The organism is Burkholderia sp. S171 (genome assembly GCF_009766085.1).
GTDB lineage: Bacteria > Pseudomonadota > Gammaproteobacteria > Burkholderiales > Burkholderiaceae > Caballeronia.
Window position 1 is genome coordinate 18,540 of sequence record NZ_LMUF01000007.1, and the last position, 54,918, is coordinate 73,457.

At 59.3% G+C, this 54,918-nt stretch carries 63 protein-coding genes and 1 pseudogene; 57 read left to right on the plus strand and 7 right to left on the minus strand.

Annotated elements, in window-relative coordinates; all coding sequences use genetic code 11:
• The 33 genes and pseudogenes from tuf to GSQ93_RS03085 form a co-directional block, all read left to right on the plus strand.
• The coding region (gene tuf, locus GSQ93_RS02930) for an elongation factor Tu (protein ID WP_158934597.1) at positions 1-967 on the plus strand (967 nt) is incomplete at its 5' end.
• A 136-nt stretch (positions 968-1,103) separates the two neighbouring features.
• On the plus strand, positions 1,104-1,415 hold the full coding sequence (gene rpsJ, locus GSQ93_RS02935; protein WP_031361584.1) for a 30S ribosomal protein S10: 312 nt from the start codon (positions 1,104-1,106) through the stop codon (positions 1,413-1,415).
• A gap of 186 nt (positions 1,416-1,601) precedes the next feature.
• Entirely contained in the window at positions 1,602-2,261 is a 660-nt protein-coding gene (rplC, locus tag GSQ93_RS02940) for a 50S ribosomal protein L3 (RefSeq protein ID WP_062091252.1), read from the plus strand.
• A complete protein-coding gene (gene rplD / locus GSQ93_RS02945; RefSeq protein WP_158934178.1) occupies positions 2,261-2,881 on the plus strand; it encodes a 50S ribosomal protein L4 in 621 nt (206 codons plus the stop codon). Before rplC ends, rplD begins: the two co-directional genes overlap by 1 nt.
• Entirely contained in the window at positions 2,878-3,192 is a 315-nt protein-coding gene (rplW, locus tag GSQ93_RS02950; RefSeq protein WP_031361581.1) for a 50S ribosomal protein L23, read from the plus strand. Before rplD ends, rplW begins: the two co-directional genes overlap by 4 nt.
• Positions 3,193-3,194: 2 nt before the next feature.
• Complete coding sequence (gene rplB, locus GSQ93_RS02955) at positions 3,195-4,022, plus strand: 50S ribosomal protein L2 (RefSeq protein WP_158934179.1); 828 nt, start codon at positions 3,195-3,197, stop codon at positions 4,020-4,022.
• Positions 4,023-4,032: 10 nt separating this feature from the next.
• On the plus strand, positions 4,033-4,308 hold the full coding sequence (rpsS, locus tag GSQ93_RS02960; RefSeq protein WP_158934180.1) for a 30S ribosomal protein S19: 276 nt from the start codon (positions 4,033-4,035) through the stop codon (positions 4,306-4,308).
• Between the two features lie 12 nt (positions 4,309-4,320).
• On the plus strand, positions 4,321-4,650 hold the full coding sequence (rplV, locus tag GSQ93_RS02965; protein ID WP_031361578.1) for a 50S ribosomal protein L22: 330 nt from the start codon (positions 4,321-4,323) through the stop codon (positions 4,648-4,650).
• A gap of 11 nt (positions 4,651-4,661) precedes the next feature.
• Positions 4,662-5,480, plus strand: a complete 819-nt coding sequence (rpsC, locus tag GSQ93_RS02970; RefSeq protein ID WP_031361577.1) for a 30S ribosomal protein S3 — start codon at positions 4,662-4,664, stop codon at positions 5,478-5,480.
• 2 nt (positions 5,481-5,482) lie between these two features.
• Entirely contained in the window at positions 5,483-5,899 is a 417-nt protein-coding gene (rplP, locus tag GSQ93_RS02975; protein WP_031361576.1) for a 50S ribosomal protein L16, read from the plus strand.
• 9 nt (positions 5,900-5,908) lie between these two features.
• Positions 5,909-6,103 carry a 50S ribosomal protein L29 gene (gene rpmC / locus GSQ93_RS02980; protein ID WP_031361575.1) on the plus strand — a complete coding sequence of 65 codons (195 nt, stop codon included), beginning with the start codon at positions 5,909-5,911 and terminating at the stop codon, positions 6,101-6,103.
• Positions 6,100-6,372, plus strand: coding sequence for a 30S ribosomal protein S17 (gene rpsQ, locus GSQ93_RS02985; protein WP_031361574.1), 273 nt, complete (start codon positions 6,100-6,102; stop codon positions 6,370-6,372). Before rpmC ends, rpsQ begins: the two co-directional genes overlap by 4 nt.
• A gap of 289 nt (positions 6,373-6,661) precedes the next feature.
• The gene (gene rplN / locus GSQ93_RS02990; protein WP_006052212.1) at positions 6,662-7,030 is read left to right on the plus strand and encodes a 50S ribosomal protein L14; all 369 of its coding nucleotides are present in this window, start codon (positions 6,662-6,664) and stop codon (positions 7,028-7,030) included.
• Between the two features lie 9 nt (positions 7,031-7,039).
• Positions 7,040-7,348 carry a 50S ribosomal protein L24 gene (rplX, locus tag GSQ93_RS02995; protein WP_158934181.1) on the plus strand — a complete coding sequence of 103 codons (309 nt, stop codon included), beginning with the start codon at positions 7,040-7,042 and terminating at the stop codon, positions 7,346-7,348.
• Positions 7,349-7,361: 13 nt separating this feature from the next.
• Positions 7,362-7,901, plus strand: coding sequence for a 50S ribosomal protein L5 (gene rplE, locus GSQ93_RS03000; RefSeq protein WP_031361571.1), 540 nt, complete (start codon positions 7,362-7,364; stop codon positions 7,899-7,901).
• Positions 7,902-7,908: 7 nt separating this feature from the next.
• Positions 7,909-8,214 (plus strand): 30S ribosomal protein S14, encoded by a 306-nt coding sequence (rpsN, locus tag GSQ93_RS03005; RefSeq protein ID WP_031361570.1) that lies wholly within the window; start codon positions 7,909-7,911, stop codon positions 8,212-8,214.
• Between the two features lie 14 nt (positions 8,215-8,228).
• The gene (gene rpsH / locus GSQ93_RS03010) at positions 8,229-8,624 is read left to right on the plus strand and encodes a 30S ribosomal protein S8 (protein ID WP_031361569.1); all 396 of its coding nucleotides are present in this window, start codon (positions 8,229-8,231) and stop codon (positions 8,622-8,624) included.
• A 19-nt stretch (positions 8,625-8,643) separates the two neighbouring features.
• Entirely contained in the window at positions 8,644-9,177 is a 534-nt protein-coding gene (gene rplF, locus GSQ93_RS03015) for a 50S ribosomal protein L6 (protein WP_056355422.1), read from the plus strand.
• Positions 9,178-9,189: 12 nt separating this feature from the next.
• Positions 9,190-9,555 carry a 50S ribosomal protein L18 gene (gene rplR / locus GSQ93_RS03020; protein WP_158934182.1) on the plus strand — a complete coding sequence of 122 codons (366 nt, stop codon included), beginning with the start codon at positions 9,190-9,192 and terminating at the stop codon, positions 9,553-9,555.
• 14 nt (positions 9,556-9,569) lie between these two features.
• Positions 9,570-10,088, plus strand: a complete 519-nt coding sequence (gene rpsE, locus GSQ93_RS03025; RefSeq protein ID WP_031361566.1) for a 30S ribosomal protein S5 — start codon at positions 9,570-9,572, stop codon at positions 10,086-10,088.
• Positions 10,089-10,102: 14 nt separating this feature from the next.
• Positions 10,103-10,285 (plus strand): 50S ribosomal protein L30, encoded by a 183-nt coding sequence (rpmD, locus tag GSQ93_RS03030; protein WP_047845343.1) that lies wholly within the window; start codon positions 10,103-10,105, stop codon positions 10,283-10,285.
• Positions 10,286-10,314: 29 nt separating this feature from the next.
• Positions 10,315-10,749: a 50S ribosomal protein L15 gene (gene rplO / locus GSQ93_RS03035; protein WP_031361564.1), complete on the plus strand. Its 435-nt coding sequence runs from the start codon at positions 10,315-10,317 to the stop codon at positions 10,747-10,749.
• Positions 10,750-10,793: 44 nt separating this feature from the next.
• Positions 10,794-12,140 (plus strand): preprotein translocase subunit SecY, encoded by a 1,347-nt coding sequence (gene secY, locus GSQ93_RS03040; protein WP_031361563.1) that lies wholly within the window; start codon positions 10,794-10,796, stop codon positions 12,138-12,140.
• An 8-nt stretch (positions 12,141-12,148) separates the two neighbouring features.
• Positions 12,149-12,277 (plus strand): annotated as a pseudogene (infA, locus tag GSQ93_RS37955) (translation initiation factor IF-1); the annotation flags it as partial.
• Positions 12,278-12,297: 20 nt separating this feature from the next.
• Positions 12,298-12,414 (plus strand): 50S ribosomal protein L36, encoded by a 117-nt coding sequence (gene rpmJ / locus GSQ93_RS03045; RefSeq protein WP_004199844.1) that lies wholly within the window; start codon positions 12,298-12,300, stop codon positions 12,412-12,414.
• A gap of 42 nt (positions 12,415-12,456) precedes the next feature.
• Complete coding sequence (gene rpsM, locus GSQ93_RS03050; protein WP_062000484.1) at positions 12,457-12,822, plus strand: 30S ribosomal protein S13; 366 nt, start codon at positions 12,457-12,459, stop codon at positions 12,820-12,822.
• Between the two features lie 28 nt (positions 12,823-12,850).
• The gene (gene rpsK / locus GSQ93_RS03055) at positions 12,851-13,255 is read left to right on the plus strand and encodes a 30S ribosomal protein S11 (protein ID WP_006052224.1); all 405 of its coding nucleotides are present in this window, start codon (positions 12,851-12,853) and stop codon (positions 13,253-13,255) included.
• A 158-nt stretch (positions 13,256-13,413) separates the two neighbouring features.
• Positions 13,414-14,037, plus strand: coding sequence for a 30S ribosomal protein S4 (gene rpsD / locus GSQ93_RS03060; protein ID WP_031361561.1), 624 nt, complete (start codon positions 13,414-13,416; stop codon positions 14,035-14,037).
• Between the two features lie 125 nt (positions 14,038-14,162).
• Complete coding sequence (gene rpoA / locus GSQ93_RS03065) at positions 14,163-15,140, plus strand: DNA-directed RNA polymerase subunit alpha (RefSeq protein ID WP_031361560.1); 978 nt, start codon at positions 14,163-14,165, stop codon at positions 15,138-15,140.
• A 142-nt stretch (positions 15,141-15,282) separates the two neighbouring features.
• Complete coding sequence (gene rplQ / locus GSQ93_RS03070; protein WP_158934183.1) at positions 15,283-15,678, plus strand: 50S ribosomal protein L17; 396 nt, start codon at positions 15,283-15,285, stop codon at positions 15,676-15,678.
• A gap of 181 nt (positions 15,679-15,859) precedes the next feature.
• Complete coding sequence (cutA, locus tag GSQ93_RS03075; protein WP_158934184.1) at positions 15,860-16,192, plus strand: divalent-cation tolerance protein CutA; 333 nt, start codon at positions 15,860-15,862, stop codon at positions 16,190-16,192.
• A gap of 46 nt (positions 16,193-16,238) precedes the next feature.
• The gene (gene dsbD / locus GSQ93_RS03080; protein WP_254073754.1) at positions 16,239-18,038 is read left to right on the plus strand and encodes a protein-disulfide reductase DsbD; all 1,800 of its coding nucleotides are present in this window, start codon (positions 16,239-16,241) and stop codon (positions 18,036-18,038) included.
• Between the two features lie 252 nt (positions 18,039-18,290).
• On the plus strand, positions 18,291-19,145 hold the full coding sequence (locus GSQ93_RS03085) for a GyrI-like domain-containing protein (protein WP_158934186.1): 855 nt from the start codon (positions 18,291-18,293) through the stop codon (positions 19,143-19,145).
• Positions 19,146-19,467: 322 nt separating this feature from the next.
• Here the strand turns inward: GSQ93_RS03085 and hemB are convergent, their stop codons facing one another.
• Together hemB and yihA are read right to left on the minus strand one after the other, a co-directional pair.
• Positions 19,468-20,469 carry a porphobilinogen synthase gene (gene hemB / locus GSQ93_RS03090; RefSeq protein ID WP_158934187.1) on the minus strand — a complete coding sequence of 334 codons (1,002 nt, stop codon included), beginning with the start codon at positions 20,467-20,469 and terminating at the stop codon, positions 19,468-19,470.
• Between the two features lie 314 nt (positions 20,470-20,783).
• The gene (yihA, locus tag GSQ93_RS03095; protein ID WP_031361554.1) at positions 20,784-21,449 is read right to left on the minus strand and encodes a ribosome biogenesis GTP-binding protein YihA/YsxC; all 666 of its coding nucleotides are present in this window, start codon (positions 21,447-21,449) and stop codon (positions 20,784-20,786) included.
• Positions 21,450-21,761: 312 nt separating this feature from the next.
• On the opposite strand from yihA, the gene GSQ93_RS03100 reads away from it, so the two are divergent.
• The 5 genes from GSQ93_RS03100 (at position 21,762) to msrQ (ending at position 27,946) form a co-directional block, all read left to right on the plus strand.
• A complete protein-coding gene (locus GSQ93_RS03100; protein WP_158934188.1) occupies positions 21,762-22,430 on the plus strand; it encodes a cytochrome c in 669 nt (222 codons plus the stop codon).
• Positions 22,431-22,668: 238 nt separating this feature from the next.
• Positions 22,669-24,897, plus strand: a complete 2,229-nt coding sequence (locus GSQ93_RS03105) for a cytochrome c biogenesis protein ResB (protein ID WP_158934189.1) — start codon at positions 22,669-22,671, stop codon at positions 24,895-24,897.
• Between the two features lie 4 nt (positions 24,898-24,901).
• Positions 24,902-26,104 carry a c-type cytochrome biogenesis protein CcsB gene (gene ccsB / locus GSQ93_RS03110; RefSeq protein WP_158934190.1) on the plus strand — a complete coding sequence of 401 codons (1,203 nt, stop codon included), beginning with the start codon at positions 24,902-24,904 and terminating at the stop codon, positions 26,102-26,104.
• A gap of 167 nt (positions 26,105-26,271) precedes the next feature.
• The gene (gene msrP / locus GSQ93_RS03115) at positions 26,272-27,261 is read left to right on the plus strand and encodes a protein-methionine-sulfoxide reductase catalytic subunit MsrP (protein WP_158934191.1); all 990 of its coding nucleotides are present in this window, start codon (positions 26,272-26,274) and stop codon (positions 27,259-27,261) included.
• Positions 27,262-27,277: 16 nt separating this feature from the next.
• The gene (gene msrQ / locus GSQ93_RS03120; protein WP_158934192.1) at positions 27,278-27,946 is read left to right on the plus strand and encodes a protein-methionine-sulfoxide reductase heme-binding subunit MsrQ; all 669 of its coding nucleotides are present in this window, start codon (positions 27,278-27,280) and stop codon (positions 27,944-27,946) included.
• A 74-nt stretch (positions 27,947-28,020) separates the two neighbouring features.
• Here the strand turns inward: msrQ and lysA are convergent, their stop codons facing one another.
• A complete protein-coding gene (lysA, locus tag GSQ93_RS03125; protein ID WP_158934193.1) occupies positions 28,021-29,283 on the minus strand; it encodes a diaminopimelate decarboxylase in 1,263 nt (420 codons plus the stop codon).
• Positions 29,284-29,343: 60 nt separating this feature from the next.
• Positions 29,344-29,658 (minus strand): lipoprotein, encoded by a 315-nt coding sequence (locus GSQ93_RS03130; RefSeq protein ID WP_158934194.1) that lies wholly within the window; start codon positions 29,656-29,658, stop codon positions 29,344-29,346.
• A 35-nt stretch (positions 29,659-29,693) separates the two neighbouring features.
• On the opposite strand from GSQ93_RS03130, the gene cyaY reads away from it, so the two are divergent.
• Positions 29,694-30,011: an iron donor protein CyaY gene (cyaY, locus tag GSQ93_RS03135; protein ID WP_158934195.1), complete on the plus strand. Its 318-nt coding sequence runs from the start codon at positions 29,694-29,696 to the stop codon at positions 30,009-30,011.
• A gap of 84 nt (positions 30,012-30,095) precedes the next feature.
• On the opposite strand, the gene GSQ93_RS03140 is transcribed toward cyaY, so the two are convergent.
• Positions 30,096-32,504: a penicillin-binding protein 1A gene (locus GSQ93_RS03140; protein WP_158934196.1), complete on the minus strand. Its 2,409-nt coding sequence runs from the start codon at positions 32,502-32,504 to the stop codon at positions 30,096-30,098.
• 337 nt (positions 32,505-32,841) lie between these two features.
• Between GSQ93_RS03140 and GSQ93_RS37960 the strand changes: the two genes are divergently transcribed.
• The 14 genes from GSQ93_RS37960 to ugpQ all read left to right on the plus strand — a co-directional run bounded on the left by GSQ93_RS37960 (position 32,842) and on the right by ugpQ (position 45,697).
• Positions 32,842-33,180, plus strand: a complete 339-nt coding sequence (locus GSQ93_RS37960; RefSeq protein WP_254073731.1) for a pilus assembly protein PilM — start codon at positions 32,842-32,844, stop codon at positions 33,178-33,180.
• 48 nt (positions 33,181-33,228) lie between these two features.
• On the plus strand, positions 33,229-33,846 hold the full coding sequence (locus GSQ93_RS37965) for a hypothetical protein (RefSeq protein ID WP_254073732.1): 618 nt from the start codon (positions 33,229-33,231) through the stop codon (positions 33,844-33,846).
• A complete protein-coding gene (locus GSQ93_RS03150; RefSeq protein WP_158934197.1) occupies positions 33,843-34,547 on the plus strand; it encodes a fimbrial assembly family protein in 705 nt (234 codons plus the stop codon). Before GSQ93_RS37965 ends, GSQ93_RS03150 begins: the two co-directional genes overlap by 4 nt.
• On the plus strand, positions 34,544-35,380 hold the full coding sequence (gene pilO / locus GSQ93_RS03155) for a type 4a pilus biogenesis protein PilO (RefSeq protein ID WP_158934198.1): 837 nt from the start codon (positions 34,544-34,546) through the stop codon (positions 35,378-35,380). Before GSQ93_RS03150 ends, pilO begins: the two co-directional genes overlap by 4 nt.
• A complete protein-coding gene (locus GSQ93_RS03160) occupies positions 35,377-37,020 on the plus strand; it encodes a type IV pilus secretin PilQ (RefSeq protein WP_158934199.1) in 1,644 nt (547 codons plus the stop codon). The genes pilO and GSQ93_RS03160 overlap by 4 nt, the downstream gene beginning before the upstream one ends.
• A gap of 107 nt (positions 37,021-37,127) precedes the next feature.
• Positions 37,128-37,679, plus strand: coding sequence for a shikimate kinase AroK (aroK, locus tag GSQ93_RS03165; RefSeq protein ID WP_158934200.1), 552 nt, complete (start codon positions 37,128-37,130; stop codon positions 37,677-37,679).
• Entirely contained in the window at positions 37,679-38,764 is a 1,086-nt protein-coding gene (gene aroB, locus GSQ93_RS03170) for a 3-dehydroquinate synthase (protein ID WP_158934201.1), read from the plus strand. Before aroK ends, aroB begins: the two co-directional genes overlap by 1 nt.
• Before the next feature lie 423 nt (positions 38,765-39,187).
• Positions 39,188-40,384, plus strand: coding sequence for a deoxyguanosinetriphosphate triphosphohydrolase (locus GSQ93_RS03175; protein ID WP_158934598.1), 1,197 nt, complete (start codon positions 39,188-39,190; stop codon positions 40,382-40,384).
• Between the two features lie 73 nt (positions 40,385-40,457).
• On the plus strand, positions 40,458-41,780 hold the full coding sequence (gene ugpB / locus GSQ93_RS03180; RefSeq protein ID WP_158934202.1) for a sn-glycerol-3-phosphate ABC transporter substrate-binding protein UgpB: 1,323 nt from the start codon (positions 40,458-40,460) through the stop codon (positions 41,778-41,780).
• 7 nt (positions 41,781-41,787) lie between these two features.
• Positions 41,788-42,672 carry a sn-glycerol-3-phosphate ABC transporter permease UgpA gene (gene ugpA, locus GSQ93_RS03185; RefSeq protein ID WP_158934203.1) on the plus strand — a complete coding sequence of 295 codons (885 nt, stop codon included), beginning with the start codon at positions 41,788-41,790 and terminating at the stop codon, positions 42,670-42,672.
• Positions 42,669-43,514 (plus strand): sn-glycerol-3-phosphate ABC transporter permease UgpE, encoded by an 846-nt coding sequence (gene ugpE / locus GSQ93_RS03190; protein ID WP_158934204.1) that lies wholly within the window; start codon positions 42,669-42,671, stop codon positions 43,512-43,514. The genes ugpA and ugpE overlap by 4 nt, the downstream gene beginning before the upstream one ends.
• A 14-nt stretch (positions 43,515-43,528) precedes the next feature.
• The gene (locus tag GSQ93_RS03195) at positions 43,529-43,837 is read left to right on the plus strand and encodes an antibiotic biosynthesis monooxygenase (protein WP_158934205.1); all 309 of its coding nucleotides are present in this window, start codon (positions 43,529-43,531) and stop codon (positions 43,835-43,837) included.
• Positions 43,838-43,847: 10 nt separating this feature from the next.
• A complete protein-coding gene (locus tag GSQ93_RS03200) occupies positions 43,848-44,930 on the plus strand; it encodes a sn-glycerol-3-phosphate import ATP-binding protein UgpC (RefSeq protein WP_158934206.1) in 1,083 nt (360 codons plus the stop codon).
• 23 nt (positions 44,931-44,953) lie between these two features.
• Positions 44,954-45,697: a glycerophosphodiester phosphodiesterase gene (ugpQ, locus tag GSQ93_RS03205; protein WP_158934207.1), complete on the plus strand. Its 744-nt coding sequence runs from the start codon at positions 44,954-44,956 to the stop codon at positions 45,695-45,697.
• Between the two features lie 78 nt (positions 45,698-45,775).
• Here the strand turns inward: ugpQ and GSQ93_RS03210 are convergent, their stop codons facing one another.
• Positions 45,776-46,153, minus strand: coding sequence for a YqjD family protein (locus GSQ93_RS03210; protein WP_158934208.1), 378 nt, complete (start codon positions 46,151-46,153; stop codon positions 45,776-45,778).
• A gap of 15 nt (positions 46,154-46,168) precedes the next feature.
• Here GSQ93_RS03210 and GSQ93_RS03215 point away from each other — a divergent pair, with 15 nt between their 5' ends.
• On the plus strand, positions 46,169-46,315 hold the full coding sequence (locus GSQ93_RS03215; RefSeq protein WP_158934209.1) for a hypothetical protein: 147 nt from the start codon (positions 46,169-46,171) through the stop codon (positions 46,313-46,315).
• Positions 46,316-46,454: 139 nt separating this feature from the next.
• Here GSQ93_RS03215 and GSQ93_RS03220 read toward each other — a convergent pair whose 3' ends face one another.
• Positions 46,455-47,180, minus strand: coding sequence for an OmpW family protein (locus tag GSQ93_RS03220; RefSeq protein WP_158934210.1), 726 nt, complete (start codon positions 47,178-47,180; stop codon positions 46,455-46,457).
• A 278-nt stretch (positions 47,181-47,458) separates the two neighbouring features.
• Here GSQ93_RS03220 and GSQ93_RS03225 point away from each other — a divergent pair, with 278 nt between their 5' ends.
• The 3 genes from GSQ93_RS03225 (at position 47,459) to GSQ93_RS03235 (ending at position 54,820) form a co-directional block, all read left to right on the plus strand.
• Complete coding sequence (locus GSQ93_RS03225) at positions 47,459-48,166, plus strand: transposase (RefSeq protein WP_158934211.1); 708 nt, start codon at positions 47,459-47,461, stop codon at positions 48,164-48,166.
• A 377-nt stretch (positions 48,167-48,543) separates the two neighbouring features.
• On the plus strand, positions 48,544-53,247 hold the full coding sequence (locus tag GSQ93_RS03230) for a glutamate synthase-related protein (RefSeq protein ID WP_158934212.1): 4,704 nt from the start codon (positions 48,544-48,546) through the stop codon (positions 53,245-53,247).
• Between the two features lie 106 nt (positions 53,248-53,353).
• The gene (locus tag GSQ93_RS03235; RefSeq protein ID WP_158934213.1) at positions 53,354-54,820 is read left to right on the plus strand and encodes a glutamate synthase subunit beta; all 1,467 of its coding nucleotides are present in this window, start codon (positions 53,354-53,356) and stop codon (positions 54,818-54,820) included.
• The last annotated feature ends 98 nt before the right edge of the window (positions 54,821-54,918 follow it).

A 54,918-nucleotide genomic window follows, 5' to 3' on the forward strand; every position in this document is an offset into this window, starting at 1 on the left:
TCACTACGCGCACGTTGACTGCCCGGGACACGCCGACTATGTGAAGAACATGATCACGGGTGCTGCCCAGATGGACGGCGCGATCCTGGTGTGTTCGGCTGCAGACGGCCCGATGCCGCAAACGCGTGAGCACATCCTGTTGGCTCGCCAGGTTGGCGTGCCGTACATCATCGTGTTCCTGAACAAGTGCGACATGGTGGACGACGCCGAGTTGCTGGAACTCGTTGAAATGGAAGTGCGTGAGTTGCTGGTGAAGTATGACTTCCCGGGCGACGAAACGCCGATCATCAAGGGTTCGGCCAAACTGGCGCTGGAAGGCGACACGGGCGAGCTGGGCGAAGTGGCGATCATGAACCTGGCCGACGCACTGGACACGTACATCCCGACGCCGGAACGCGCAATCGACGGTTCGTTCCTGATGCCGGTGGAAGACGTGTTCTCGATCTCGGGTCGCGGCACGGTGGTGACGGGTCGTATCGAGCGCGGTGTGGTTAAGGTTGGCGAAGAAATCGAAATCATCGGTATCAAGCCGACGGTGAAGACGACGTGCACGGGCGTGGAAATGTTCCGCAAGCTGCTGGACCAAGGTCAAGCGGGCGACAACGTGGGTATTCTGTTGCGCGGCACGAAGCGTGAAGACGTGGAGCGTGGCCAGGTGTTGGCTAAGCCGGGTTCGATCACGCCGCACACGCACTTCACGGCTGAAGTGTATGTGTTGAGCAAGGACGAAGGCGGCCGTCACACCCCGTTCTTCAACAACTATCGCCCGCAGTTCTACTTCCGTACCACGGACGTAACGGGATCGATCGAGTTGCCGAAGGACAAGGAAATGGTCATGCCGGGCGACAACGTGTCGATCACGGTGAAGTTGATCGCTCCGATCGCGATGGAAGAAGGTCTGCGCTTCGCTATCCGTGAAGGCGGTCGTACCGTCGGCGCCGGCGTCGTGGCCAAGGTTCTGGCGTAACATCCTGAGCTTGCTTCAAAAGCTGTAGTTCGTAGTCGTGCCCGGAGCCGGGCGCACGTACCTTACGCGTGCTCGGCTCCTTGCTCTTTTACCAAATCGACGGTGCAACACCGTCTCGTTCTTTCAAGGAATTGTCATGGCAAACCAGAAAATCCGCATTCGCCTGAAGGCTTTCGACTATCGTCTGATCGATCAATCGGCAGCTGAAATCGTCGATACGGCTAAGCGGACTGGCGCAATCGTACGTGGTCCGGTGCCGCTGCCGACCCGTATCCAACGTTTTGACATTCTGCGTTCGCCGCACGTCAACAAGACGTCGCGCGATCAGCTCGAAATCCGCACCCACCAACGCCTGATGGACATCGTCGATCCGACGGACAAGACCGTTGACGCGTTGATGAAGCTCGACCTGCCGGCTGGCGTCGATGTGGAAATCAAGTTGCAGTAAGTTTCACCCAGCGCCGCTCTCGCGAGGAGTGGCGCTAAGTCTTTGATTGCTTGCGGAAAACGAAAAGCCTTGTTATACTCCAAGGCTTTTCGCGCATTTGCGCAAAAAAGTCGGTGCGATTCTCGTGAATCGACCGGCATTTTGTAAATCAGCCCCGACCAATCGCAGTTGGGAATGGAGAAAACGATGAGCCTTGGACTCGTAGGTCGCAAGGTTGGCATGACCCGTATCTTTACGCCTGAAGGGGATTCGATTCCCGTCACCGTATTGGACGTGTCGGACAACCGAGTGACGCAGATCAAGTCTGTAGAAACGGATGGTTACATCGCCGTTCAAGTTGCATTCGGCACTCGCCGCGCATCGCGCGTGACGAAGCCGCTGGCAGGTCACCTTGCCAAAGCCGGCGTACAAGCTGGTGAAGTCCTCAAAGAATTCCAGATCGATTCCGCTAAGGCTGCCGAGTTGTCGAACGGTACCGTGATCGGTACGGACATCTTCGAAGTAGGCCAGAAAGTCGACGTGCAAGGCGTGTCGATCGGTAAGGGCTACGCCGGTACCATCAAGCGTCACAACTTCGCTTCGGGTCGCGCATCGCACGGTAACTCGCGTTCGCACAACGTCCCTGGTTCGATCGGTATGGCGCAGGATCCGGGTCGTGTTTTCCCGGGTAAGCGCATGACGGGTCACATGGGCGACGAAACGGTTACGGTGCAAAACCTCGTGATCGCTCGTATCGACACTGACCGTCATCTGTTGCTGGTCCGTGGCGCTGTTCCTGGCGCTAAGGGCGGCAAGGTTTTCGTGACGCCGGCTGTCAAGGCACGCGCTGTGAAAGGAGCGAAATAATGGAACTTAAGCTCCTGAGCGCCAATGGTCAGGAAGGCGCGGGTGTGAACGCATCGGACGTCGTGTTCGGTCGCGATTACAACGAAGCCCTGATCCATCAGGTCGTCACGGCCTATCAAGCCAACGCACGTAGCGGTAACCGCGCGCAGAAGGATCGTGAGCAAGTCAAGCACACGACCAAGAAGCCGTGGCGTCAAAAGGGTACGGGCCGCGCCCGTGCCGGTATGTCGTCGAGCCCGTTGTGGCGCGGCGGTGGCCGTATCTTCCCGAATTCGCCGGAAGAAAACTTTTCGCACAAGGTCAACAAGAAGATGCATCGCGCAGGTCTCTGCTCGATCTATTCGCAGCTGGCCCGTGAAGGTCGCATCGTAGTCGTCGATGAGATGACCCTCGAAGCGCCGAAGACCAAGCTGTTGGCCGAAAAATTCAAGGCAATGGGTCTCGAGTCCGTCCTGGTCATTACTGACACGGTCGACGAAAACCTGTACCTCGCGTCGCGCAACCTGGCCCACGTGGCCGTTGTCGAGCCGCGTTATGCCGACCCGCTCTCGTTGATCTACTTCAAGAAGATCGTGATTACGAAGGCTGCGGTCGCCCAGATCGAGGAGTTGCTGTCATGAGCGAGATTCGCAAGAACGATCATCGTTTGATGCAGGTCCTGCTCGCGCCGGTGATCTCCGAAAAGGCGACGCTGGTGGCCGACAAGAACGAACAAGTTGTGTTCGAAGTCGCGCCCGATGCCACGAAGCAGGAAGTTAAGGCTGCTGTCGAGCTGCTGTTCAAGGTAGAAGTCAATTCTGTCAACGTCTTGGTCACGAAGGGTAAAGCCAAGCGCTTTGGCCGCTTCATGGGCAAGCGCAAAGACGTGAAGAAGGCGTATGTCTGCCTGAAGCCCGGCCAGGAAATCAACTTTGAAGCGGAGGCCAAGTAATCATGGCAATCGTAAAAGTTAAGCCGACTTCGCCGGGTCGCCGCGCGATGGTCAAGGTGGTCAATAAGGATCTGTACAAGGGCAAGCCGCACGCAGCGCTGCTCGACTCACAGTCCGTGACTGCCGGCCGGAATAACTCCGGTCGTATCACCGTCCGTCACAAGGGTGGTGGTCACAAGCAACAGTATCGTATCGTCGATTTCCGTCGCATCAAGGACGGCATTCCCGCAAAGATCGAACGTCTTGAGTACGATCCGAACCGTAGCGCGAACATCGCGCTGGTTCTGTACGCAGACGGCGAGCGCACGTACATCATCGCTCCGAAGGGTGCGACGGTGGGGCAAGCGTTGATGTCGGGTTCGGAAGCGCCGATCCGCTCGGGTAACACCTTGCCGATCCGCAACATTCCGGTCGGTACGACGATTCACTGTGTCGAGATGTTGCCGGGCAAGGGCGCGCAAATGGCGCGTTCGGCTGGTACGTCCGCGATGCTGCTGGCTCGTGAAGGCACGTACGCTCAGGTTCGCCTGCGTTCGGGTGAAATTCGCCGTGTGCACGTTGAGTGCCGCGCGACGATTGGTGAAGTTGGCAACGAAGAGCATAGCCTCCGTCAAATCGGTAAGGCGGGTGCTAACCGCTGGCGCGGTATCCGCCCGACGGTGCGTGGTGTTGCAATGAACCCGGTCGATCACCCGCACGGTGGTGGTGAAGGTAAGACGGCAGCAGGTCGCGATCCGGTCAGCCCGTGGGGAACCCCGGCTAAGGGTTATCGTACACGCAGCAACAAGCGCACGACGACGATGATCGTTCAGCGCCGTCACAAGCGCTAAGGAGTAAGCAATGGCACGTTCTGTTAAAAAAGGTCCGTTCTGCGACGCTCATTTGCTGAAGAAGGTTGAGACAGCCGCAGCTGCGCGTGACAAGAAGCCGATCAAGACCTGGTCGCGTCGTTCGACGATCCTCCCGGACTTCATCGGTCTGACGATCGCCGTTCATAACGGCCGTCAACACGTCCCGGTTTATGTTTCGGAAAACATGGTCGGCCACAAACTTGGCGAGTTCGCATTGACCCGTACGTTCAAGGGTCATGCAGCCGACAAGAAGGCCAAGAAATAAGGGGCTATCAAGATGGAAGTAAAAGCTATTCATCGCGGTGCCCGCATCTCGGCGCAGAAAACGCGCCTTGTGGCTGACCAGATCCGTGGTTTGCCGGTCGACAAGGCGCTGAACGTTCTTACGTTCTCGCCGAAGAAGGCGGCGGGTATTGTCAAGAAGGTCGTGCTGTCAGCGATCGCGAATGCGGAACACAACGAAGGCGCCGACATCGACGAGCTCAAAGTAACGAGCATCATGGTCGACAAGGCAGCTTCCCTGAAGCGATTCACCGCGCGCGCAAAAGGCCGTGGTAACCGCATTGAGAAGCAATCCTGTCACATCACTGTGACAGTCGGGAATTAAGGAGCCATACGATGGGACAAAAAATTCATCCGACAGGCTTCCGTCTGGCTGTCAGCCGAAATTGGGCGTCGCGTTGGTACGCGAACAACACCAATTTCGCATCGATGCTGCAGGAAGACATCGGCGTTCGTGAATACCTGAAGAAGAAGCTGAAAAACGCTTCGGTGGGTCGGGTTGTCATCGAGCGTCCGGCGAAGAATGCACGCATCACGATTTACAGCTCGCGTCCGGGTGTAGTGATCGGCAAGAAGGGTGAGGATATCGAACTGTTGAAGACGGAACTGCAACGCCGCATGGGCGTTCCGGTCCACGTCAACATCGAAGAAATCCGTAAGCCGGAAACCGATGCGCAACTGATCGCCGACTCGATCACGCAACAGCTCGAGCGCCGGATCATGTTCCGCCGCGCGATGAAGCGTGCGATGCAAAACGCCATGCGTCTGGGTGCTCAAGGCATCAAGATCATGAGCGCGGGCCGGTTGAACGGTATCGAAATCGCTCGTACCGAGTGGTATCGCGAAGGTCGCGTTCCGCTTCACACGCTGCGTGCTGATATCGACTACGCAACCTCGGAAGCGAAGACGACCTACGGCATCATCGGCGTCAAAGTGTGGGTCTACAAGGGCGACACGCTGGGCCGCAATGATGCACCGGTGGTCGAAGAAGTAGCCGAAGACAAGCGTCCGCGCCGCAACGCACGTCCGGGTGGCGATCGCCGTCCGCGTCGTGACGGTGAAGGTGGTGGTCCGGCAAACGCAGGTGCGCGCCGTGGCGCAGGCGCTCCCCGTCGTGCTGGCGGTGCCGGCGGCGACGGGAAGACTGGAGAATAACGATGCTGCAACCGAAACGCAGAAAGTATCGCAAAGAGCAAAAGGGTCGTAACACCGGCAAGGCGACGCGCGGCAACGCAGTGTCGTTCGGTGAATATGGTCTGAAGGCTATCGGTCGCGGCCGTTTGACCGCGCGCCAAATCGAAGCGGCGCGTCGTGCAATGACGCGTCACATTAAACGTGGCGGCCGTATCTGGATCCGCATTTTCCCGGACAAGCCGATCTCGCAAAAGCCGGCTGAAGTACGGATGGGTAACGGTAAAGGTAACCCTGAGTACTACGTCGCAGAGATTCAACCGGGCAAGATGTTGTATGAAATGGACGGTGTTACTGAAGAGTTGGCACGTGAAGCGTTCCGTCTGGCTGCAGCTAAGCTGCCGCTGAAGACGTACTTCGTTTCACGCCAGCTCGGCGCCTAAGGAGCAATGATGAAGGCTTCCGAACTTCACCAGAAAGACCAGGCTGGGCTCAACCAAGAGCTGACGGACCTGCTGAAGGCGCAATTCGGCCTGCGCATGCAACTCGCGACCCAGCAATTGACCAACAACAGTCAATTGAAGAAGGTTCGTCGCGACATCGCTCGTGTGCGGACCGTCCTGACTGAGAAGGCGAACCAGAAATGAACGATAGCGTAAAAACCTCGCTCAAGCGGACGCTGGTCGGCAAGGTCGTCAGCAACAAGATGGAAAAGACGGTCACCGTGCTGGTTGAGCATCGCGTAAAGCACCCGATCTACGGCAAGTACGTCGTACGGTCGAAGAAGTACCACGCTCACGACGACGCGAACACGTACAACGAAGGCGATCTCGTCGAGATCCAGGAAACCCGTCCGATTTCGAAGACGAAAGCCTGGGTTGTGTCGAAGTTGCTTGAGTCGGCGCGCGTCATCTAAGCGTCAAAAAGCGGTAAAAGAAGTATCGCAGTAACTTTCGCTTGCCAGACCGAAATTATGCGTTATAATTTCGGTCTTCCCTCTTTGTGGGAGCCCCATCGCGGGCGAAGTTGGTGGGGGAAGCCAGTGCAGGCGCCAAGCTTGTGCTGACAGATTCACCGGATTGCGATGGCGGGTTTCGTCTGCCCTCGCTGCCTGTTCTAACCCAAGCAGCCACCAGGCTGACGGGACCAAGACTGACCGGTTAAGCCATGGTGGCGTAACTGGATTAAGTTGGGAAAGATAAACCATGATTCAGACCGAAACTCGGCTTGAAGTTGCCGACAACACAGGTGCACGTGAAGTGATGTGCATCAAGGTGCTCGGCGGCTCGAAGCGTCGTTACGCTAGCATTGGCGACATCATCAAGGTGACCGTCAAAGAAGCAACGCCGCGCGGACGCGTGAAGAAGGGCGAAATCTACAACGCTGTGGTCGTTCGTACGGCCAAGGGCGTGCGCCGCCAGGACGGCTCGCTGATCAAGTTCGACGGTAATGCCGCCGTACTTTTGAATGCCAAGCTCGAGCCTATCGGTACGCGTATTTTCGGACCGGTTACGCGTGAATTGCGTAGTGAACGATTTATGAAGATCGTTTCGCTCGCGCCGGAAGTGCTGTAAGGAGTCGCGATGAACAAGATTCGCAAAGGTGACGAGGTTCTCGTCATCACTGGCAAAGACAAAGGCAAGCGCGGTATCGTGCTGCTCGTTGGGGACGAACGTGTGACGGTCGAGGGTATCAACCTCGTCAAGAAGCATGTGAAGCCAAACCCGATGAAGGGTACGACGGGCGGCGTAGAAGCCAAGACGATGCCCTTGCATATTTCGAACGTCGCATTGGTCGACGCAAATGGCAGGGCATCGCGTGTAGGCATCAAGGTCGAGAACGACAAGAAGGTACGCTTCTTGAAGTCGACCGGTGCCACGCTTAGCGTCTGACGCGGAGTAATAAATGGCACGTCTGCATGAGTTTTATAAAGAGAAAGTTGTACCCGGCCTCGTTGAGAAGTTCGGCTACAAGTCCGTAATGGAAGTGCCGCGCATCACCAAAATCACCCTGAACATGGGTCTTGGTGAAGCCGTCGCCGACAAGAAGATCATCGAAAACGCCGTTGGCGACCTGACGAAGATTGCTGGCCAAAAGCCGGTTATCACGAAGGCACGCAAGGCTATCGCTGGCTTCAAGATTCGTCAGGGCTACCCGATCGGCGCGATGGTTACGCTGCGTGGCCAAGCCATGTACGAATTTCTCGATCGTTTCGTGACGGTTGCGCTCCCCCGGGTTCGTGACTTCCGCGGTGTATCGGGTCGTGCGTTCGACGGTCGCGGCAACTACAACATCGGTGTGAAAGAGCAGATCATTTTCCCCGAGATCGATTACGACAAGATCGACGCGCTTCGTGGGCTGAACATCAGCATCACGACGACCGCGAAGACTGACGATGAAGCAAAGGCACTGCTCGCCAGCTTCAAGTTCCCGTTCAGAAACTGAGGTTACCGTGGCTAAACTGGCACTGATCGAACGTGAAAAGAAGCGTGCTCGCCTGGCTGCAAAGTACGCTCCCAAGCGTACGGCGCTGAAGGCGGTCATTGATGACGCGAGCAAGTCGGACGAAGAGCGTTATGCCGCTCGTCTCGAACTGCAACAACTGCCCCGCAACTCGAACCCCACTCGCAAGCGTAACCGCTGCGCGATCACGGGTCGTCCGCGTGGCACGTTCCGCAAATTCGGATTGGCACGCAGCAAGATTCGCGAAATCGCTTTCCGCGGCGAAATCCCTGGCCTGACCAAGGCGAGCTGGTAATAGGAGATATCTAAATGAGTATGAGTGATCCTATCGCCGATATGCTGACTCGCATCCGCAATGCGCAGATGGTTGAGAAAGTATCGGTGACAATGCCCTCGTCGAAAGTCAAGGTTGCGATTGCGCAGGTTTTGAAGGACGAAGGTTATATCGACGATTTCGCAGTGAAGTCTGAAGGTGCGAAGTCGGAATTGAATATCGCGTTGAAGTACTACGCTGGCCGTCCGGTTATTGAGCGCATTGAACGCGTCTCGAAGCCTGGTCTGCGTGTGTATCGCGGTCGTAACGACATTCCGGTTGTGATGAACGGTCTTGGCGTTGCAATCGTGTCGACGCCCCAGGGTGTGATGACCGACCGCAAGGCGCGCCAGACCGGCGTCGGCGGCGAAGTCCTCTGCTACGTCGCTTAAACCGAAAAGGAGAAGAAACATGTCTCGAGTAGGTAAAAGCCCGATTACGCTGCCGCAAGGCGCGGAAGTGGCCTTTAGCGGCGAAGTAATCACCGTCAAGGGCCCGCTGGGTACGATTACGCAAGCGGCTAATCCGCTTGTTACGGTAGCAAACGACAACGGCACGCTCAACTTCGCCCCGGCTGATGAAAGCCGTGAAGCGAATGCGATGTCGGGCACGATGCGCGCCCTTGTGGCGAACATGGTGAATGGCGTTACGAAGGGTTTCGAGCGCAAGCTGACGCTGGTTGGCGTTGGTTATCGCGCGCAGGCGCAGGGCGACAAGCTGAATCTGTCGCTGGGTTTCTCGCACCCCGTGGTGCACGCGATGCCGGAAGGCGTCAAAGTTGAAACCCCGACGCAAACCGAAATCGTGATCAAGGGGATCGACAAGCAGAAAGTTGGCCAGGTCGCTGCGGAAGTTCGCGGTTACCGTCCGCCGGAGCCCTACAAGGGCAAGGGCGTGCGCTACTTCGGCGAAGTCGTCATCCTCAAAGAAACGAAGAAGAAGTAAGGGTGCGCAATCATGGATAAGACTCAATCTCGCCTGCGCCGCGCTAAACAGACGCGCGTCAAGATCGCTGAGCTGCAGGTCGCACGTCTGGCTGTGCATCGCACGAACACGCACATTTATGCGCAAGTGTTCTCGGCATGCGGCACCAAGGTGTTGGCAAGCGCGTCGACGCTCGAAGCTGAAGTGCGCGCCGAACTGGCAGACAAGTCGGGCAAAGGCGGCAACGTCGATGCTGCGATCGCTGTCGGTAAGCGTATTGCTGAAAAAGCCAAGGCTGCCGGCGTCGAATCCGTCGCCTTCGACCGTTCAGGTTTCCGTTACCACGGCCGCGTGAAAGCGCTGGCTGATGCGGCACGCGAAGCCGGACTCAAGTTCTAAGGGAAGAATTCGTCATGGCAAAGATGCAAGCGAATGTGAAGGCTGAAGAACGCGACGACGGCCTCCGTGAAAAGATGATCGCGGTCAATCGCGTGACCAAGGTGGTGAAGGGCGGCCGGATTCTCGGTTTTGCCGCACTGACCGTGGTTGGCGATGGCGACGGACGCATCGGCATGGGCAAGGGCAAAGCGAAGGAAGTTCCGGTTGCTGTTCAAAAGGCAATGGAACAAGCACGCCGCAACATGTTCAAGGTGCCGTTGAAGAACGGTACGCTGCAACACGAAGTGCATGGTAAGCATGGCGCATCCGCAGTTCTCCTGGCTCCGGCCAAGGACGGTACGGGTGTTATCGCCGGCGGCCCGATGCGCGCAGTGTTCGACGTGATGGGCGTTCAAAACGTTGTGGCGAAGAGCCACGGTTCGACGAATCCGTACAACCTCGTTCGTGCAACACTCGACGGTCTGCGCAAGCAGTCGACGCCGGGTGACATCGCGGCGAAGCGCGGCAAGTCCGTCGAAGATATTTTGGGCTAAGCCAGGTGGTCACCATGTCTGATAAAACTGTCAAGGTTCAGCTCGTGAAGAGCCTGATTGGGACCCGTGAGACGCATCGTGCAACGGTGCGTGGTCTGGGCCTGCGCCGACTCAACTCGGTTAGCGAACTGCAGGACACGCCGGCAGTGCGCGGGATGATCAACAAGGTTTCGTACCTTGTCAAAGTCCTCAGCTAAGCGGCTGACCAGGGATCAAGGAGTTGAATATGGATTTGAATAACCTTAAGCCGGCAGAAGGCGCGAAGCACGCAAAGCGTCGCGTTGGCCGCGGTATCGGTTCCGGCCTCGGCAAGACTGCGGGTCGCGGTCACAAGGGTCAAAAATCGCGTTCGGGCGGCTTTCATAAAGTCGGCTTCGAAGGCGGTCAGATGCCTTTGCAACGTCGTTTGCCGAAGCGTGGCTTTAGCTCGCTGACGCATGAGTTCGTTGGTGAAGTGCGCCTGTCGGATCTCGAAAAGCTGCCGGTCGACGAAATCGATTTGTTGGCTTTGAAGCAAGCCGGTCTGCTCGGCGTGCTCTTTACGAGCGCACGGATCATCAAGACGGGCGAACTGACGCGCAAGATCACGGTTAAGGGCCTCGTTGCTACGAAGGGTGCCCGTGCTGCGATCGAAGCCGCCGGCGGCTCGGTCTCTGAGTAACGAACGCGTGTTGTCGTTGTTAGCGAAAGCATCGGAGAAGGTTCTTGGCTAATAGCCCGAGTCTCGCAAAATCCGGTCGAAGCGCTGCGAAGTTCGGCGATCTGCGTCGGCGTGCAATGTTCTTGCTGCTGGCGCTGATCGTCTACCGTATCGGTGCGCATATTCCGGTGCCGGGTATCGACCCGGATCAGCTGGCGAAGCTTTTCCAGAGCCAGTCAGGCGGCATTCTAGGCATGTTCAACATGTTCTCGGGTGGTGCACTGTCCAGGTTCACGATCTTCGCGCTTGGGATCATGCCGTACATCTCGGCATCGATCATCATGCAGCTGCTGTCGATCGTTTCGCCGCAAATGGAAGCGCTGAAGAAAGAAGGGCAGGCGGGGCAGCGGAAGATTACGCAGTACACGCGTTACTTCACGGTTGTTCTGGCTACGTTTCAAGCATTCGGTATTGCGGTGGCGCTGGAAAATCAGGCTGGACTCGTAATTGATCCAGGCATGGTGTTCCGGTTGACGACAGTCGTGACGCTGGTGACCGGCACGATGTTCCTGATGTGGCTGGGTGAGCAGATCACGGAGCGCGGACTGGGTAACGGTATCTCGATCATCATTTTCGGCGGTATCGCGGCGGGCTTCCCGAACGCGATCGGTGGTCTCTTCGAACTGGTTCGCACCGGCTCCATGAGTATCATCTCGGCGATTATTGTCGTCCTGCTGATTGCGGCGGTCACGTTCGTGGTCGTGTTTATCGAACGCGGTCAGCGCAAGATCCTGGTGAACTACGCCAAGCGTCAGGTCGGAAACAAGATTTACGGCGGTCAGTCTTCGCATTTGCCGCTGAAGTTGAATATGTCGGGTGTGATTCCGCCGATCTTTGCGTCGTCGATCATCCTGTTCCCGGCAACTATCCTGAACTGGTTTAGTTCGGGTACGCGGACCGGCTGGTTTGCGAACACGCTGCACGGCGTTGCTGAGGCTCTGAAGCCTGGTCAACCGGTGTATGTGTTGCTGTACGCAATGGCGATCGTTTTCTTCTGCTTCTTCTACACCGCGTTGGTGTTCAACAGCAGAGAGACGGCCGACAACCTGAAGAAAAGTGGTGCCTTCGTCCCTGGGATTCGTCCTGGTGACCAGACGGCTCGATATATTGATCGGATCCTCACGCGTTTGACGCTGGCCGGTGCGATCTACATCGTGTTCGTTTGCTTGCTACCGGAATTTCTGGTGCTGCGTTGGAACGTACCGTTTTACTTCGGTGGAACGTCGCTGCTGATCATTGTGGTGGTCACGATGGATTTCATGGCGCAGGTTCAGTCCTACGTTATGTCGCAACAGTATGAATCGCTGCTCAAGAAGGCGAACTTCAAGGGCAGCAACGTCCCGATGCGCTGATAAGGACCGTGATCAGTGGTGGCATGAGTTGAAGAATGGCTTTGCCGCCGCTGGACACCAGTCCTGGCGACAAGGTAACGGTTGAGTTGACGCCTTACGATCTGTCTTGTGCACGGATCGTGTTCCGGGCGAAGTGATTTGAAAAAAGGGTAATATCATGAAAGTGATGGCATCGGTTAAGCGCATTTGCCGCAATTGCAAGATCATCAAGCGCAAGGGCGTTGTGCGCGTGATTTGCAGCTCTGATCCGCGCCACAAACAGCGTCAAGGCTGAACGCCGCGCTTTTTGCTTGCGCTTTTTGTTTGAGGAAAAACAATGGCTCGTATCGCAGGGGTTAACATCCCGAATCACCAGCATACTGAAATCGGCCTCACGGCTATTTTCGGTGTAGGCCGCACGCGCGCACGCAACATTTGCGTCTCGTCTGGTGTGGAGTTTTCGAAGAAGGTTAAAGACCTCACCGACGCAGACCTCGAAAAGCTGCGAGAAGAAGTGGGTAAGTTCATCGTCGAAGGCGACCTGCGTCGCGAAGTGACGATGAACATCAAGCGCCTGATGGACCTGGGCTGCTACCGTGGCGTACGCCATCGCAAGGGCCTGCCCATGCGTGGTCAACGCACACGTACGAATGCTCGTACCCGTAAGGGTCCGCGTCGTGCAGCGCAATCGCTGAAGAAGTAAGCGGAATTGATAGTTACAGGAAAACGTAATGGCTAAGGCTTCGAACAACTCCGCGGCGCAACGCGTTCGCAAGAAGGTAAAGAAGAACGTCGCCGAGGGCGTAGTTCACGTTCACGCGTCGTTCAACAACACCATCATCACGATCACCGATCGCCAAGGCAATGCACTCGCCTGGGCAACGTCGGGTGGCCAGGGCTTCAAGGGTTCGCGTAAATCGACTCCCTTTGCTGCTCAGGTTGCTGCCGAATCGGCTGGTCGCGTGGCGATGGAATACGGCGTGAAGAACCTCGAAGTGCGGATCAAGGGCCCCGGTCCTGGCCGTGAATCGGCGGTGCGTGCGCTGCATGGTCTTGGGATCAAGATCACCGCAATCTCCGACGTGACACCGGTTCCGCATAACGGTTGCCGTCCGCCGAAGCGTCGTCGTATCTAAGACGTCGCGTAGCGCCTTGACCTGTTGACGCTCGCGCGTCGACAGGTTGCTTGCGTTATGGAATCAGCGTTAAGAATACTGACTAAGCCCACCGTTCGATCCATCGAGTTCGAACTAGCGCGAACGAGTTTCGCGTGATCAATAATTAAGGATGCAAAGTGGCACGTTATACCGGTCCTAAAGCAAAGCTGTCCCGCCGTGAAGGTACTGATCTTTTCCTGAAGAGCGCACGCCGCTCCCTCGCTGACAAGTGCAAGCTCGATAGCAAGCCGGGTCAGCATGGCCGCACGTCTGGCGCTCGTACGTCCGACTACGGCACGCAGTTGCGTGAAAAGCAAAAAGTGAAGCGTATTTACGGCGTACTCGAACGTCAGTTCCGCCGTTACTTCGCTGAAGCCGATCGCCGCAAGGGCCCGACGGGCGAAAACCTGCTGCAATTGCTTGAATCGCGTCTCGATAACGTCGTGTACCGCATGGGCTTCGGCTCGACGCGCGCTGAAGCACGTCAGCTGGTCGGTCACAAGTCGATCACGGTGAACGGCGTTGTGAATAACATCCCGTCGATGCAAGTTAAGGCAGGTGACGTGGTTGCTGTTCGCGAACAGTCGAAGAAGCAAGTGCGTATTCTGGAAGCGCTGAATCTGGCTGAGCAAGGCGGAATGCCGAGCTGGGTTGCGGTCGATGCCAAGAAGTTCGAAGGCACGTTCAAGTCGATGCCGGAACGCAGCGATATCGCTGGCGACATCAACGAAAGCCTGATCGTCGAATTGTATTCGCGGTAAATCGGATTAACGGCCGGGGAGCCCTGATTGCCGAAGGCAAGGGGTTACCTCGGCTGTCTATTTTCGGGTTGTCACCGGTCAGCCTTATCGGCGTAACGAGCCGAGGGTATTGAAAAGGAAAACCTATGCAAACCAGTTTGTTGAAGCCCAAGATTATTGCAGTTGAATCGCTTGGCGACAGTCACGCGAAAGTGGTCATGGAGCCGTTCGAACGCGGTTATGGTCACACCTTGGGTAACGCGCTTCGGCGTGTGCTGTTGTCGTCGATGATTGGTTATGCACCGACCGAAGTGACGATTGCTGGCGTCGTGCATGAATATTCGACGCTCGACGGCGTGCAAGAAGATGTGGTCAACCTGCTGTTGAATTTGAAGGGCGTCGTTTTCAAGCTGCATAACCGCGACGAAGTCACGGTTACGCTGCGTAAGGAAGGCGAAGGCGTTGTCACGGCCGGCGATATCGAACTCGCTCACGATTGCGAAGTCATCAATCCGGATCACGTGATTGCGCATCTGTCGAAGGGCGGCAAGCTCGACGTTCAGATCAAGATTGAAAAGGGCCGCGGCTATGTGCCGGGCAATGTGCGCCGTTATGGCGAAGATTCGGCGAAGATCATTGGCCGTATCGTGCTGGACGCGTCGTTCTCGCCGGTTCTCCGCGTGAGCTACGCCGTTGAAAGCGCTCGCGTTGAGCAGCGTACCGACCTCGACAAGCTCGTGATGAACATTGAAACCAACGGCGTGATTTCGCCTGAGGAAGCCATTCGTCAATCAGCTCGCATCCTGGTGGACCAGTTGTCGGTGTTCGCCGCATTGGAAGGCACGGAAGCAGCGGCAGAAGCACCGTCGCGCGCGCCGCAGATCGATCCGATCCTGTTGCGTCCGGTGGACGATCTCGAACTGACGGTTCGTTCCGCGAACTGCCTGAAGGCCGAGAATATCTATTACATCGGCGATTTGATTCAACGCACGGAAAACGAATTGCTCAAGACGCCTAATCTCGGTCGCAAGTCGCTGAACGAGATCAAGGAAGTCCTGGCTTCGCGTGGTCTGACGTTGGGAATGAAGCTCGAAAACTGGCCGCCGGCTGGTCTCGACAAGTAAGGTTCAAGCAGTACGCTTGACTGGCAAAGATGCGGATTTTCCTTTAGAATCCGCATCTTGCTTTTTCTACGACCGGCCCGTGCGCTCAAAAGAGACGCAATAGAAGAGCTGGATCTAAACTTGGTTAATTAGGAAATTCAAAATGCGCCATAAACATGGTTTGCGGAAACTAAACCGCACGAGCAGCCACCGTCTGGCTATGCTCCGTAATATGTCGAACTCGCTGATCGCGCACGAAGTCATCAAGACGACGCTGCCGAAAGCCAAAGAACTCCGTAAGGTTGTTGAGCCGCTGATCACGCTCGGCAAGAAGCCGTCGTTGGCAAACCGTCGTCTGGCGTTCAACCGCCTGCGCGATCGTGACTCCGTCGCGAAGCTGTTTGAAGTGCTCGGCCCGCGCTTTGAAAAGCGTCCGGGTGGATATCTGAGCATCCTGAAGTTCGGCTTCCGTCAGGGCGACAATGCGCCGATGGCGCTGGTCATGCTGATGGATCGTCCGGAACTCGCTGAAGGCGACGACGTGCAAGAAGCTGAATAAGCTAGCACGCTGTTGATCGAAGAAAGGCCAAGCTTTTGCTTGGCCTTTTTGTATTGTGCGCGGGGTTCGCGCGGCGAGTTTCGACGGGCTTGCGGTTCAGGTCATAGGCCAATTGGCTGAATGCGGGTTGTCTGCGTGCAGTGCTAGGATTGCGTGCATATCCCCTACATCGGAGCTTTCCGTGAATACGCCCGTGGTCCTCGTTCTTACGACGTTGCCCGACAGCGAGGCGGCGTCAAACCTCGCACAACAAGCCATCGACGCACAGCTTGCCGCCTGCGTGACGGAGCTGGGCACGGTCAAGTCGCGGTATAGCTGGAACGGCAAGGTAGAGGCTGCTGAGGAGCTTCAGCTCCTGTTCAAGACGAGCGTCGCACGTGGCGACGAACTGACGCGCTTTATCGAAGCGAATCATCCTTATGAAACACCCGAAATTGTCTCGTGGCAGGCTGATGCATCGGCTACCTATGGGCAGTGGATTACCGCGGAAACTCAACGTCCTCTTAATGTTTAAGCCCTTTGCCTTCTCCGCGCGCCGGCCGCTCGACGCAGCGTTCATCATGCTGGTGTCGTGTTTCGCGCTGCTGCTCAGCTCGATCTCGCCTACCTACGCCGCCGACGACTTTCTCGACCCTGCGGTCGCATTCAAATTCAGCGCCTCCGAAAAGCCGGGCGAGATCGACGTGCGATATAAGGTCGCAGATGGCTATTACATGTACCGCGAGCGTTTTGCGTTTGCGGTGAAGAATGGCACGGCGACGCTCGGCGAACCGCAATTGCCCGCCGGCAAGGTTCACTTCGATCAGACGTTCAACAAGGATGTGGAAACGTATCGCGGCGAACTTGTGATCCGAATTCCGGTGAAGCAGGCGTCCGGCCCGTTTGATATTGCGGTCACGTCGCAGGGTTGTGCCGATCAGGGCATTTGCTATCCGCCAATGGAACGCGTGTACCACGTAACTGGCGCAGCGCTGCAAGCCGCCAGTGCTAGTGGTCAGACGCCATTGGCCAGCGCCAGTGACGTGCCTTGGTACGACCGCGCGACCAACGCCGACTATGCGCAATCCTTGCTGGAAAGCGGGGGCTTTTTCGCAATCGTCGGCTTGTACTTCGTGGCGGGCGTCGTGCTGAGCTTGCTGCCTTGCTCGTATCCGATGATTCCCATTCTTTCGGCTATCATCATTGGTGAAGGCTCGCGCGTGACGCGGTCGCGCGGGTTCGGGTTATCGGCGGCGTACGTGTTCGGCATGGCGCTCGTCTACACGGCGCTGGGCGTGCTTGCCGCGATGATCGGGCAGAGTCTTGGCGCGTGGCTCCAGAACCCCTGGGTGCTCGGTGCGTTCGGCGTGCTGCTGGCGGTATTCGCGCTCACGCTGATAGCTGGTGTCGATATTGCATTGCCCGCGCGCTGGCAAAACAGCGTCAACCAGGCGTCGCAGAAGCGATCGGGCGGGAAGGTTGTAGCGGTTGTCGTGATGGGCGCGTTGTCGGCGCTCGTGGTCGGTGCGTGCATGACCGCGCCGCTCTTCGCCGTGCTCGCATTCATCGCGCATACGGGCAATGCGCTGCTCGGTGGTGCTGCGCTGTTTTCCATGGGCGTCGGGCTCGGCGTGCCGCTGCTGATCATCGGGCTTGGAGCCGGGACGCTGCTGCCGCGCGCAGGGAACTGGATGGACGGCGTGAAGGTGTTCTTCGGCGTCGTGTTGCTGGCGGCAGCGCTGTGGATCGTGTGGCCGGTGCTGGGCGCGGTCACGCAGATGGCGTTGGCGGCGTTGTGGCTGCTCGTTGCGGCTGCGGCGCTGGGACTTTTTACGTCGAGCGCTTCGGCGGTGTCGATATGGCGCAAGCTGGGTCGGGGTATTGGCGCCGCGCTGGCTATCTGGGGCGCTGCATTGCTCGTTGGACTCGCTGCGGGTTCCACCGATCCACTTCGACCACTCGCCGTATTTACGGCGCGGGCAGGTTCCGGCGCCGAGGCCAGCGCGCAGCAATCCGCGCCGGGAGAGACGTTCGCACCGGTCAGATCATCGGCGGAGCTGGACTTGGCGGTCAAGGCTGCGGGCCGCCCCGCGATGCTCGATTTCTATGCCGACTGGTGCGTGTCGTGCAAGGAGATGGAACATCTCACGTTCAGCGATCCACGGGTACGTGCGCGCCTGGCGCAACTCAACCTGCTGCGCGCTGACGTCACAGCGAATAATCCCGACGATCAGGCGTTGCTCAAGCGCTTCAAGCTGTTTGGGCCGCCAGGCATCATCTTCTTCGACGCGCAAGGCAACGAAGTGGTGCGGGTCGTCGGGTACGAGTCGGCGGATACGTTCTTGAAGAGCCTGGACAAGCTTTCCGCACCTGCGACGTGACTTTCCACGTGCGGAACCTGATGTGCGTTCGGACCCCGGACGCACGTCGCGTTTCTCCGGGATTCGCGATTCGAGCCCTCGGGCCGTCGCCGTATTAACGGAGCACCATCAACACTCAAGCGGCCTTTCGGGCCGCCATCACCGCCAACCCCCACTGAAGTCTCGATCTCCCGCGATCAAGTCCGCAGGATTTGGTAAATCGCGTCGTGATACTTTTGTCTGTACTCAACGCCCGCTCTTACCGAGACGCTCATGAACGATCTCACCTATCAAGCCCGTTACGAAGCGCGACTGAGCCGCGTGCTCGACCATATCTACGATCACCTCGATGAGCCGCTGGATATCGACAGGTTGGCTGAGATTGCGTGTTTGTCGCCGTATCACTGGCATCGGATCTATCAGGCAATGTACGGCGAGACAATCGCCGCGACCGTGCGCCGGTTGCGGCTGCATCGCGCAGGCGGCTATTTGGCTAATGGATCGATGCCGATTGCGGAGATTGCCGAGCGTTCAGGGTATAGCAGCTTGCAGTCGTTTTCGCGCACGTTCAGGGCGGCGTTTGGCATGCCTCCGGCGCAGTACCGCAAGCAGGGCACTCACAGCCGGTTTCGGCCGGCGCTATCAGGAGACGATCAAATGGTGATGCGTGAAGTGGTGATTCGTGACGTACCGGCGATGAACGTTGTGTCTCTCAACCACGTCGGGTCGTATATGCAGATTGGCAAGGCGTTCGATTCGCTGTTCGGCTGGCTGGCAAGCAGGAATCTGTTGTCGGACGAGTTCCGGACGATCGGCATCTACTATGACGATCCGGGGATCGTGGCAGAGCCGGAGTTGAGATCGAAGGCTGGGGTGGTGTTGCCGGCGAATGTCGACGTCGCCGAGCCGGTTGGCGTGACGCCGTTGCGCGGCGGTCAGTACGCGGTGCTCCGACATAAAGGGCCCTATAGCGACATGCACGCGGCCTATGAGTGGCTATATGGAACGTGGCTCGTGCAGTCGGGCCGCGAAGCCGCTGATGCGCCGGTATTCGAGGAATATCTGAACAACCCCAAGGAAACGGCGCCTGCCGACTTGCTGACGGAGATATGTTTGCCGCTGATGTGAGCGGCGGGGGGCGGCCGTCCCACTTAAAACGAGTCAGGCATGGGGCGCGAGGGTCCGTTTGGCTGGAGAATGTCCGCTCCCGGTTGGCCGGACCTCCTGCTGCGCGGGTCGAATACGGAGCATGGCCGGCCGGACCTAAGGCGGCACAGGTCGGATACAGCCGCGTCGATCAGCCCGGACAGCCCTCCGTCGCAGGTGGACCCGAAGGAGTTTCCGCTATCGAGCCTCAGTTCTAACGACGTCCCCGCGACCGGGTGGCGACACTATCAGCAACCGCTATCAAGCAACCGCATCACCGCCTCCCCACACCCCGCCGACCCCATTACTTCGAAGCAGCCCGCAATAGCCGCGCGGCATCCAGCGCGAAATACGTGAGCACGCCATCGGCGCCCGCGCGCTTGAACGCCAGCAGCGACTCCATCACCGCCTTGTCGTGATCGAGCCAGCCGTTTTGCGTGGCGGCCTTGATCATCGCGTACTCGCCGCTGACCTGGTACACGTACGTCGGAAAGCGAAATTCTTCCTTCACGCGATACACAATATCCAGATACGGCATGCCCGGCTTGACCATCACCATGTCCGCGCCTTCCTCGATATCCATCCGCACTTCGCGCAGGGCTTCATCGGAATTCGACGGGTCCATCTGGTACGTCATCTTGTTGCTCTTGCCGAGGTTCGCAGCGGAGCCGACCGCATCGCGGAACGGGCCGTAGAACGCCGACGCGTACTTTGCGGCGTACGCCATGATCCGCGTGTGGATATGTCCATCGCTCTCGAGCATTTCGCGAATTGCGCCAATCCGTCCGTCCATCATGTCCGACGGCGCGACGATATCCACGCCCGCTTCGGCCTGTGCACGCGCCTGGTCGACGAGAATCTCGGCGGTTTCGTCGTTGATGACGTAGCCGTGTTCGTCCAGAACCCCGTCCTGTCCGTGGCTGGTGTACGGATCGAGCGCCACGTCAGTGAGCACGCCCAATTCGGGGAAGTGCTTCTTCAACTCGCGCACGGCACGCGGAATCAGGCCTTCGGGGTTCGTCGCTTCACGGCCATCCGGCGTTTTCAGCGAGGGTTCAATCGCCGGGAACAGCGAAATGACCGGCACGCCCAGTTCGACGCACTGTTCGGCCACTTTCATCAGCAAATCGACCGATGTGCGCTCAACGCCAGGCATGGACGGAACGGCCTGACGCACGTTTGATCCCTCGACAATGAAAACGGGATAGATCAGATCGTTTGTGGTCAGCAGGTTTTCTCGCATCAGGCGGCGCGAAAAGTCGTCACGGCGCATGCGGCGCGGACGATGATGCGGATAGAAGCTCATGACTTTGTTTGGAGAATGATGGATGACGCGATCAGGGGAAACGGCTGCCGGCTCAACTGCCGCAACCGCCACAGGTAAGGGGCAGGGCCGCCTCCAGAACCTTTTCGAGACAATGGTATATCATACCGATCGAGGTAGGCGCTTGGCGCCGAGCTCCCCGCTTCTCCTCCCTGAGCGGGTGCCTGTGATGATCGTAAAGGATTCGATCAGGCTGTTTGACCCGCCGTCATGCGGCGGGTTTTTTTATGCCAGGCGACCACGAATCATCGCCACATTCCCCTCACAGCCTGTCTCCAGCCGGCACTTGGTCTATCTCACTGCGCTTCGTCTTCCGGCGCGATTTCTTCAGTTGACTTCGGAATCAGCCAGCTCTCGATTTTCTCGTGGGCTTCATCGAGCCCGACGCGCTTGAGCGCCGAGAAGAGCTGCAGCGTCAATTCGCCGCGATATCCGGCTGCTGTGTATTCCTCAAATGCCTTCTTGGTCGCGCGCAACGTGTTGATGCTTTCCTGCCGCGTCAATTTGTCGCATTTGGTCAATAAGGCGTGAATTGGCTTTCCTGTGGGCGCAAACCAGTCGAGCATGATCTTGTCGAGTTCGGTCAGCGGACGGCGCGAATCCATCATCAGGATCATGCCAACCAGCTGCGCGCGGCTCTGCAAATACGTAGACAGCAACTGTTGCCAATGCAGCTTGGCGTTACCCGAAACTTCAGCGTACCCGTACCCCGGCAAGTCGACCACGTGCGCCCTGGGCTGGTCTGCCGGGCCGATGGCGAAGTAGTTGATGTGCTGTGTGCGCCCGGGCGTCTTGCTGGCGAACGCCAGCCGCTTCTGATTGCACAGCAGGTTGATGGCCGTGGACTTGCCCGCGTTCGAGCGGCCCGCAAAAGCGATCTCCGGCTGGGGCGTCGGCGGCAGGTCCTTCAGGTGATTGACCGTTGTAAAAAAACGGGCTTGGTGGAGCAGAAATGACGACATGGGAAGACCGAAAGTGAAATTCTGTGGAAACTCGAGCTGTAAGGAGCCACTGAATACTGGGCTTGCCCCGACTGGCGTCTTTGCGTTTAGCGAGTTATTGTACAATACGACGGTTGTACGAAGACCAGCCAGGGCACGCAAGACCCAAGCGGGATAAGGAGTGAGACAGGTTTGAAGACAGATTTCAGGGCACGGGCCGGGTGACTTTTGAACCCGTATCGAGTCCTCTGTCGGGTGTCTTGCAGTGCATCGGTAACCGTCGTTTTTTGCAGAACCTCACAATTCTCACAAGACGAATAACAGGGTACGCGAATGAACCGACTGTACAAGACTCTGATGGTCCTGGAATTAGCAGCAGCATTAGGAGCGGGGTTGGTAGGCTGGACAGTCACAGCGCAGGCGGCAGACGCGGTTACACCCGCCAAGCCAGATGTGACAAGGGGCCAGGCAATTGCCACCCAGGTTTGCGCAGCGTGTCACGGAGCAGACGGCAACAGTGCCGGCGGCGCGTTTCCGAAGCTCGCAGGCCAGCATGCCGAGTACATCGTCAAGCAGTTGAAGGACTACAAGACGCAGCCGGGCGCGAAAGAGCCGGCGCGCAAGAACCCCATCATGGCGGGCATTGCGGGCGCGTTGAACGATCAGGACATGGTCAACGTGGCGGCTTATTTTGAGACGCAGAAGGCCAAGCCGGGCTATGCGCGCGACAAGGCCACCGTGCCGGTTGGGCAGAAGATTTACCGCGGGGGCATTGCCGACAGGGGCGTCCCGGCGTGCGCCGCGTGCCATGGCGCAACGGGTATGGGCGTACCGGTGCAGTATCCGCGGCTGTCGGGTCAGTGGTCCGACTACACGGCGGCGCAACTCACCGCGTTTGCGCAGGGGACGCGCAACAACAGTGAGCCGATGCACACTATCGCGTTGCGCTTGAACGAAGCGGAAGTGAAGGCGGTGGCAGACTACATTGCGGGCCTTCACTGATCGTCACTGACGGTCCGTAATGGTCCGAATGACCCGCCTGCACCAAGCGCGGGTCTGCATTAAGATGCGCGCAGCGTCGCCCGGACGTCATATGCGCGGGTCATAGTCGAGAAGTCATAGTCGAATGTGTTACGAAGCCGGTCCGACGAGGCCGGCGCGCAAAATAAGAAAAAGGGTGGGACGCCGGTCACAGACCGCTTGCGTCTCCACCCTTTTTTGCTGTTCAGCCGGAGTTTGAATGAGCGTCACCACGTCGGGATTGCAGTCGAAGTCGAGCCGTAGCAGTGTGCGTCAGGCCATCGAAGTCATTAGTTCGATGCGCTTCGCTATTTCGCTGCTCGTCATTCTTGCAATCGCAAGCATCATTGGTACGGTTCTTACGCAAGAAGATCCGTACCCGAATTACGTCAATCAGTTCGGTCCGTTCTGGGCCGACATCTTCCGAGGCCTAAGCCTCTACAACGTGTATAGCGCGTGGTGGTTCTTGCTGATCCTGGCGTTCCTGGTGATCTCGGTGTCGCTCTGCGTGATCCGCAATGGTCCGAAGATGATCGCGGACATGAAGAGCTGGAAGGATCGGGTGCGCGAAGGCAGTCTGCGCGCGTTCCATCACAAGGGCGAATTCCCGCTGGTGCCTGAGTCGCGCGCCGAGACCGCCGCCAAGCTGCAACGTCTCGCGGGCAAGATGGGCTACAAGTTCGTCACGCGCGAAACGGAGAGCGGCGCGACCCTGATCGCGGCCAAACGTGGCGCGCTGACAAAGCTCGGCTATATCTCGGCGCATCTGGCGTTCGTGATCATCTGTATTGGCGGCTTGCTGGACAGCAATTTGCCGATCAAGCTGCAAATGCTGCTCTTCAACAAGACGCCGATTGCATCGAACGAAGTCATTAACGACATCGCTCCGAATCACCGGCTGCCGACATCGAATCCAACGTTCCGCGGTTACGCCTGGGTGCCGGAAGGGCAGCATGTCGCCACCGCCATCCTGAATCAGCAGGACGGCTCGCTGATCCAGGATCTGCCGTTTTCTATCCAGCTCAATAAATTCATCGTCGACTATTACTCGACGGGTATGCCGAAGCTGTTTGCGAGCGATATCGTCGTGATCGATCATGCGACTGGCAAGCGTATTCCGGCACGCGTGGAGGTGAACGAGCCGTTTACCTACGATGGTATTTCGATCTATCAATCGAGCTTCCAGGACGGCGGTTCGAAGCTTTCCATGACCGCCTGGCCCATGTCCGGCGGCAGCGCGAAGACCACGCCGTTCGACGGCGCCATTGGCGGCACGGTGCCGATGAACCCGCAGATCATCGGCGGTACCGGCGAAACCGTTGAGTTCACCGATTTCCGCGCGATCAACGTGGAAAACGTCACCGACGGCAGCGGTTCAATCGATACCCGCGGTGTCGGCCAGACGCAGACGCTCAAGCAGGCCTTCGATGAACGGTTGGGTTCCGGCGCGAAGACGTCGAAGCCGACGGATCTGCGTAACGTCGGGCCATCGGTGCAATACAAGGTGCGGGGCACGGACGGCCAGGCGCGCGAGTTCAACAACTACATGCTGCCCGTCGACGTACAAGGTCAGCCAATGTTCCTCGCCGGCATGCGCCTCAGCCCGAACGATCCGTTCCGCTATTTGCGTATTCCCGCCGACGAGCAAAGCTCGATCAAGCAGTGGATGAATCTGCGCGCCGCGCTGGAAACACCCGCCATGCGCGACGAAGCGGCGCGTCGTTTCGCGAAGCGCTCAGTGCCGGAAGCGAATGCGGATCTGCAGAAACATCTGGAAGAAAGCGCGTCGCGGGTGCTGAACCTGTTCGCCGGCGCTGATGAAACCGGTGTAGCAGCCAATCCGGGGCAACCAGGTGCGACGCTGGGTGGTTTCCAGGCTATCGCGGGTTTTATCGATAAATCCGTGCCCAAAGGTGAGCAGGAAAAGGCGGCGGGTTTATTGCTGCGCATGCTGGAAGGCGCGACGTGGGATCTGTGGCAGATTTCGCGTGCTCAGAACGGCCAGCCTGAGGCTCAGCCGGACGCGAAAAACACGCAATTCGTGCAATCGTCGATCAATGCTCTTTCGGACAGCTTTCTATACGGATCGCCGGTTTTTCTGCAACTCGATTCGTTCAAGCAGATCCAGGCTTCCGTGTTCCAGTTGACGCGCGCGCCGGGTAAAAAAGTGGTGTATCTTGGCAGCCTTCTGCTCGTATTCGGCATTTTCTCGATGTTTTACGTGCGTGAACGTCGTCTCTGGTTCTGGCTCAAAGACACGTCAACGGGCGGCACGAGCGTGTTGATGGCAATGTCCACCGCACGACGTACGATCGATTTCGAAAAGGAATTCGCGCGAACGCGCGACGCGATCGGCGCCATGCTCGGCGTCAAGTCACAGCCGGAAACGTCATCACCGGAAACGCCCGTGGACCCCAGGTCCACCGGCTCGCAAGATTCAACTCGGTAAGAACATGGACCTCACTCAAGCCTCCTCGCCTTCGACCCTGACGCAGCAGCGCGCGGGAAAAGTGCCCGTTGACCCGAACCTTTTCGACGAACGGCCGTTTCTCAAGCGTCTCGGTGTGACCGACTGGCTGTTCGCCCTGGCGATGGTCGCCGGCGCGGGTTTCGCGCTGTATCGGTATCACCCGTTCATGAACTACTACGACAAACTGGTGCTCTGCTGCGCCGTGCCAGTGTTCGTGGTGCTCGGATGGCGCTGGAAGCCCATACGGCTGCTGATTGCGTGCATCGCGGTGATGTCGTTGTTCTCGTTGCAGCTTTATCACGCGGACCTCGCCCGCGCCGACACCAATTTCTTCCTCAAATACTTCTTGTCCAGCCAGTCGGCCATTTTGTGGATGAGTGCGCTGCTTGTGTTGGCCACCGTGTTCTACTGGATCGGCTTGCTCTCGCGCTCGCCCACGGGCGGCGCGATCGGCTCGAAGATGACCTGGGCCGCGGTGCTGATGGGTTTCACCGGCCTGATGGTGCGCTGGTACGAGTCTTACCTGATCGGCGCGGACGTGGGTCATATCCCCATTTCGAACCTGTATGAAGTATTCGTGCTGTTCTGCCTGATTACGTCGCTGTTTTATTTGTACTACGAGCAGCACTACAACACGCGCGCAATGGGCGCTTTCGTGCTGCTGGTGATCAGCGCGGCTGTCGGCTTCCTGATGTGGTATTCCATCGCTCGCGATGCCCAGCAGATCCAGCCGCTCGTGCCCGCACTGCAAAGCTGGTGGATGAAGATCCACGTGCCGGCGAATTTCATCGGATACGGCAGCTTTGCGCTCGCCGCCATGGTCGGCGTGGCCTACCTGGTCAAGGAACGCGGCATTCTGGCAGATCGCCTGCCGTCGCTCGAAGTGCTCGACGACGTCATGTACAAGTCGATCGCGGTCGGTTTCGCGTTCTTCACCATCGCGACCATTCTGGGTGCGCTGTGGGCCGCCGAAGCATGGGGCGGGTACTGGAGCTGGGACCCGAAGGAAACGTGGGCATTGATCGTCTGGCTGAATTACGCCGCGTGGCTGCATATGCGCCTGATCAAGGGCCTGCGGGGATCCGTGGCGGCATGGTGGGCGCTGACCGGTTTGCTGGTCACCACGTTCGCGTTCCTGGGCGTGAACATGTTCCTCTCCGGCCTGCATAGTTACGGCAAGCTGTAACATCTGCCGCTAAACACCGGCTAAAAAACCGCCATGCAAAATTTGCTGGCGGTTTTTTTATTGCCTGGGCGGAATAGCTGAAACCGATTCGGTGTTTGCCACGAATATAGCTATGGCAGAGCGGTGACGTTGACGCGGACCGCCACACGAATTTCAGGAGTATCGAAATGGTTATGAAACATACACGCCAGCTTTTCGGCGACGACATCGCCCGAAGCGAAATCACGCCGCGCGCGTTTTTCGAGAACCGCCGTCGCGTGTTGCGGGCTGCGGGGGCGCTGGCGGCGACGGGGCTTATCGGTGTGAACGGCGAAGCGTTTGCCACGATGACATCGCCCGATGCAAAGGGTCAGAGGCTCGCCGCAAGCACGAACGCGAGGTTTGTCGCGCTGGACAAGGTGACGCCGTTCAAGGACATCACGAGCTACAACAACTTCTACGAGTTCGGCACGGACAAGGGCGATCCGGTGCAAAACGCGCATACGCTGCGGCCGCGGCCGTGGAAGATTTCGGTAGAAGGCGAGATCAAGAACGCGAAGGTGTATGACATCGATGAAATCGTGAAACTCGCGCCGCTCGAAGAACGGATTTATCGGATGCGATGCGTGGAAGGGTGGTCGATGGTGATTCCGTGGATCGGCATTCCGCTGGCCGAAATCATCAAGCGCGCACAGCCGACGGGCAACGCGAAGTACGTGCAATTCATCACGCTCGCCGATCCCTCGCAGATGCCGGGACTGTCCGACCCCATTCTCGACTGGCCGTATTCCGAAGGTTTGCGCATGGACGAGGCGATGAATCCGCTGGCGCTGCTGACCGTTGGTTTGTACGGTGAAGTGCTGCCGAATCAGAACGGCGCGCCGGTGCGTATCGTGTTGCCATGGAAATATGGCTTCAAGAGCGCGAAATCGATCGTGAAGATCCGGTTTGTCGAGCAACAGCCGAAAACGAGCTGGAGTGAATATGCGCCGAAAGAGTACGGTTTTTACTCGAACGTGAATCCGAACGTCGATCACCCGCGCTGGAGCCAGGCGACGGAACGGCGGATTGGCGAGGACGGTTTCTTCACGCCCAAGCGTAAGACGCTGATGTTCAATGGATACGGCGATCAGGTTGCATCGTTGTATCGTGGCATGGATCTCAAGGCCAATTTTTAAGGTTCAGGGGGCAAGGATGGCAGTGGCTTCCGATGTCAAAACAAAGCCGGCAACAAAGCCGATAACGCGCGTTGCCGCAGGCGGCACGAACTGGATCGTGCCGGCGAAAGTGGCGGTATTTCTCGGCGGTTTGTATCCGCTCGCGCGCATCGTTCTGTTGGGCTTCACGGGCGGATTAGGCGCAAATCCGATCGAATTCATTACCCGCTCGACCGGGTTGTGGACGCTCGTTTTCCTGTGTATCACGCTTGCCGTCACGCCAATTCGCAGGCTGACTGGCCTGAACGCGCTGCTGCGTTTTCGGCGGATGCTCGGACTATTTGCGTTCTTCTATGTCGTGCTGCACTTCACCACGTACGTCTGGTTCGACAAATGGTTCGATGTCTTCGCGATCCTCAAGGACATCGTGAAGCGGCCGTTCATCCTGGTTGGGTTCTCGGCGTTCGTGCTGCTGATCCCGCTAGCCGTGACGTCGCCGAAAGCGATGGTCAGGAAGCTCGGCCGCCGGTGGCAAACGCTGCATAAGCTGATCTATCCAATCGCCGTGCTCGCGATCCTGCACTTCTGGTGGATGAAAGCGGGCAAGCACGATCTCATCTTGCCGAAGATCTATGGCGCGATCGTAGTGGTGTTGTTGGCGTGGCGGGTGATTGTCTGGCTGCGCTCGCGAATGATGCCGGCATGATAGGAACGCACATGAAAAAAGGGCGACGCTTGAATGGCGTCGCCCTTTTTTTATGCGGATCCGACGAACCGAACTCAGTCCGGGAAAATCGATTCGCCCGCGAACAACTGCGTCACTTCTTCGCGTTCACGCACTCGCCGCGCACGTTCGCGATCGACCATGACTTCGGCGGCGCGCGGGCGCGTATTGTAGTTCGAGCTCATCACGAAACCGTACGCGCCCGCTGAGAAGATTGCGATCAGATCGCCTTGTTCGATGGCGAGTTCGCGATCCTTGCCGAGCCAGTCGCCACTTTCGCAGACAGGACCGACCACGTCGTAGAGTTGCGCTTTCGTCGCGCGCTTTTCCACGGCTTCCATGCGATGAAATGCCTGATACATCGCGGGACGCGCGAGGTCGTTCATGCCGGCGTCGACGATGGCAAAATTTTTCTCCTCGCCCGGTTTCAGGTATTCCACGCGTGTGAGCAACACGCCCGCATTGCCGACCAGCGAGCGGCCCGGCTCGAAATACACTTCGCGATGACCGTGTCCGCGTTCATCGATATGCGCGAGCACCGCACGCACGAATTCGCCGATAGCCGGCGGCGTTTCGTCGTCGTACGTAATGCCGAGTCCACCGCCGACATCGACGTGATGAATGTTCGTGCCGTCCGCCTCGATCTGCTCGACGAGGTCCAGCAATTTGTCGACGGCGTCGAGATACGGGCTCACTTCGGTGATCTGCGAACCAATATGGCAGTCGATCCCGATCACGTCGAGATTCGACATGGCAGCCGCTTGCGCGTAGGTCGCGCGAGCATCGGCGAAAGCCACGCCGAACTTGTTCGACTTCAGGCCCGTGGAAATATACGGATGCGTCTTGGCATCGACGTCGGGATTCACGCGCAGCGACACCGGCGCTTGTTTGCCCGCAGCCTTGGCCACTTCGTTCAGTACGTGCAGTTCCGGAATGGACTCGACGTTGAAGCACTTCACACCGGCATCGAGTGCTTCACGCATTTCCGCTGCTGTCTTGCCGACGCCAGAAAACACGGTGTTTTCGGCCTTGCCGCCCGCGGCCAGCACGCGCGCCAGTTCACCCGACGACACGATGTCGAAGCCCGCGCCAAGTCGCGCGAATACGTTCAGCACAGCGAGGTTGCTGTTGGCTTTCACGGCCACGTGGACAGTGGCGCGGTGGCCAATGCAGGCATCGGCGTAAGCTTTATACGCGTCGGTCAACGCGGTGCGCGAATACACGTAAAGCGGCGTGCCGAACTGGTCGGCCAGCGACGCGGCCGAAACGCCTTCGACCTGCAGCACGCCATCGGCGCGCGAGAATACGGATTGAGTCATGAGTTTTCTGGTTCTGCTGACGCGCTTGGCCGGTTGGCCTCAAGCGCGATAGGGCAACGATTATTCGCCGGAAGACGCGGCTTTGGGTGCCGATGCCGACGAGGGTGACTTCATGGTGTCGTCAGGGGAAAGCGAAAGCGCCGTGCCTGATGTGTCGGGAACGTCACCGGTTGTATCGAAAGACGAGGCGGACGACGCCGCTGCCGGCGCGTTTGCATTACTTGCCGGCAACGGCGGCATGCTGGCGGGACGAGCCGGGAGTGGCGGTGCGACGGGCATATAGAGCGGTCCGCGCTGACCACAGGCGGCGAGCAGCGTGCCGGCGGAAATGGCCAAAACCGCTACAATCGCGCTCATCCGGAAGACGACTTGCATTGCTGTCCCTGACTAATTAATCGATGGAGTTTAGCATGACCGACAACGAATACCTGACCCTCGCCGAGGCTGCACTGGCGGCCATCGAGCGGGACGTGGACGGCCTCGAAGCCGATGTCGAATTCGAGCGTAGCGGTAATGTTTTAACGCTCGAATTCGAGAACCGCACGAAGCTGATCGTGAACTTGCAGCCACCGATGCACGAGCTCTGGCTCGCGGCAAAATCGGGCGGTTTTCACTACCGGTATGTGGACGGCGCATGGCGCAACACGCGCGACGGCAGCGAGTTTTTTGAAGCGCTCAGCCAGTGCGCCAGCGAACAAGCCGGCGAACCGATCCGTTTTTCAGCTTGATCTGCGGTTTGATCTGCAGCTTGATTTGGCGCTCAGGCCCCGGACTAGCCGGGGCTTGAGTTCAATTGAGTTCAATGACGCTGCTTACTGTCCTTTAAACAGATTCATGATGTCCTGCTTTTCCTGCTCGCCAACCTGCGGCGCGGGCGCGGAGGGTGTCCCGCCACTGACATCTTCCGGCACGGCCTGACTCACGCCAATAGTTGCCACGAATCCGTGACCCGGCGTCATATCGTCGAAATAGAGTTCGCCGCCTAGCGAGACCACATCGGGCGGCATGGTCGACTTGAATTCCGGCACGTCGCGCAACGCCCGGCTCATGTAGTCCATCCACACGGGCAGCGCGAGTCCGCCGCCCGTTTCCTTATCGCCGAGACTGCGCGGCGCGTCATACCCAATCCACGCAATGGCTACCAAGGAATGCTGGTAGCCGGCGAACCACGCGTCGTGCGAGTCGTTCGTCGTGCCGGTCTTGCCGGCAATATCAGTCCGCTTCAATTGATTCGTTCTCGCGCCCGTACCGCGTTGCGCCACGCTTTGAAGCAGGCTGTTCATCACGTAGGCATTGCGCGGCGTAATGGCGAGCGGAGCGGTGTCGCCAGCGACCAGCGGCTGCGGATGCGAGACCACGGCGCCACGCGGGTCGGTGATATCGGCGATCAGGTAGGGATTCACGCGATATCCGCCGTTCGCGAACACTGAGTACCCCGTGGCCATTTGCAGCGGCGTGACCTGGCCCGCACCGAGCGCCATTGGCAGATACGCGGGCTGACGCGAGGCGTCGAAACCGAACTTCGTCACATAGCCCTGCGCATACTTCGGACCGATATTGTTCAGGATCCGGATAGACACCAGGTTCTTCGATTTCATCAACGCCGTGCGCATGGCCATCGGGCCGTCGAAACCGCCGCCGTAGTTCTTTGGCTCCCACGCCTGGCCGCCGGTTTCAGCTGCGCTGAAGTACAAAGGCGCGTCATTGATGATGGTCGCCGGCGACAAACCCTTTTCCAGCGACGCCGAATAGATGAACGGCTTGAAGCTCGAGCCCGGCTGGCGCCACGCCTGGGTGACGTGGTTGAACTTGTTCTTGTTGAAATCGAAGCCCCCCACCAGCGCGCGGATCGCGCCGTCCTGCGGCACGATGGAAACGAACGCGCCTTCCACTTGCGGCAGTTGCGTGATGATCCAGTTGTCGTCGTCGTTTTTCATCAGGCGCACGATCGCGCCCGGCCGGATGCGCTGGTTCGGCTGCGCCCGCGTGCTGAGCGCGCTCGCGACAAAACGCAGATCGTTGCCTTGAACGACCGCGACGTTGCCATCGATAAAACTCGCCTTCACCTGCTTGGGGCTCGCCTCGGTGACAACCGCCGCGACGATCTCGCCGTTGTCGGGATGATCGACCAGGGCGTCGTCGATAGCCTGCTCACGATCGTCGGGGTCCGTAGGCAGATCGATATACGCTTCCGGCCCGCGATACCCATGCCGGTGTTCATAGTCCATCAAACCTTTGCGCACGGCGCGATACGCCGCGTCCTGATCGGCGGAATCGATGGTCGTCACCACGTTCAGGCCCAGCGTATAAGCCTCTTCGCGATACTGCGTGTACATCATCTGGCGCACCATTTCCGCCACGTATTCGGCGTGCACGCTGAACTCGCGCCCGGCGCCCTTGACCACGAGCGGTTGTTTCGCCGCGTCTTCATATTGTTGCTGCGTGATGTAATGCAGTTCGAGCATCCGTTCCAGGATGTATTGCTGGCGCACCTTCGCGCGTTTCGGGTTGACGACCGGGTTGTACGCCGAGGGCGCTTTCGGCAAGCCGGCGAGCATGGCGGCTTCGGCAAGCGTGATGTCCTTCAGGTCCTTACCGAAATAAACCCGCGCTGCGCTCGCGAATCCGTAGGCACGCTGTCCCAGATAAATCTGGTTCATATAGACCTCGAGAATCTGGTCTTTCGTCAACGCGCGCTCGATCTTGTAGGCGAGCAGCATCTCGTAGATCTTGCGGGTGTAGGTCTTTTCGCTCGACAAGAAGAAATTTCGCGCGACTTGCATGGTGATCGTGCTGGCGCCCTGGGACGCATGGCCGTTCGTCAATGCCACCGTGCCGGCGCGAAGAATACCGGTCAGGTCGACACCGCCGTGATCGTAGAAACGCGCGTCTTCAATGGCGAGCACCGCTTTCTTGAGGTAATCCGGCACGTCCTGGATACGCACGACGCTGCGCCGTTCCTCGCCGAATTCGCCAATCAGAACGTGGTCTGCCGTGTAGACCCGCAGCGGTACTTTCGGGCGGTAGTCGGTGAGCGCTTCGAGCGACGGCAGATTGGGCTGAGCCACCACCAGCGCGTAACCGAGCACGAGCCCCGCGCTGATAATCAGCCCGACAATACAAATTAACAATCCGAGCAGAAGCCTGACCCAAAGCGGGCGAACACGCTTCGTGGAATCGGGATGACGGGACGGAGGGGACGACGGAGACTGAGATTGCATGGCACCACCAAAAAACGGTCCCGCGATTATAGCTGCCCGACTTTGCGGCTTTCGTCTGGCTTACTTGGGGTGTTGCGCGCTGGGTGCGGTGACCCCTCTTTCCTCACGATATGCGTTGACGGACTGAGACTGCTAACGTTTGCATCGCCTCTTTTGAAACGTTTCCACGCTTGTTTCATGCCCGCCCTCATCTGCGTTTTTTAAGCCCTTCCACCCTTTGCTTCACCCTTTACGTTAGCCACTTGGACGAATGGTGGCAACCACCGCCGCTGCCCACAATCGTTTCATTGCCAGCGCCCGAACAGTTCGGTGCGCAGCGTGGAAAGAGAGGATGAGCATGGGTACGCAAACACTATTGCGCGGATCGGTCTTGACCGTTACGCGCCGGTTCGCGGCGGGTATCGACATTACCGAAGGGGCCGTGAGGCTGGCCGTTGTCAGCAAGCGGTTGCAGGCGAACCGGCCGGTCTGTGTCGAGCGGCTAGAGGAGGTTCTGCTTGAACCGGGCGTGGTAATCGGCGGGGATTTTATTGACCGGATGGCTGTCTCGGCGGCGTTGCGAGAAGTGTTTTCACGGCTGCCCGCGCGAGGCGCCCTTCGCTCACTGCGGTGTGCAATGGCGTTGCCGGCGTCGGCGACACTGACCACGCGGGTACCGTTGGCGCGGCTTACGTAGGCAAGCCAGGTTTCTATTTCAGCGGCGGCGGGGCGTGATCCACGCGGCTTGCTCGAACCCGCTGTGCTGGCAGAAGCCGAGCGCGTGGCGGGGATCGAGCGTAGCGCTCTGGCAGTCGACTGGTCTATCCAGGCGCTCGAGAACGGCGACGCTGAGGTATCGATTGCGGCCACCGGGCGGCAATACGTGGAGTCGCGTGTGGAGACGGCGGCGGCCGCGAACATTGTGTTGAGTGCGATCGATGGCGAACCGGGCGCAGCGTTGCGCGCTCTCCGGTATTCGGCGGCTCTGGAGATTGATCCGCTGGAACGTTTCGTCGCTTGCTGGGTGGAAAGTGCGGGGCTGCATGCGTGGCTTGTCGGTGAGGAGGGCGTGGAGAACGAGGTGCGTTATCCGTCGCCGGAATATTCAAGCGCGACTGAAGCGCTGACCGATCTGGTTGGCAATGATCTACCGGTGCACTGGATTTATATCGGCGGGGATATCGAGCTGCTTAATCGCGCAGGCGTTTCCACGCCAATGCTGGCCGCGTTGTTCGGCTGCCCGGTCATGCCGTTTGAGTGCGCGCCGTTTTGCAACGGCGCGCAACGGGTGGACGAGCGTCTCGCACATTCGCCGCTGTTCGCGGTGGCGATGGGGCTTGCACTGCGCGAGGTGATGCCATGAGCGCAATGAGTTTGCATGCCTTCAATCTGCTGCCGTACCGGTCGGGTGCACGGCGTCGAGCCCGTAACCGGGCGTTGGCGCTGCTCGCGGGCGCGGGGCTGGCCGGATGTGCGGCGGTCGGCGTCGTGGCGGGTTGGGACGCGTTGGAGCGGGTGCATATAGAAGAGACACGAGAATTACTCGATCGGGCGCTGAAGCAGTTGAGTGCGCCGATCGCGGAGCATGCGCGGCTGGTCGAGCGTGAAGCGCTGGGGCGCAGGGCACAGAGCGCTGCCGTGCCGCTAGCTGAGCCGCGCGCCCGGTTTCTCGGCTTGCTCGACGCGCTCGCGCGGGGAACATCGCAGGGGAATATTGGCTTGCAGCGGGTGACGCAGCGCGTGAGCGAGGTGGAGCTTGCCGCCAGCGCGCCCGATTCACATACGGCCGCCGCGTGGCTGAAAGCGCTTGAAAAAGTGACGGGCGTACGGGCCGTGGAGATCGTGGAAATGCGCCAGCGGGTCGTTGCTGTGCGGCCTTCAGCCGTCGCGGTCGCCGCGCAACCCGATGCGGTCAATTCGCAGGGCAAGGCGAGCCCTTACGATTTCATCGCGGTCGTGCGTTGGACGCAGAGCGCCGGCGGGGACGCAACGCCGAAGCTGCTAAAGGCCGTTAGACGAGAGGCATCGTCGAAGCCGAAAGCTGCCAGCCGGAGCACGCGATGAACCGTCTCACTCAATCCTCCCGCGGGTTTCAATTGCTACAGCCTCTGGATAGCTGGAGTGGGTATCGGATCGCGTTCACGGGCGCCCTGATCGCCGTGCTGGTATTTGCCGCAGGCGTGTCGTTGTGGCGCTCCTCCGATCTCAGCGGCACGGAAGCGAGCCGCTTGGCGTCGCACGAAGCGCAACAACGTCTGGACCGCGCACGAGGAATGACTACGCAGTTGCCCGCGATGCGCGTGCGTTCAGGCGATGGCGCGCCGCTCGTCCGTTGGACCGTTGCCGACGCACTTCACGAACTGACCGCGCTCGCCGCTCAAAGCGGCTTGCGGATCGGCATGATCGAACCGTCGGCGCAGAAGGGCGACGGGATCGAGGTCGAGCGGCCGCTGAAATTTCGCGCCGAGGGTTCGTTCGGCGAAATTCGGCGGTTTCTCGACGCGCTGGAAGGGCTGCCGAGACTCGTCGTTCCGGCAGACGTGCAAATGAAACGAGTGGCGAATGCGCTTTCCCTGGAAGCGACGCTGCGAGTATTCGAGGATCTCCCGGCGGTCGCACGGCCGGAGCCCTCGCGCCGGGACGCGTTTGCTATCGATCCGTTTGGTGTGAAGAACGGCGCAGGCGTGGGCGATGGAGGCGCGATGCTGCTTGTCGGAACTTTGCGTGCTCGGCGTCGTGAGATGGCATTGGTCGAGACAACTGCGGGAGTCGATGGATTTCTGCCGGGCCAGATGATTGGCGACGAGCGGCTTGGCAATGTCCGTTCGCGTTCGATTGAGCTAAGTCGCCCTGATGGGGCCATGCGGACGATTGGCTTCGCGGATGACCGGCCATGAAGATGCTGCGAATTTTGCGGGTTTTTCGGTTGTTAGGCCGTTCGGTGAGCGTGAAGCTTCGGGTTGCTCGCGGGGCGCCGGTCCTCGGCTCGTTCTCGTTGCGGTGGCGAATTCGCGCGTGTGGTATCGCAACCGCGTTGCTGCTGAGGGCTGTTACCGCCCACGCAGCAATTCCCCCTTTGCCGCCACTGCCCGAGCCGTTTCCCGACACGCTCCCCACGGACCAGTTCGCGGTTGACGTTCCTGCGGCCGTCGTCGCGCCACCGTCCGATGACGACACAGCCTGGCTGACGCCGGTCACAACGTCCGCTCCATCCGCTCCATCGGCCACACCTGACGCCACGCCTCCGCTAGAAGGCCCGCCGACTCCACTACCGCCCATCGAGCGCATGAGCCGTGGTCCAGCGGACTCTGCCGTCACGTCGCGGGACGACGGCAAGCCAATCTCGCTGAACCTGAAAAACGCCGACTTGAGCGCCGTGCTGCAAACGTTCGCGAAGTTTTCAGGCGTCAACATTGTTACGAGCGAGAAGATCCGCGGGCTGGTCTCGCTGAATCTTGTCGACGTGCCGTGGCGGCGCGCGTTCGACACGCTGCTCGATGTCCACGGTCTGGCGATGGAACGCCACGGCGAGGTCATCTGGGTGGCGCCGCTTAGCGAACTGGCCGCGCGCGAGCGACTTCGCTACGAAGCGCACGCCCGTGCAGCCGATCTCGAGCCGCTCGCCAGCCGCACGTTCGTTTTGCGCTATCCGCGCGCCGACGACGTTCGCAAGCTCCTCACGGGCTCGGGCAGCCAGCGGGTGTTATCGAAGCGCGGTTCTGTCATGGCCGATGCCCGCACGAACCTGCTGTTCGTCACTGACCTGGACGCCCGCGTCGCGCAGATCGCCGAGCTGATCGCGCGGATCGACCAGCCGACGCCGCAGGTGATGATCGAGGCGCGCATTGTGGAGGGCGACACCGGTTTTTCGCGCAATCTCGGCGTGAAACTGTCTATGACGCCCACCGGTGACGCCACCGCGAGGGGCGTTGTGGGCGGCGCGGACGGTGCAGTGTTCGATTTATCGGCGCGGCCGATTGGCGGGTTTGACGCCGCGACCGCCGGCCTGACGCTATTCGCCGCGCAGGCTACGCGCTTGCTGAACGTCGAGTTGAGCGCGCTCGAAAACGAAGGCCGCGGCGAGATCGTGTCGAGTCCCCGCGTGATCACGGCGGATCGCGTGAGGGCAGTGGTCGAGCAAGGCACGGAATTGCCGTATCAGGCGAAAGTTGGCAATGGCGTATCGGGCGTCCAGTTTCGCCGGGCCGCGCTGAAACTGGAGGTCGAACCCCAGATTACGCCGCATGGCCACGTCATCCTTGATCTCGATGTATCGAAGGACAGCGTCGGCGAGCAGACGGCCGCCGGCCCGGCGATCAACACCAAGCACGTCCAGACGCGCGTGGAAGTGGAGGATGGCGGCACGGTGGCAATCGGCGGGATATATTCCACCGACGAGCGCGAAGATGTCACGAGGGTCCCGCTGCTCGGTAAAATCCCGGTATTGGGCTGGCTTTTTCGTCACACCGCGCGCCGCAATTCACGCAGCGAACTGGTCATTTTCATTACCCCGCATATCGTTCCGGCGCGTCTGTGAGGGCCGCCGGCAAGCCTTTCCGACTCGACAAAGCGGCCCTTTTGCCCTTAAGCTCCCGCACGAACGGGACCAGAATCGGGACCGGAATCAATGCACAAGGAAGCGAGTTGGAAGCCGGGCAAGCGAACGCAAACGTATTTTTTGTCGGACTCATGGGGGCTGGAAAGACCACCGTGGGGCGGGCGGTCGCGCGCCGGTTACAGCGTTCTTTCATCGATTCCGACCACGAAATCGAGGCGCGTACGGGCGCGCGCATCCCGGTAATCTGGGAGGTCGAAGGTGAGGAAGGCTTCCGGCAGCGCGAAGCGGATGTGATCGACGATTTGTCGCGGCGCGAGAATATTGTGCTGGCAACCGGCGGCGGAGCGATTCTCAGGCCGGAAAATCGCGAACATCTGAAGAGTCGCGGGCTGGTGATCTACCTGCGCGCTACGCCGCACGAATTGTGGCAGCGCACGCGGCGCGATAAAAACCGGCCGCTGCTGCAGACCGACGACCCGCGCGGCAAGCTGGAAGCGCTCTACAAGACCCGCGATCCGCTGTATCAGGAGTGCGCGCATTTCATCGTGGAAACCGGCCGGCCGACCGTGAATAACCTCGTCAACATGGTGTTGATGCAACTGGAGATGGCCGGCATCGCCAAGCCGGCTACGTCATAATGTCCGCCATGATTACCGTCAACGTCGAACTGGGCGATCGCGCCTACCCCATCCATATCGGTGCCGGGCTGATTGGCCGGACCGAGCTGTACGCGCCGCATATTGCGGGCTCGTCGGTCGCCATTGTCACTAACACGACTGTCGATCCGCTCTACGGCAATGCACTTCGCGCTGCCCTCGCGCCGCTCGGCAAGAAAGTCACGACCATCGTTCTGCCCGATGGCGAGGCGCACAAGAACCTCGAGACGCTCAACCAGATTTTCAGCGCGTTGCTGACCGAACGCGCCGACCGCAAGACCACGCTGATTGCGTTGGGCGGCGGGGTTATCGGCGACATGACGGGTTTTGCTGCCGCCAGTTACATGCGCGGCGTGCCCTTTATCCAGGTGCCGACCACGCTGCTGGCGCAGGTCGATTCGTCGGTGGGCGGGAAGACCGGCATCAATCATCCGCTCGGCAAGAACATGATCGGCGCGTTTTATCAGCCGCAAGCGGTCCTCGCTGACATAGGCGCGCTGCAGACGCTGCCGGCGCGCGAACTTGCCGCGGGTATCGCGGAAGTGATCAAGACGGGCGCGATTGCAGACAGCGAGTTCTTCGACTGGATCGAGGCGAACATCCCGGCTTTGAACGATTGCGACGCCACCGCGCTGACGCACGCGGTGAAGCGCTCGTGCGAGGTGAAGGCATCGGTGGTTGCGGCCGACGAACGCGAAGGGGGCTTGCGCGCCATTCTCAATTTCGGTCACACCTTCGGTCATGCGATTGAGGCTGGCCTGGGTTACGGGGAATGGCTGCATGGCGAGGCGGTCGGTTGCGGCATGGTGATGGCAGCGGATCTGTCGGTGCGGCTCGGCCGGCTTGATGAAACGTCACGTGAGCGCCTCACGCGGTTGATCGCCGCAGCGAAGCTGCCGGTCAAGGCGCCGGCGCTCGGCGAGGATCGGTATATCGACTTGATGAAGGTCGACAAGAAAGCCGAAGCAGGTGAGATCAAATTCATCCTGCTCGAGCGTTTCGGCAATACAAAGATCACGGGTGCACCCGACGAGGCGGTGCGCGCAACGCTCGCGGCCAGCGTCTGAGCGGCTGCGTTCAGCGGTGGGTTGTTGCGACGAATCTCAGTCGCGAGACGTCCGGGTTTAACAGCGCGCTGACCTCTGTGGTGCCGGCTTAACTTCGGCAGCCGTCGTTGCCACGGCGGCGAAGAACATCATGGTTCATGGCAACAGGTGAGCCGCAGGGCATTCCAGATTTGAAGCCATTCGCGCTGGCTTGCTTGATCCTGTTTCAGGGGCGGCCGTCACCGCGAAGAAGGTGATGATGATTCGGAATAACCGCCAAGCCGCGATAGATGAAAGATCGGGATATCGCGTCGGCTCTTTTAGCGGCATCCAAGCTAAGCCCTTGCCGCGGAAAATACGACCAAGCCACGACCCAAGCAAAAACAACAAAGCAACGATGATTCGGAGCAGCCGGTGAGCGACAAGACAGACCAGTTTTCCAGCATGACGCCGACGTCCTTCGCGCTTGAGGCGCATCTCGCGCCTTATGCCGCGCATTCGGCCGAGTCGCGTGGCCGCCGCTTCGAAGAAAAACCGCCCGTTGCGCGCACCGAATTCCAGCGCGACCGTGATCGCATTGTTCACTCCACGGCGTTTCGCCGCCTCGAATACAAGACGCAGGTTTTCGTGAATCACGAGGGTGACCTGTTTCGCACGCGCCTGACGCACAGCCTGGAAGTCGCGCAGATCGCCCGTTCCGTGGCGCGTAACCTGCGCGTGAACGAAGACCTGGTCGAAGCCATTTCACTGGCGCACGACCTTGGCCATACGCCGTTCGGCCATGCCGGACAGGATGCGCTGAACGAGTGTATGCGCGATCACGGCGGCTTTGAGCACAACCTGCAGAGCCTTGTGGTGGTCGATGAGCTGGAAGAACACTACGGCGCGTTCGACGGCCTTAATCTCTGCTTCGAAACCCGCGAGGGCATTCTTAAACACTGCTCGCATGAAAACGCGCTGAAGCTCGGCGCATTGGGCGAGCGCTTTCTGAATCGCAAGCAGCCGTCGATAGAAGCCCAGATCGCGAACGTCGCCGACGAAATTGCCTATAACAATCATGACGTCGACGATGGCCTGCGCTCCGGCCTGATCACGCTCGATCAACTCGCCGATGTCACGCTGTGGCAGACGCATTACGAAACAGCGCGCGGCGAATATCCGGACATTGAAGGGCGCCGCCTGATACACGAGACCATTCGCCGGATCATCAATACGTTGATCGTGGATCTGATCGAGTCGACCAGCGAGAACCTGGCGCGATTGAATCCGCAATCGGTCGATGACGTGCGCGATGCCCCGGCGCTGGTCACGCACAGCGAGACCGTTGCGGCCCAGGCGACCGAACTCAAGCGCTTCCTTTACAAGAACCTGTACCGCCATTACCAGGTCATGCGGATGGCTAACAAAGCGGGGCGCGTGGTGAGCGGACTGTTCAAGGCGTTCAACGACGACCCGCGCCTGCTGCCGCCGGCCTACCAGGCACGCGGACCGATCGCGGAAGAGTCTGCCAACGACCCCCGCGGCAGCGAGTCTGCTTCCGGCAGCCCGCAGGCACGGCTGATCTCGCATTACATCGCGGGCATGACTGATCGGTATGCATTAAAAGAATATGGACGTCTGTTCGTCATAGACGACAATTAGAATGCCGCGTCCAGACGCGTTCCGCGTTTGTCCAATCAAAAAAACTCCACCGGGGTTCAAGGAGAGGTTACTCATGAGTAGTCGCAAGTTGTTGGTCAGCGCCTTTTCCATTGCCGCTGTATTCGCCTTTGGCGCCAGTCAGGCACAGGCCGCCACTGAAATCCAGTTCTGGCACGCGATGGAATCCGCGCTCGGCGAGCGCGTGAACGACATCGCAAACGATTTCAACGCATCGCAAAGCGACTACAAGATCGTGCCGGTCTTCAAGGGCAGCTACGACCAGACGCTGGCGGCGGGTATTGCGGCGTATCGCAGCGGCAACGCGCCGGCCATCCTGCAAGTGTATGAAGTCGGTACGGCCACGATGATCCAGGCCAAGAAGGCCGTCATTCCCGTTTCCGATGTCTTCAAGCAAGCGGGCGTTCCGCTTGACGTCAAGGCGTTCGTGCCGACCATCGCGAGTTATTACAGCGACTCGAAGACCGGTCAGCTGATCTCGATGCCGTTCAACAGTTCCACGCCTGTCCTCTATTACAACAAGGACGCGTTCAAGAAAGCCGGTATCGATCCGACCCAGCCGCCGAAGACGTGGGACGAACTCGAAGCCGATGCGAAAAAGCTGAAGGCAGCCGGCATGTGCGGCTATTCGTCGGGCTGGCAGAGCTGGATTCAGTTGGAGAACTACAGCGCGTGGCACGGCCTGCCGTTTGCATCGGAGAATAATGGCTTCGACGGCACCAACGCCGTGCTCGAATTCAACAAGCCGCTGCAGATCGCGCACATCCAGCGCCTGCAAAACATGGCGAAGGACGGCACGTTCACGTATGTCGGCCGGAAGGACGAAGCGGTATCGAAGTTTTATAGCGGCGATTGCGGCATCGTGACCAACTCGTCGGGGTCGCTTGCCAACATCAAGAAGTACGCGAAGTTCAATTTCGGCACGGGCATGATGCCGTACGACCAGACCGTGAAGGGCGCACCGCAGAACGCGATTATCGGCGGCGCGAGTCTTTGGGTTCTGGCTGGCAAGGATCCGGCAACGTACAAGGGTGTCGCCAAGTTCCTGGCTTACCTGACCTCGCCGGCCGTCGCGGCTAAGTGGCATCAGGACACGGGCTATCTGCCGGTCACGACCGCCGCTTACGAGCTGACGCAAAAGCAGGGTTTCTATGAAAAGAATCCTGGCGCCGATACCGCCATCAAACAGATGCTGAACAAGCCGCCCCTGCCGTTCACGAAGGGCTTGCGCCTGGGCAACATGCCGCAGATCCGCACGATTGTTGACGAAGAACTCGAGCAGGTCTGGGCACAGAAGAAATCGCCGAAGGATGCGCTTGATTCGGCGGCATCGCGCGGTGACGACCTGCTGCGCCGCTTCGAAAAGGCTGGAAACTAAACTCGCCATGGAAAAACGATCGCGGTTCAATACGAGCCTGCTGCCCTATCTGCTGGTCGCGCCGCAACTCGCCATCACCGCGCTCTTTTTCCTGTGGCCGGCCGGCGAGGCGCTGTGGCAGGCCACGCAGACCCAGGACGCGTTCGGTACATCGAGCGAGTTCGTCGGACTGGCGAATTTCAAGCAGATCTTCACCGATCCGCTTTACCTCTCGTCATTTAACACGACCATTATTTTTTGCACGCTGGTCACCGTGTCGGGCCTGGTGATCTCGCTGTTGCTGGCCGCGTGCGCTGATCGGGTGACAAGAGGCCGGAAGCTGTATCAGACGCTGTTGATCTGGCCGTACGCGGTTGCACCGGCTATTGCTGCCGTGCTGTGGTCGTTCCTGTTCAATCCGAGCATCGGTCTCGTGACCTATGCGCTCGCGAAATACGGCATTGTCTGGAACCACGCGCTGAACGGTTCCCAGGCCATGTTCCTGGTCGTGCTGGCTTCGGTGTGGAAGCAGGTCAGCTATAACTTCCTGTTCTTCTATGCCGGGCTGCAGGCTATCCCGCGGTCGTTGATCGAGGCGGCGGCCATTGACGGCGCCGGGCCGGTGCGGCGGTTCTTCGGGATTGCGCTGCCGTTGCTCTCGCCAACCAGTTTCTTCCTGCTGACCGTGAACGTGGTCTACGCCTTCTTCGATACCTTCCCGGTCATCGATGCAGCCACCGGCGGCGGTCCCGCGCAGTCCACAAAGACGCTCATCTACAAGATTTTCACCGAGGGCTTCCAAGGTCTCGATATCGGCAGTTCCGGCGCTCAGTCGGTCGTGCTGATGGTGATCGTGGTGGCGCTGACGGTCGTGCAATTCCGCTTTATTGAACGTCGGGTGCAGTACTCATGATCGAGAACCGTCGCGGTTTTGACCTGTTTTGCCATGCGGTGCTGATCGTGGGCGTGGTGCTGGTCGTGTTTCCGGTGTACATCGCTTTTTGCGCCGCCACCATGAGCGAGGCGGAAGTATTCAGCGTGCCGCTTTCGCTGGTTCCGAGCACGCACTTGTTCGAGAACGTAGCGAATATATGGACGCACGGCAGCGGCAACGCGGCGGCGCCGTTCGGCCACATGTTGCTGAACAGCCTGGTCATGGCGCTGGTGATTTCGATCGGCAAGATCGCTATCTCCATGTTGTCGGCTTACGCCATTGTGTTCTTCCGCTTCCCGTTTAAAAACCTGGCCTTCTGGCTAATCTTCATCACGCTGATGCTGCCGGTGGAAGTGCGGATTTTTCCGACGGTTCAAGTCGTTTCGTCGATGCACCTCAGCAACACGTACGCGGGCTTGACGTTGCCGCTGATTGCATCGGCGACGGCGACGTTCCTGTTCCGCCAGTTCTTCATGACGCTGCCTGATGAGTTGATGGAGGCGGCGCGCATCGACGGCGCCGGCGCATTGCGGTTCCTGTGGGACGTGGTGCTGCCGCTGTCGAAGACGAACATTGCCGCGCTGTTCGTGATCACGTTCATCTACGGCTGGAACCAGTATTTGTGGCCGATCCTGATCACGAGCGATCAATCGCTGCAAACGGCGGTGGTCGGCATCAAGAGCATGATCGCCTCAGGAGACACCGCCACCGAATGGCATCTGGTCATGACTGCAACGCTGCTGGCCATGTTGCCGCCGCTCGCGGTTGTATTGACGATGCAGCGCTGGTTCGTGCGTGGTCTCGTCGATTCCGAAAAATAACGGAGGCTCATTCAATGATCCTTGAAGTTGCTCAATTGCCGGTGAAGGCGGGCGAAGAGGCCGCGTTCGAAGCGGCGTTCGCTGAAGCCGAGAAAATCATCTCGGCGCAACCGGGCTTTCTCTCGCACGAACTGGTGCGTGGCGCTGACGCGGACAATGGCTCGCACTACGTGCTGCTCGTACGCTGGGAAACGGTCGCGGCGCATCAGGAAGGCTTCCGCAACTCCGCCGGCTACCAGACGTGGCGCGAATTGCTGCATAAATTCTATGAACCGGGTGTCGCGGTCGCGCATTTTGCGACGGTCGCGGGCGCCCTTAAATGAAGGCGGGTCGATGGCTGCACTGAGCCTTCAAGGCGTCAAGAAAACCTACGACAGCAAGCAGTTTGTCCTGCATGGCATCGACGTGGAAGTGACGGACGGCGAATTCGTCGTGATGGTCGGCCCGTCGGGCTGCGGGAAATCGACCTTGCTGCGGATGGTTGCGGGGCTGGAAAGCGTGTCGGAAGGGACGATTTCCATTGGCGAGAAAGTGGTGAACAAGCTGGAGCCGAAGGATCGGGATATCGCGATGGTATTCCAGAACTACGCGCTGTATCCGCACATGAGCGTCGCGCAGAACATGGCGTACGCGTTGAAGATCGGCGGTGTCAGCAAATCGGAAATCGACCGGCGCGTGCAGAACGCCGCGAAGATCCTGGAACTTGAACCGTTGCTCGCGCGCAAGCCGCGCGAGTTGTCCGGCGGCCAGCGGCAACGGGTGGCAATGGGCCGCGCGATCGTGCGCGAACCGGCCGTGTTCCTGTTCGACGAACCGCTGTCCAACCTCGATGCCAAGCTGCGCGTGCAAATGCGGCTGGAGATCCAGCGGCTGCACGCGCGCCTTGCGACCACGAGCCTGTATGTCACGCACGACCAGATCGAGGCGATGACACTCGCGCAGCGCGTGATCGTGATGAATCGCGGCCGGGCTGAGCAGATCGGGCCGCCGACCGAAGTCTACGAGCGGCCGGCGACGGTGTTCGTCGCGAGCTTTATCGGCTCACCGGCCATGAACTTGCTGGAAGGCCGTGTTTCGGACGACGGCCTGGGCTTCGATGTCGCGGGGAACGGGCCACGCCTGCCGCTCACGGGCATGCAGTCGCTGCAACAGGATTTGAAGGGTCGTGAGTGGGTGTTGGGCATTCGGCCGGAACACATGCTGCCGGAGCAGCAGAGCGCACATGTCTCGTTGACGGTGGATTCCTGCGAACTCCTCGGTGCGGACAATCTGGCACATGGCCGTTGGGGCAAACACGACGTCGCCGTACGTTTGCCGCATGAGCATCGTCCGGCGCGCGGCGAGGCGCTGGAAGTGGCGCTGCCGGCTCACCGCCTTCACATCTTCGATCCGGCAACGGGCTTACGCGTCAATTAAAGGGTACGAGAGGGTACAAGAACATGAAAACCTGGCCTTATCCGCGCATCGTGGCGCATCGTGGCGGCGGGAAAGTCGCGCCGGAAAACACGCTCGACGGAATTGATACCGGCGCGCGTCTCGGTCTGAAAATGATCGAATTCGATGCGAAGTTATCAGCGGATAACGTTGTGTTTTTGCTACACGACGACCTCGTCGACCGCACCTCGAACGGGCGTGGCCTGGCAAAAAACCTTCGCTACGAAGAACTCGAGCAACTCGATGCCGGGAGCTGGTTCGATCCGAGTTTTGCCGGTGCGCGCATGCCGACGCTCGTTCAGGTCGCGGAACGGTGTTTTGCGCACGGATTAGCGGCGAATATCGAAATCAAGCCGTGCGAAGGGCGGGATGTCGAGACAGGCGTTTTAGTGGCGCAGGAAGCCGCTCGGCTATGGTCGGGCGCAGAAACGGCGCCGCTGTTGTCGTCGTTTTCGTACGCGGCGCTTGAGGCCGCTGCCGGCGCGGCGCCGGATTTGCCGCGCGGTATGCTCTACGAAGCCATTCCCGGCGACTGGCGGGCTCAAACCACGGCGTTGGCCTGTGTATCGCTGCATGCGGATCACAAGACGCTGGACGAGCGCTTGGTCGCGCAGATCAAGGATGCCGGCTTGCGGATCCTGGCCTACACCGTCAACGACCCGGAGCGGGCGCGCGAACTCGCGAAATGGGGCGTGGATGCAATCTGCACGGACCGGATCGATGTGATCGGCGCGGATTTTCTGAACTGAGCTGAAACAAGCGAACAAGTAAAAAACGCGCGCCGGAAGCAATTCGGCGCGCGTTTTTCATCGATACAAGCAAAAGGCTTATCGGGCGCGGGCCAGCAAGACGCCCGCTACGAGCGCAAGGCCGCCAACCAGGGCGATGGTTTGCCAGGGTTTGTCGTGAATATAGGTGTCCGCATCGGCTAGCGCCGCATTCGCGCGGGCGCGAACGGCGTCTTGTGTGTCGTTCAAACGTGCGCGTGCTGAGTCCACGCTCTTGCCCAGTTGGGCCCGCAGCGCGGCGACGTCGGCTGACGTCCCTTCTGACAGCGTTTCTTCAATCTCCGAAATCAGCGTGCGCAATTCGCCGCCAATGTCCTGCGCCGCGTCGCGGCTATGACGCGAAATGCGTCGTGCACGGCGACTGGTGGAGTTCCATGAATCTCCGAGGGCATCTCGCGTATTGGGGAATGCGTTCATAGGATCGCTCCGTCGATGGATGAATCGTGGATGGGCCGCAAAAGTGCGGAAAAACAAAAGGTGAGCAAGTTGGATGCCGATTCGCCCGCCGCGTTCAACATTGCGCGCTCGAGCATTGCCAGGCAAGGCATCTGGCGAAAAGTAGAAAATTGGAAAAAGTAGAAACTGCCCGGACAGGCCCGCAAATGTGGCTGCTGCGAGTCATATTTACAAACGCTCAAAGACAAACGCCGTTGCGAGGATTCCTCGCAACGGCGTTGTTCTTGGCTTGCTTTGACGGAAGAGCGAAAAAACCGGGTGCTTAGAACCGATACCCGACGTTCAGGTACGTCACGATCGGGTTCAGCTTCAGTTTTGCTTCCGAGTTCACGGTGAGCTGGCCAACCGGCGTCTGCGCCTGGGTCGTCAGCTTGGCTGTGGCGTGGAGCGGCACGAAAGAGATGGAGAAACCGGCGAACCAGTGTTCGTTGAACGCGTATGTAAGGCCTGCATTAAACACGGGCGCCCACGAACTATCCGTCGATACATCGGTCGGACCATGCAGTACGTTGGCTTCGAAGGCGGTATTCGTGATCTTTGCGTCGGTGAACCACACGCGCGTCACGCCAATACCCACGTACGGGCGAATCTTCGATTGTGGTTGCATGAAGTAGTACTTCAGCAACAGCGTAGGGCTCCACTGCTTGGCTGAACCGAGCGTGCCATATTGCGAATATGACTTTTCGCCTTTCAAGTCGAACGAGGGCGGAATGCCGAGAACGAATTCGCCAGCGATATGGTCGGTGACAAAGTAGCCGGCGGTGAAGCCCGCGGTGTCGCCGCTAGAGAGGCTCGCGCCAGTGTTGGGTACTTCAATGCCGACTGGCGATCCACCTACGCTCGTTTCCTTGAGCGGGCCGCTACTGGAGATAGGAGCGAAATGGAACCAGCCTGTAGTGACGAAGAATGTGTTCGCCGACTGTGCATGCGCTGCGCCAGACACGCACGCGAATGCCGCGACCCCCGTAACAACCCGTTTTATTTTCATTGAGTGCTCCTCCGTAAAAGCACGCTAATTATGAACAGAACATTTGAAACAAACCATGCTTCGCCTCAGAGCGTTTTCCCTAAGAAGAATGCTGGCTCCAATTGGGTTAGCGCGGTGCCGGGCTCCTGATTTTTCCCGGTTGAAGCATGGGTTAATGCGCGGGCTGACGCATCCCCGAAGGACTTAAACGAAAAATTTCAAGGTGGCCCAGAATGAGGCTTTGACGGACCGCCGGAATATCTGAATCCGACCAACGCTCGACCAACGGAAAATCCAGCATGGCACGGCTTGCACGACTCTACGTTCCCGAACAACCGCAGCACGTCATCTTGCGCGGTCTCGATCAGCAGCCCGCTTTCGTCGAAGCTCCGGACTACGAGCTTTTTATCGAATGCCTGCGCACGGCCTCCCGTGACCACCATCTCGCCATCCACGCGTACGCGCTGATGCCCGGCGCGGTGCATCTGCTCGTCACTCCCCGCGACGAAGCCAGTCTCCCGAAAGCCATGCAGGCGGTCGGCCGGCGCTACGTCGCGCATTTCAATCGCCGTTACGCCCGCCGCGGCACCTTGTGGGAAGGCCGCTACCGGGCAACGGTGATCGAAGGTGAAACCTACTTCCTGCTCGCGAGCCGCATAGTCGAGATGGCGCCTGTGCATGCCGAGCTTGCCGCCTTCCCGCAAGACTACAAATGGTCCAGCTACCGCCATCACATCGGCTTGACGCTCGACAGCCTCATCACCGATCACCCGCTGTACTGGAAGCTCGGCAATACGCCATTCGAACGCCAGCGCGCCTATACAGAGCTGTGCGAGCAGCCTCTTGACGAGCGCGAAGCCAACCGGCTGCTTCAGGCGACGCTCAAGGGCTGGGTGCTCGGCAGCGATACCTACAGGGAGTGGGCAGGACGCGCCGCCAACCGGCGCGTCTCGCCGCTGCCTCGCGGCCGTCCACGCAAGATTCGTGAGACGCCTCAAACTCGTTAGCGTTGGCAACGGTTGTTAAGGCTGTTAACGGAGTTTTTGCATCGGAACTGAAGAATGAACTGAACGGCGTGACGACAAAAATCGGCGCGCCGTTTATTTTTAGCCTCATTTGATATGGAACTAATTAAATGGGGCAAACATGCACCAACTCGATAATAGGTGTCAGATCAACGCGTTTTGATTGCCAACTTTTTGATTCATCGCGTATATTTCGTTTTCCGGCAGTTCAGGATGCATCGCGTCCGTTTGCACGACCGGCTTCGCGTTTATCGTCCAGGTTCAGGGTCTTGGCCTGCCGATGGCGCGAGCAAATACGCATAAGCAGCACAAAACATGTTCAACGGCCGCCCGCGGCCCCCCACAGAACACGGTGACCCATGAACGATCAACTGCCGCCGACTCTCGGTTCCGCTCCCGCCGCGCAGGGTATGTACGACCCCGAGAACGAACACGACTCCTGTGGCGTTGGCTTCGTCGCGCACATCAAGGGCAAGAAGCGCCACGAAATCATCCAGCAGGGTCTGAAGATCCTCGAAAACCTCGACCATCGCGGCGCAGTTGGCGCCGACAAGCTGATGGGCGACGGCGCGGGCATCCTGATCCAGATCCCTGACGGGTTTTATCGTGAGGAAATGGCGAAGCAGGGCGTGACGCTGCCGCCGGAAGGCGAGTACGGCGTCGGCATGATCTTCTTGCCGAAGGAACACGCGTCGCGTCTCGCGTGCGAGCAGGAACTGGAACGCACGGTGAAGGCCGAAGGCCAGGTCGTGCTCGGTTGGCGCGATGTTCCTGTGGACGCCACCATGCCCATTTCGCCGACCGTGAAGGCCAGCGAGCCGCTGATCCGGCAAATCTTCATCGGTCGGGGCAAAGACATTGTTGTGACCGATGCACTCGAGCGGAAGCTGTACGTGATCCGCAAGACCGCTAGTCACCGGATCCAGGCGCTCAAGCTCAAGCACGGCAAGGAATACTTCGTGCCGTCGATGTCAGCGCGCACGGTCGTCTATAAGGGTCTGCTGCTGGCCGGTCAGGTTGGCGTGTATTACCGCGACTTGCAGGACGAACGCACCGTCTCCGCGCTCGCGCTTGTTCACCAGCGCTTCTCCACGAACACGTTCCCCGCGTGGGAACTCGCGCACCCGTACCGCATGATTGCGCACAACGGTGAAATTAACACCGTGAAGGGCAACGTCAACTGGCTGAACGCGCGTACCGGCGCGATCGCCAGCTACGTGCTGGGTGACGACTTGCCGAAACTCTGGCCGCTGATCTATCCGGGCCAGTCGGACACGGCATCGTTCGATAACTGCCTTGAACTCCTGGTCATGGCCGGTTACCCCCTCGTCCACGCCATGATGATGATGATTCCCGAAGCCTGGGAACAGCACACGCTGATGGACGACAACCGCCGCGCGTTCTACGAATATCACGCTGCCATGATGGAGCCGTGGGACGGCCCCGCCGCGATCGCGTTCACGGACGGCCGCCAGATCGGCGCGACGCTCGACCGTAACGGCCTGCGTCCGGCGCGCTATGTCATCACCGACGACGACCTCGTGATCCTCGCATCGGAATCGGGCGTGCTGCCGGTGCCGGAATCGAAGATCGTGAAGAAGTGGCGTCTGCAGCCGGGCAAGATGTTCCTGATCGACATGGAGCAAGGCCGGATCATCGACGACAAGGAACTCAAGGACAATCTCGCGAACGGCAAGCCGTACAAGAGCTGGATCGACGCCGTGCGCATCAAGCTCGACGAAATTGAGCCGAAGGCGGAAGAAGTCGATACACAGCGCCGTGAAGCAGCCGCGTTGCTGGATCGTCAGCAGGCGTTCGGCTACACGCAGGAAGACGTCAAGTTCCTGATGGCGCCGATGGCGCAGTTGGGCGAAGAAGCCGTCGGTTCGATGGGCAATGACTCGCCGCTCGCGGTCATGTCCAACAAGAACAAGACGCTGTATCACTACTTCAAGCAGCTTTTCGCGCAGGTCACGAACCCGCCGATCGATCCGATCCGCGAGAACATGGTGATGTCGCTGGTGTCGTTCGTCGGTCCGAAGCCGAACTTGCTCGATACGACCAACATCAACCCGACGATGCGCCTCGAAGTCTCGCAGCCCGTGCTCGACTTCAAGGACATTGCGAAGATTCGCGCTATCGATAAATACACCGGCGGCAAGTTCAGCTCGTATGAGTTGAGCATCTGCTATCCGGTCGCGTGGGGCAACGAAGGCGTGGAAGCGCGCCTGGCTTCGCTGTGCGCGGAAGCGGTGGACGCGGTGAAGTCCGGCTACAACATGTTGATCGTGTCCGATCGCAAGATGGATCGCGACAACCTGGCTATTCCGGCGCTGCTCGCGACCTCCGCTATTCATACGCATCTCGTGCAGCACGGTCTGCGCACGAGCACGGGTCTGGTCGTGGAAACGGGATCGGCGCGCGAAACGCATCACTTCGCGTTGCTCGCTGCCTACGGCGCGGAAGCGGTGCATCCGTACCTCGCGCTGGAAACGCTCGCCCAAATGGCCGAAGGCCTGAAGGGCGATCTTTCCGCCGATAAAGCCATCTACAACTACACGAAGGCCGTGGGCAAGGGCTTGTACAAGGTCATGTCGAAGATGGGCATTTCCACGTACATGTCGTACACCGGCGCGCAGATTTTCGAAGCGGTCGGGCTCTCCAGCGAACTCGTGGAGAAGTACTTCAAGGGCACGGCATCGAAGGTCGGCGGCATCGGCATTTTCGAGGTGGCCGAGGAAGCGATTCGCCTGCATCGTGAGGCGTTTGGCGAAAATCCAGTGCTCGCGACCATGCTCGATGCGGGCGGTGAATATGCGTATCGCGTGCGCGGTGAAGAGCACATGTGGACGCCGGATGCCATCGCCAAACTGCAACATTCCACGCGCAGCAACTCGTACCAGACGTACAAGGAATACGCGCACTTGATCAACGACCAGACCAAGCGTCACATGACGTTCCGTGGTTTGTTCGAGTTCAAGGTCGATCCGGCCAAGGCGATTCCGCTCGATGAAGTGGAATCGGCGAAGGACATCGTCAAGCGTTTCGCGACCGGCGCCATGTCGCTGGGTTCGATCAGCACCGAAGCGCACGCCACGCTGGCTGTGGCTATGAACCGTATCGGCGGGAAGTCGAACACGGGTGAGGGCGGTGAAGACGCGAACCGGTATCGCAACGAACTGCGCGGCATTCCGATCAAGAACGGCGACACGATGCGCTCGGTTATCGGCGATGAAGTCGTCACCGATATCCCGTTGAAAGACGGCGATTCACTGCGCTCGAAGATCAAGCAAGTGGCGTCCGGTCGCTTCGGCGTGACGGCGGAGTATTTGTCGTCGGCTGATCAGATCCAGATCAAGATGGCGCAGGGCGCGAAGCCGGGCGAAGGCGGACAACTGCCGGGTCATAAGGTCAGCGAGTACATCGGCAAGCTGCGGTATTCGGTGCCGGGCGTGGGCCTGATTTCGCCGCCGCCGCACCACGATATTTATTCGATCGAAGACTTGGCGCAGCTTATTCACGACCTGAAGAACGTGAACTCGTCGTCGAGCGTGTCGGTGAAGCTCGTGTCGGAAGTGGGCGTTGGAACCGTTGCCGCCGGCGTCGCCAAGGCGAAGGCCGATCACGTCGTAATCGCGGGCCACGATGGCGGGACGGGCGCTTCGCCGTTGTCATCGTTGAAGCATGCGGGTACCCCGTGGGAACTGGGTCTTGCCGAAACGCAACAGACGCTGGTGCTCAACCGTCTGCGCGGCCGTATCCGCGTGCAGGCCGATGGCCAGATGAAGACGGGCCGCGACGTAGTAATCGGTGCGCTGCTCGGCGCCGATGAATTCGGTTTCGCGACCGCGCCGCTCGTCGTGCAGGGTTGCATCATGATGCGCAAGTGTCACCTGAACACCTGCCCGGTCGGCGTCGCGACGCAAGATCCGGTGCTGCGCGCCAAGTTCACGGGGCAGCCGGAACACGTGGTGAACTTCTTCTTCTTTATCGCGGAAGAAGTGCGGGAAATCATGGCGCAACTGGGCATCCGCAAGTTCGACGACTTGATCGGTCACGCCGAATTGCTCGATACGAAGAAGGGCGTCGAGCATTGGAAAGCGAAGGGCCTGGATTTCTCGAAGGTGTTCTATCAAGTGCCGAACGACGGCAGCATCGCGACGAAGCATGTCGAGACGCAGGATCACGGGCTTGAGAAGGCGCTGGATCATGTGTTGATCGAGAAGTCGGCGGCGGCTATCGAAAAGGGCGAGCACGTCTCGTTCATCCAGCCGGTGCGCAACGTGAACCGCACGGTCGGCGCGATGTTGTCTGGTTTGATCGCACGGAAATACGGTCACGACGGCCTGCCCGACGACTCTATTCACATTCAGTTGAAGGGTACGGCGGGGCAAAGTTTTGGCGCGTTCCTGGCGAAGGGCATCACGCTGGATCTCGTCGGCGACGGCAACGACTACGTCGGCAAGGGTCTGTCGGGCGGGCGCATTATCATTCGCCCGACTAACGACTTCCGCGGCAAGTCGGAGGAAAACATCATCTGCGGCAACACGGTGTTGTACGGCGCGATTGAAGGCCAGGCGTATTTCCGGGGTGTCGCGGGCGAGCGTTTCGCCGTGCGTAACTCAGGCGCGACGGCGGTCGTGGAAGGCACCGGCGATCACGGTTGCGAATACATGACCGGCGGCACGGTGGTCGTGCTCGGTGAAACCGGGCGCAACTTCGCGGCGGGCATGTCGGGCGGCGTGGCGTTTGTCTTCGATGCCGACGGCACCTTCGGCGGCAAGTGCAACAAGGCGATGGTCGCACTCGATCCGGTCCTGCAGCAGGCAGAACAGGAACGCACGGTGGACCGCGCTTTGTGGCACACCGGCAAGACTGACGAAGCGTTGCTCAAGGAACTGATCGAGCAGCACTTCCAGTCCACCGGTTCGACGCGTGCGAAAGCGTTGCTCGAGAACTGGGATGCGTCGCGTCGTCAATTCGTGAAGGTATTCCCGACGGAATACAAGCGCGCGCTTGGCGAGATGGGTGCGAAGAAAGCGAAGGATGCGATCGCGGCCTGAGTTTTCCGCTGATTCTGCTGAGATCTAACGATTAGTGACTAGTACGGCCCTTCGGCGTCAGACGCCGAAGGGTGGATTAACCCCCAATACAGAGAAAGAGAACCACATGGGCAAGGCAACCGGTTTTCTCGAGTTCGAGCGCCAGCATGAGACGTACGAAGCGCCGCTCGCTCGCGTCAAGCATTACAAGGAATTCGTTCACGCGCTGTCGGACGAGAACGCGAAGATCCAGGGCGCGCGTTGCATGGATTGCGGCATTCCGTTCTGCAACAACGGCTGTCCAGTGAACAACGTTATTCCGGACTTCAACGACCTGGTGTTCCAGCAAAACTGGAAGACGGCCATTGACGTGCTGCATTCCACGAATAACTTCCCGGAGTTCACCGGCCGCATTTGTCCGGCGCCGTGTGAGACGGCTTGCACGCTCGGTATCAACGACGATCCGGTCGGCATCAAGTCGATCGAACACGCGATCATCGATAAAGCCTGGGCCGAAGGTTGGGTCGCCCCGTTGCCGTCGAAGCACAAGACCGGCAAGAAGGTGGCTGTGGTCGGATCGGGTCCCGCCGGGTTGGCCGCTGCGCAGCAACTGGCGCGCGCAGGACATGACGTGACGGTGTTCGAGAAGAACGATCGCGTTGGCGGATTGCTGCGTTATGGCATCCCCGATTTCAAGCTCGAAAAGTGGCTGATCGATCGCCGTATGCGGCAGATGGAAGCCGAAGGCGTAGCGTTCCGGACTAACGTGTTTATCGGGAAGGATCCGCTGCCGGGGCATATCGCGAATTCATCGCGTGAAACCATTTCCCCCGACGAGTTGCGTGAACAGTTCGACGCTGTTGTCATTGCGGGCGGTTCGGAAACGCCGCGTGATTTGCCGGTGCCCGGGCGTGAAATGCAGGGCATCCATTACGCGATGGAATTCCTGCCGCTGCAGAACAGGGTCAATGCCGGCGATACGGTCGTCGATCAGTTGATTGCCAAGGGCAAGCACGTTGTGGTGATCGGCGGCGGTGATACGGGTTCGGATTGTGTCGGGACATCGAACAGGCATGGTGCGAAAAGCGTGACGCAGTTCGAGTTGCTCTCGCAGCCGCCTGAGACGGAAAACAAGCCGCTGGTGTGGCCGTACTGGCCGATCAAGTTGCGGACGTCGTCGTCGCACGAGGAAGGTTGCGAGCGTGATTGGTCGGTGGCTACCAAGCGCTTTGAAGGCAAGAATGGCAAGGTTGAAAAGCTGATCGCGGTGCGCGTGGAATGGAAGGACGGGAAGATGCAGGAAGTGGCGGGATCGGAGTTTGAAATGAAGGCCGATCTGGTGCTGCTCGCGATGGGCTTTACGCAGCCCACGTCGCCGGTGCTCGAGGCGTTTGGTGTCGATAAAGACGCGCGTGGCAATGTGAAGGCTTCGACCGAAGGGGAGAAGGCTTACTTTACTTCGGTGCCGAAGGTTTTCACCGCCGGCGATATGCGGCGCGGGCAATCGCTGGTTGTGTGGGCGATTCGGGAAGGACGGCAGTGCGCACGGTCGGTCGATGCGTTTTTGATGGGGTGTAGCGAGTTGCCGCGATAGGATTTTTCTCGCGGTGCTTTACAGGAAACCGGGCTCGATGTGGAGTCCGGTTTTTTATTGGTTCGCGCGTTGCTATGGATAAGCGCAAGCGGCGAGCG

What these genes read in the sequence shown, in the direction of transcription:
- rpsJ (WP_031361584.1), top strand. Translation starts at nt 1,104, where the DNA reads ATGGCAAACCAGAAAATCCGCATTCGCCTGAAGGCTTTCGACTATCGT.
- rplC (WP_062091252.1), top strand. Translation starts at nt 1,602, where the DNA reads ATGAGCCTTGGACTCGTAGGTCGCAAGGTTGGCATGACCCGTATCTTT.
- rplD (WP_158934178.1), top strand. Translation starts at nt 2,261, where the DNA reads ATGGAACTTAAGCTCCTGAGCGCCAATGGTCAGGAAGGCGCGGGTGTG.
- rplW (WP_031361581.1), top strand. Translation starts at nt 2,878, where the DNA reads ATGAGCGAGATTCGCAAGAACGATCATCGTTTGATGCAGGTCCTGCTC.
- rplB (WP_158934179.1), top strand. Translation starts at nt 3,195, where the DNA reads ATGGCAATCGTAAAAGTTAAGCCGACTTCGCCGGGTCGCCGCGCGATG.
- rpsS (WP_158934180.1), top strand. Translation starts at nt 4,033, where the DNA reads ATGGCACGTTCTGTTAAAAAAGGTCCGTTCTGCGACGCTCATTTGCTG.
- rplV (WP_031361578.1), top strand. Translation starts at nt 4,321, where the DNA reads ATGGAAGTAAAAGCTATTCATCGCGGTGCCCGCATCTCGGCGCAGAAA.
- rpsC (WP_031361577.1), top strand. Translation starts at nt 4,662, where the DNA reads ATGGGACAAAAAATTCATCCGACAGGCTTCCGTCTGGCTGTCAGCCGA.
- rplP (WP_031361576.1), top strand. Translation starts at nt 5,483, where the DNA reads ATGCTGCAACCGAAACGCAGAAAGTATCGCAAAGAGCAAAAGGGTCGT.
- rpmC (WP_031361575.1), top strand. Translation starts at nt 5,909, where the DNA reads ATGAAGGCTTCCGAACTTCACCAGAAAGACCAGGCTGGGCTCAACCAA.
- rpsQ (WP_031361574.1), top strand. Translation starts at nt 6,100, where the DNA reads ATGAACGATAGCGTAAAAACCTCGCTCAAGCGGACGCTGGTCGGCAAG.
- rplN (WP_006052212.1), top strand. Translation starts at nt 6,662, where the DNA reads ATGATTCAGACCGAAACTCGGCTTGAAGTTGCCGACAACACAGGTGCA.
- rplX (WP_158934181.1), top strand. Translation starts at nt 7,040, where the DNA reads ATGAACAAGATTCGCAAAGGTGACGAGGTTCTCGTCATCACTGGCAAA.
- rplE (WP_031361571.1), top strand. Translation starts at nt 7,362, where the DNA reads ATGGCACGTCTGCATGAGTTTTATAAAGAGAAAGTTGTACCCGGCCTC.
- rpsH (WP_031361569.1), top strand. Translation starts at nt 8,229, where the DNA reads ATGAGTATGAGTGATCCTATCGCCGATATGCTGACTCGCATCCGCAAT.
- rplF (WP_056355422.1), top strand. Translation starts at nt 8,644, where the DNA reads ATGTCTCGAGTAGGTAAAAGCCCGATTACGCTGCCGCAAGGCGCGGAA.
- rplR (WP_158934182.1), top strand. Translation starts at nt 9,190, where the DNA reads ATGGATAAGACTCAATCTCGCCTGCGCCGCGCTAAACAGACGCGCGTC.
- rpsE (WP_031361566.1), top strand. Translation starts at nt 9,570, where the DNA reads ATGGCAAAGATGCAAGCGAATGTGAAGGCTGAAGAACGCGACGACGGC.
- rpmD (WP_047845343.1), top strand. Translation starts at nt 10,103, where the DNA reads ATGTCTGATAAAACTGTCAAGGTTCAGCTCGTGAAGAGCCTGATTGGG.
- rplO (WP_031361564.1), top strand. Translation starts at nt 10,315, where the DNA reads ATGGATTTGAATAACCTTAAGCCGGCAGAAGGCGCGAAGCACGCAAAG.
- rpmJ (WP_004199844.1), top strand. Translation starts at nt 12,298, where the DNA reads ATGAAAGTGATGGCATCGGTTAAGCGCATTTGCCGCAATTGCAAGATC.
- rpsM (WP_062000484.1), top strand. Translation starts at nt 12,457, where the DNA reads ATGGCTCGTATCGCAGGGGTTAACATCCCGAATCACCAGCATACTGAA.
- rpsK (WP_006052224.1), top strand. Translation starts at nt 12,851, where the DNA reads ATGGCTAAGGCTTCGAACAACTCCGCGGCGCAACGCGTTCGCAAGAAG.
- rpoA (WP_031361560.1), top strand. Translation starts at nt 14,163, where the DNA reads ATGCAAACCAGTTTGTTGAAGCCCAAGATTATTGCAGTTGAATCGCTT.
- rplQ (WP_158934183.1), top strand. Translation starts at nt 15,283, where the DNA reads ATGCGCCATAAACATGGTTTGCGGAAACTAAACCGCACGAGCAGCCAC.
- dsbD (WP_254073754.1), top strand. Translation starts at nt 16,239, where the DNA reads ATGCTGGTGTCGTGTTTCGCGCTGCTGCTCAGCTCGATCTCGCCTACC.
- GSQ93_RS03085 (WP_158934186.1), top strand. Translation starts at nt 18,291, where the DNA reads ATGAACGATCTCACCTATCAAGCCCGTTACGAAGCGCGACTGAGCCGC.
- hemB (WP_158934187.1), bottom strand. Translation starts at nt 20,469, where the DNA reads ATGAGCTTCTATCCGCATCATCGTCCGCGCCGCATGCGCCGTGACGAC.
- yihA (WP_031361554.1), bottom strand. Translation starts at nt 21,449, where the DNA reads ATGTCGTCATTTCTGCTCCACCAAGCCCGTTTTTTTACAACGGTCAAT.
- GSQ93_RS03100 (WP_158934188.1), top strand. Translation starts at nt 21,762, where the DNA reads ATGAACCGACTGTACAAGACTCTGATGGTCCTGGAATTAGCAGCAGCA.
- GSQ93_RS03105 (WP_158934189.1), top strand. Translation starts at nt 22,669, where the DNA reads ATGAGCGTCACCACGTCGGGATTGCAGTCGAAGTCGAGCCGTAGCAGT.
- ccsB (WP_158934190.1), top strand. Translation starts at nt 24,902, where the DNA reads ATGGACCTCACTCAAGCCTCCTCGCCTTCGACCCTGACGCAGCAGCGC.
- msrP (WP_158934191.1), top strand. Translation starts at nt 26,272, where the DNA reads ATGGTTATGAAACATACACGCCAGCTTTTCGGCGACGACATCGCCCGA.
- msrQ (WP_158934192.1), top strand. Translation starts at nt 27,278, where the DNA reads ATGGCAGTGGCTTCCGATGTCAAAACAAAGCCGGCAACAAAGCCGATA.
- lysA (WP_158934193.1), bottom strand. Translation starts at nt 29,283, where the DNA reads ATGACTCAATCCGTATTCTCGCGCGCCGATGGCGTGCTGCAGGTCGAA.
- GSQ93_RS03130 (WP_158934194.1), bottom strand. Translation starts at nt 29,658, where the DNA reads ATGCAAGTCGTCTTCCGGATGAGCGCGATTGTAGCGGTTTTGGCCATT.
- cyaY (WP_158934195.1), top strand. Translation starts at nt 29,694, where the DNA reads ATGACCGACAACGAATACCTGACCCTCGCCGAGGCTGCACTGGCGGCC.
- GSQ93_RS03140 (WP_158934196.1), bottom strand. Translation starts at nt 32,504, where the DNA reads ATGCAATCTCAGTCTCCGTCGTCCCCTCCGTCCCGTCATCCCGATTCC.
- GSQ93_RS37960 (WP_254073731.1), top strand. Translation starts at nt 32,842, where the DNA reads ATGGGTACGCAAACACTATTGCGCGGATCGGTCTTGACCGTTACGCGC.
- GSQ93_RS03150 (WP_158934197.1), top strand. Translation starts at nt 33,843, where the DNA reads ATGAGCGCAATGAGTTTGCATGCCTTCAATCTGCTGCCGTACCGGTCG.
- pilO (WP_158934198.1), top strand. Translation starts at nt 34,544, where the DNA reads ATGAACCGTCTCACTCAATCCTCCCGCGGGTTTCAATTGCTACAGCCT.
- GSQ93_RS03160 (WP_158934199.1), top strand. Translation starts at nt 35,377, where the DNA reads ATGAAGATGCTGCGAATTTTGCGGGTTTTTCGGTTGTTAGGCCGTTCG.
- aroB (WP_158934201.1), top strand. Translation starts at nt 37,679, where the DNA reads ATGTCCGCCATGATTACCGTCAACGTCGAACTGGGCGATCGCGCCTAC.
- GSQ93_RS03175 (WP_158934598.1), top strand. Translation starts at nt 39,188, where the DNA reads ATGACGCCGACGTCCTTCGCGCTTGAGGCGCATCTCGCGCCTTATGCC.
- ugpB (WP_158934202.1), top strand. Translation starts at nt 40,458, where the DNA reads ATGAGTAGTCGCAAGTTGTTGGTCAGCGCCTTTTCCATTGCCGCTGTA.
- ugpA (WP_158934203.1), top strand. Translation starts at nt 41,788, where the DNA reads ATGGAAAAACGATCGCGGTTCAATACGAGCCTGCTGCCCTATCTGCTG.
- ugpE (WP_158934204.1), top strand. Translation starts at nt 42,669, where the DNA reads ATGATCGAGAACCGTCGCGGTTTTGACCTGTTTTGCCATGCGGTGCTG.
- GSQ93_RS03195 (WP_158934205.1), top strand. Translation starts at nt 43,529, where the DNA reads ATGATCCTTGAAGTTGCTCAATTGCCGGTGAAGGCGGGCGAAGAGGCC.
- GSQ93_RS03200 (WP_158934206.1), top strand. Translation starts at nt 43,848, where the DNA reads ATGGCTGCACTGAGCCTTCAAGGCGTCAAGAAAACCTACGACAGCAAG.
- ugpQ (WP_158934207.1), top strand. Translation starts at nt 44,954, where the DNA reads ATGAAAACCTGGCCTTATCCGCGCATCGTGGCGCATCGTGGCGGCGGG.
- GSQ93_RS03210 (WP_158934208.1), bottom strand. Translation starts at nt 46,153, where the DNA reads ATGAACGCATTCCCCAATACGCGAGATGCCCTCGGAGATTCATGGAAC.
- GSQ93_RS03215 (WP_158934209.1), top strand. Translation starts at nt 46,169, where the DNA reads ATGGATGAATCGTGGATGGGCCGCAAAAGTGCGGAAAAACAAAAGGTG.
- GSQ93_RS03220 (WP_158934210.1), bottom strand. Translation starts at nt 47,180, where the DNA reads ATGAAAATAAAACGGGTTGTTACGGGGGTCGCGGCATTCGCGTGCGTG.
- GSQ93_RS03225 (WP_158934211.1), top strand. Translation starts at nt 47,459, where the DNA reads ATGGCACGGCTTGCACGACTCTACGTTCCCGAACAACCGCAGCACGTC.
- GSQ93_RS03230 (WP_158934212.1), top strand. Translation starts at nt 48,544, where the DNA reads ATGAACGATCAACTGCCGCCGACTCTCGGTTCCGCTCCCGCCGCGCAG.
- GSQ93_RS03235 (WP_158934213.1), top strand. Translation starts at nt 53,354, where the DNA reads ATGGGCAAGGCAACCGGTTTTCTCGAGTTCGAGCGCCAGCATGAGACG.